General features: G+C 40.6%; 49 protein-coding genes (1 of these 49 only partly in view). 21 read left to right on the top strand and 28 right to left on the bottom strand.

The window, feature by feature from the left end:
* Positions 1–146: 146 nt before the first annotated feature.
* The gene (locus A4S05_RS18755) at positions 147–1,667 is read right to left on the bottom strand and encodes an ABC transporter permease subunit (protein WP_069071315.1); all 1,521 of its coding nucleotides are present in this window, start codon (positions 1,665–1,667) and stop codon (positions 147–149) included.
* An 87-nt stretch (positions 1,668–1,754) separates the two neighbouring features.
* On the opposite strand from A4S05_RS18755, the gene A4S05_RS18750 reads away from it, so the two are divergent.
* Positions 1,755–2,519, top strand: coding sequence for an amino acid ABC transporter ATP-binding protein (locus A4S05_RS18750; RefSeq protein ID WP_069071314.1), 765 nt, complete (start codon positions 1,755–1,757; stop codon positions 2,517–2,519).
* A 43-nt stretch (positions 2,520–2,562) separates the two neighbouring features.
* Here the strand turns inward: A4S05_RS18750 and A4S05_RS18745 are convergent, their stop codons facing one another.
* Together A4S05_RS18745 and lipB are read right to left on the bottom strand one after the other, a co-directional pair.
* The gene (locus A4S05_RS18745) at positions 2,563–2,763 is read right to left on the bottom strand and encodes a hypothetical protein (protein WP_141699753.1); all 201 of its coding nucleotides are present in this window, start codon (positions 2,761–2,763) and stop codon (positions 2,563–2,565) included.
* Positions 2,764–3,051: 288 nt separating this feature from the next.
* Positions 3,052–3,732, bottom strand: a complete 681-nt coding sequence (lipB, locus tag A4S05_RS18740) for a lipoyl(octanoyl) transferase LipB (RefSeq protein WP_370684466.1) — start codon at positions 3,730–3,732, stop codon at positions 3,052–3,054.
* Positions 3,733–4,362: 630 nt separating this feature from the next.
* On the opposite strand from lipB, the gene hpf reads away from it, so the two are divergent.
* A complete protein-coding gene (gene hpf, locus A4S05_RS18735) occupies positions 4,363–5,010 on the top strand; it encodes a ribosome hibernation-promoting factor, HPF/YfiA family (RefSeq protein WP_069071312.1) in 648 nt (215 codons plus the stop codon).
* A gap of 124 nt (positions 5,011–5,134) precedes the next feature.
* Here the strand turns inward: hpf and A4S05_RS18730 are convergent, their stop codons facing one another.
* A complete protein-coding gene (locus A4S05_RS18730; protein WP_069071311.1) occupies positions 5,135–5,593 on the bottom strand; it encodes a peroxiredoxin in 459 nt (152 codons plus the stop codon).
* Positions 5,594–5,711: 118 nt separating this feature from the next.
* On the opposite strand from A4S05_RS18730, the gene A4S05_RS18725 reads away from it, so the two are divergent.
* From A4S05_RS18725 to A4S05_RS18715, 3 genes are all read left to right on the top strand, one after another.
* A complete protein-coding gene (locus tag A4S05_RS18725) occupies positions 5,712–6,839 on the top strand; it encodes an acyltransferase family protein (RefSeq protein WP_069071310.1) in 1,128 nt (375 codons plus the stop codon).
* A 290-nt stretch (positions 6,840–7,129) separates the two neighbouring features.
* Positions 7,130–7,837 carry a CAP domain-containing protein gene (locus A4S05_RS18720; RefSeq protein WP_069071309.1) on the top strand — a complete coding sequence of 236 codons (708 nt, stop codon included), beginning with the start codon at positions 7,130–7,132 and terminating at the stop codon, positions 7,835–7,837.
* A gap of 116 nt (positions 7,838–7,953) precedes the next feature.
* Positions 7,954–8,661 carry a hypothetical protein gene (locus tag A4S05_RS18715; RefSeq protein WP_069071308.1) on the top strand — a complete coding sequence of 236 codons (708 nt, stop codon included), beginning with the start codon at positions 7,954–7,956 and terminating at the stop codon, positions 8,659–8,661.
* A gap of 421 nt (positions 8,662–9,082) precedes the next feature.
* On the opposite strand, the gene A4S05_RS18710 is transcribed toward A4S05_RS18715, so the two are convergent.
* The 7 genes from A4S05_RS18710 to A4S05_RS18680 all read right to left on the bottom strand — a co-directional run bounded on the left by A4S05_RS18710 (position 9,083) and on the right by A4S05_RS18680 (position 20,094).
* Entirely contained in the window at positions 9,083–10,465 is a 1,383-nt protein-coding gene (locus A4S05_RS18710) for a carotenoid oxygenase family protein (RefSeq protein WP_069071307.1), read from the bottom strand.
* A 91-nt stretch (positions 10,466–10,556) separates the two neighbouring features.
* Complete coding sequence (locus A4S05_RS18705; RefSeq protein WP_069071306.1) at positions 10,557–11,006, bottom strand: RpiB/LacA/LacB family sugar-phosphate isomerase; 450 nt, start codon at positions 11,004–11,006, stop codon at positions 10,557–10,559.
* Positions 11,007–11,127: 121 nt separating this feature from the next.
* A complete protein-coding gene (locus A4S05_RS18700; protein ID WP_069071305.1) occupies positions 11,128–14,319 on the bottom strand; it encodes an efflux RND transporter permease subunit in 3,192 nt (1,063 codons plus the stop codon).
* 121 nt (positions 14,320–14,440) lie between these two features.
* The gene (locus A4S05_RS18695; protein WP_069071304.1) at positions 14,441–16,048 is read right to left on the bottom strand and encodes an efflux RND transporter periplasmic adaptor subunit; all 1,608 of its coding nucleotides are present in this window, start codon (positions 16,046–16,048) and stop codon (positions 14,441–14,443) included.
* A gap of 293 nt (positions 16,049–16,341) precedes the next feature.
* Complete coding sequence (locus A4S05_RS18690; RefSeq protein WP_069071303.1) at positions 16,342–16,989, bottom strand: TetR/AcrR family transcriptional regulator; 648 nt, start codon at positions 16,987–16,989, stop codon at positions 16,342–16,344.
* 662 nt (positions 16,990–17,651) lie between these two features.
* On the bottom strand, positions 17,652–18,941 hold the full coding sequence (locus tag A4S05_RS18685) for a glycosyltransferase family 4 protein (protein WP_069071302.1): 1,290 nt from the start codon (positions 18,939–18,941) through the stop codon (positions 17,652–17,654).
* Between the two features lie 562 nt (positions 18,942–19,503).
* Complete coding sequence (locus A4S05_RS18680) at positions 19,504–20,094, bottom strand: PEP-CTERM sorting domain-containing protein (RefSeq protein WP_069071301.1); 591 nt, start codon at positions 20,092–20,094, stop codon at positions 19,504–19,506.
* A gap of 352 nt (positions 20,095–20,446) precedes the next feature.
* On the opposite strand from A4S05_RS18680, the gene A4S05_RS18675 reads away from it, so the two are divergent.
* From A4S05_RS18675 to A4S05_RS18650, 6 genes are all read left to right on the top strand, one after another.
* Positions 20,447–22,621, top strand: a complete 2,175-nt coding sequence (locus A4S05_RS18675; protein ID WP_069071300.1) for a DEAD/DEAH box helicase — start codon at positions 20,447–20,449, stop codon at positions 22,619–22,621.
* Positions 22,622–23,050: 429 nt separating this feature from the next.
* On the top strand, positions 23,051–23,629 hold the full coding sequence (locus A4S05_RS18670; RefSeq protein WP_370684468.1) for a TerD family protein: 579 nt from the start codon (positions 23,051–23,053) through the stop codon (positions 23,627–23,629).
* Positions 23,630–23,812: 183 nt separating this feature from the next.
* A complete protein-coding gene (locus tag A4S05_RS18665; protein ID WP_069071298.1) occupies positions 23,813–24,415 on the top strand; it encodes a TerD family protein in 603 nt (200 codons plus the stop codon).
* A 66-nt stretch (positions 24,416–24,481) separates the two neighbouring features.
* Positions 24,482–25,057, top strand: a complete 576-nt coding sequence (locus A4S05_RS18660) for a TerD family protein (protein WP_370684467.1) — start codon at positions 24,482–24,484, stop codon at positions 25,055–25,057.
* Between the two features lie 103 nt (positions 25,058–25,160).
* Entirely contained in the window at positions 25,161–26,558 is a 1,398-nt protein-coding gene (locus A4S05_RS18655; protein WP_069071296.1) for a TerD family protein, read from the top strand.
* A gap of 7 nt (positions 26,559–26,565) precedes the next feature.
* Positions 26,566–27,264, top strand: coding sequence for a zinc-dependent metalloprotease family protein (locus tag A4S05_RS18650; RefSeq protein WP_069071295.1), 699 nt, complete (start codon positions 26,566–26,568; stop codon positions 27,262–27,264).
* 29 nt (positions 27,265–27,293) lie between these two features.
* Here the strand turns inward: A4S05_RS18650 and A4S05_RS18645 are convergent, their stop codons facing one another.
* The 7 genes from A4S05_RS18645 to A4S05_RS18615 form a co-directional block, all read right to left on the bottom strand.
* Positions 27,294–28,079: an FHA domain-containing protein gene (locus tag A4S05_RS18645; RefSeq protein ID WP_069071294.1), complete on the bottom strand. Its 786-nt coding sequence runs from the start codon at positions 28,077–28,079 to the stop codon at positions 27,294–27,296.
* A gap of 21 nt (positions 28,080–28,100) precedes the next feature.
* Entirely contained in the window at positions 28,101–29,864 is a 1,764-nt protein-coding gene (locus tag A4S05_RS18640; protein ID WP_069071293.1) for an ATP-binding protein, read from the bottom strand.
* On the bottom strand, positions 29,861–30,919 hold the full coding sequence (phnD, locus tag A4S05_RS18635; RefSeq protein WP_069071292.1) for a substrate-binding domain-containing protein: 1,059 nt from the start codon (positions 30,917–30,919) through the stop codon (positions 29,861–29,863). Before phnD ends, A4S05_RS18640 begins: the two co-directional genes overlap by 4 nt.
* A gap of 90 nt (positions 30,920–31,009) precedes the next feature.
* Complete coding sequence (locus A4S05_RS18630; protein ID WP_069071291.1) at positions 31,010–33,703, bottom strand: PAS domain S-box protein; 2,694 nt, start codon at positions 33,701–33,703, stop codon at positions 31,010–31,012.
* 731 nt (positions 33,704–34,434) lie between these two features.
* Positions 34,435–35,022, bottom strand: a complete 588-nt coding sequence (locus A4S05_RS18625; protein ID WP_069071290.1) for a Uma2 family endonuclease — start codon at positions 35,020–35,022, stop codon at positions 34,435–34,437.
* A gap of 209 nt (positions 35,023–35,231) precedes the next feature.
* A complete protein-coding gene (locus tag A4S05_RS18620; RefSeq protein WP_069071289.1) occupies positions 35,232–36,410 on the bottom strand; it encodes a DNA double-strand break repair nuclease NurA in 1,179 nt (392 codons plus the stop codon).
* A gap of 494 nt (positions 36,411–36,904) precedes the next feature.
* Positions 36,905–37,690 carry an HAD family hydrolase gene (locus A4S05_RS18615; RefSeq protein WP_069071288.1) on the bottom strand — a complete coding sequence of 262 codons (786 nt, stop codon included), beginning with the start codon at positions 37,688–37,690 and terminating at the stop codon, positions 36,905–36,907.
* A gap of 339 nt (positions 37,691–38,029) precedes the next feature.
* On the opposite strand from A4S05_RS18615, the gene A4S05_RS18610 reads away from it, so the two are divergent.
* Positions 38,030–38,365, top strand: a complete 336-nt coding sequence (locus A4S05_RS18610) for a hypothetical protein (protein ID WP_069071287.1) — start codon at positions 38,030–38,032, stop codon at positions 38,363–38,365.
* 437 nt (positions 38,366–38,802) lie between these two features.
* On the opposite strand, the gene A4S05_RS18605 is transcribed toward A4S05_RS18610, so the two are convergent.
* The 3 genes from A4S05_RS18605 to A4S05_RS18595 all read right to left on the bottom strand — a co-directional run bounded on the left by A4S05_RS18605 (position 38,803) and on the right by A4S05_RS18595 (position 40,231).
* Complete coding sequence (locus A4S05_RS18605; RefSeq protein WP_069071286.1) at positions 38,803–39,243, bottom strand: DUF1016 N-terminal domain-containing protein; 441 nt, start codon at positions 39,241–39,243, stop codon at positions 38,803–38,805.
* 510 nt (positions 39,244–39,753) lie between these two features.
* The gene (locus tag A4S05_RS18600) at positions 39,754–39,978 is read right to left on the bottom strand and encodes a hypothetical protein (protein WP_069071285.1); all 225 of its coding nucleotides are present in this window, start codon (positions 39,976–39,978) and stop codon (positions 39,754–39,756) included.
* 70 nt (positions 39,979–40,048) lie between these two features.
* Positions 40,049–40,231 (bottom strand): hypothetical protein, encoded by a 183-nt coding sequence (locus tag A4S05_RS18595; RefSeq protein ID WP_069071284.1) that lies wholly within the window; start codon positions 40,229–40,231, stop codon positions 40,049–40,051.
* Positions 40,232–40,358: 127 nt separating this feature from the next.
* Here A4S05_RS18595 and A4S05_RS18590 point away from each other — a divergent pair, with 127 nt between their 5' ends.
* The 3 genes from A4S05_RS18590 to A4S05_RS18580 all read left to right on the top strand — a co-directional run bounded on the left by A4S05_RS18590 (position 40,359) and on the right by A4S05_RS18580 (position 42,674).
* Positions 40,359–40,742: a hypothetical protein gene (locus A4S05_RS18590; RefSeq protein ID WP_069071283.1), complete on the top strand. Its 384-nt coding sequence runs from the start codon at positions 40,359–40,361 to the stop codon at positions 40,740–40,742.
* A 116-nt stretch (positions 40,743–40,858) separates the two neighbouring features.
* Positions 40,859–42,214, top strand: a complete 1,356-nt coding sequence (locus A4S05_RS18585; RefSeq protein ID WP_069071282.1) for a GTP-binding protein — start codon at positions 40,859–40,861, stop codon at positions 42,212–42,214.
* Between the two features lie 199 nt (positions 42,215–42,413).
* Positions 42,414–42,674 (top strand): Calvin cycle protein CP12, encoded by a 261-nt coding sequence (locus tag A4S05_RS18580; RefSeq protein WP_069071281.1) that lies wholly within the window; start codon positions 42,414–42,416, stop codon positions 42,672–42,674.
* Positions 42,675–42,812: 138 nt separating this feature from the next.
* Here A4S05_RS18580 and A4S05_RS18575 read toward each other — a convergent pair whose 3' ends face one another.
* The 4 genes from A4S05_RS18575 to apcB all read right to left on the bottom strand — a co-directional run bounded on the left by A4S05_RS18575 (position 42,813) and on the right by apcB (position 45,176).
* Entirely contained in the window at positions 42,813–43,631 is an 819-nt protein-coding gene (locus tag A4S05_RS18575) for a TlyA family RNA methyltransferase (RefSeq protein WP_069071280.1), read from the bottom strand.
* Positions 43,632–43,711: 80 nt separating this feature from the next.
* The gene (locus tag A4S05_RS18570) at positions 43,712–44,047 is read right to left on the bottom strand and encodes a XisI protein (RefSeq protein ID WP_069071279.1); all 336 of its coding nucleotides are present in this window, start codon (positions 44,045–44,047) and stop codon (positions 43,712–43,714) included.
* On the bottom strand, positions 44,035–44,454 hold the full coding sequence (locus A4S05_RS18565) for an element excision factor XisH family protein (protein ID WP_069071278.1): 420 nt from the start codon (positions 44,452–44,454) through the stop codon (positions 44,035–44,037). The genes A4S05_RS18570 and A4S05_RS18565 overlap by 13 nt, the downstream gene beginning before the upstream one ends.
* A gap of 212 nt (positions 44,455–44,666) precedes the next feature.
* Positions 44,667–45,176: an allophycocyanin subunit beta gene (apcB, locus tag A4S05_RS18560; protein WP_069071277.1), complete on the bottom strand. Its 510-nt coding sequence runs from the start codon at positions 45,174–45,176 to the stop codon at positions 44,667–44,669.
* A gap of 357 nt (positions 45,177–45,533) precedes the next feature.
* On the opposite strand from apcB, the gene glnA reads away from it, so the two are divergent.
* The gene (gene glnA / locus A4S05_RS18555; RefSeq protein WP_069071276.1) at positions 45,534–46,955 is read left to right on the top strand and encodes a type I glutamate--ammonia ligase; all 1,422 of its coding nucleotides are present in this window, start codon (positions 45,534–45,536) and stop codon (positions 46,953–46,955) included.
* A 131-nt stretch (positions 46,956–47,086) separates the two neighbouring features.
* Here glnA and A4S05_RS18550 read toward each other — a convergent pair whose 3' ends face one another.
* Positions 47,087–47,287, bottom strand: a complete 201-nt coding sequence (locus A4S05_RS18550) for a glutamine synthetase inactivation factor IF7A (protein WP_012411649.1) — start codon at positions 47,285–47,287, stop codon at positions 47,087–47,089.
* Positions 47,288–47,689: 402 nt separating this feature from the next.
* Between A4S05_RS18550 and A4S05_RS18545 the strand changes: the two genes are divergently transcribed.
* Positions 47,690–48,589, top strand: a complete 900-nt coding sequence (locus A4S05_RS18545; protein ID WP_069071275.1) for a ferritin-like domain-containing protein — start codon at positions 47,690–47,692, stop codon at positions 48,587–48,589.
* Between the two features lie 888 nt (positions 48,590–49,477).
* Here A4S05_RS18545 and patX read toward each other — a convergent pair.
* Positions 49,478–49,705, bottom strand: a complete 228-nt coding sequence (gene patX / locus A4S05_RS18540; protein ID WP_069071274.1) for a heterocyst-inhibiting protein PatX — start codon at positions 49,703–49,705, stop codon at positions 49,478–49,480.
* A 107-nt stretch (positions 49,706–49,812) separates the two neighbouring features.
* Complete coding sequence (locus A4S05_RS18535) at positions 49,813–51,606, bottom strand: FAD-dependent oxidoreductase (RefSeq protein WP_069071273.1); 1,794 nt, start codon at positions 51,604–51,606, stop codon at positions 49,813–49,815.
* A 164-nt stretch (positions 51,607–51,770) separates the two neighbouring features.
* On the opposite strand from A4S05_RS18535, the gene A4S05_RS18530 reads away from it, so the two are divergent.
* The 4 genes from A4S05_RS18530 to A4S05_RS18515 form a co-directional block, all read left to right on the top strand.
* On the top strand, positions 51,771–52,232 hold the full coding sequence (locus A4S05_RS18530) for a helix-turn-helix domain-containing protein (protein WP_069071272.1): 462 nt from the start codon (positions 51,771–51,773) through the stop codon (positions 52,230–52,232).
* A gap of 4 nt (positions 52,233–52,236) precedes the next feature.
* Positions 52,237–53,073, top strand: a complete 837-nt coding sequence (locus A4S05_RS18525; protein ID WP_069071271.1) for a VapC50 family PIN domain-containing toxin — start codon at positions 52,237–52,239, stop codon at positions 53,071–53,073.
* Between the two features lie 61 nt (positions 53,074–53,134).
* A complete protein-coding gene (locus tag A4S05_RS18520; protein ID WP_069071270.1) occupies positions 53,135–54,181 on the top strand; it encodes a zinc-dependent dehydrogenase in 1,047 nt (348 codons plus the stop codon).
* A gap of 118 nt (positions 54,182–54,299) precedes the next feature.
* Positions 54,300–54,443 carry the start of an inorganic phosphate transporter gene (locus A4S05_RS18515; RefSeq protein ID WP_069071269.1) on the top strand. It continues 1,149 nt past the right edge of the window, so only the first 144 of its 1,293 coding nucleotides appear in the window; the start codon lies at positions 54,300–54,302; the stop codon falls past the right edge of the window.

Raw genomic sequence — 54,443 nt, 5'->3', positions numbered from 1 at the left:
GATGTGACTAATGGATAGCCTTTATAAGGGGGGATTAAGGGGGGTAAAAAGCCTGTGGAATAAGTGTTTTAGCTTAAGTTGACACCAATGGAAAGATGCCCACACCACAAGAAAATTTATTGCAACAATTTAGTCTTGACACGCCACTACTGAATATCGTATTTCTTCTGGCGTTTAACCGGATTCATCCACATTTCTAAACGACTAAATGCCTGTGAAGAAAGTAATGTCAAACACAAATAAACCACCGCGACACCGGCGTAAATCTCAAAAGCGCGATAGTTGTCAGCAACAATTAACTGTCCTTTGCGGAACAATTCTTCAAACCCAATTACCGCAACTAAGCTAGTATCTTTCAACAAACTGATAAACTCATTACCTAAAGGTGGAATCATCCGCCGGAAAGCTTGGGGAAAAATTACATAACTCATAGTTTGCACAGAACTCAAACCTAATGATTGTGCTGCTTCTGATTGTCCTGTTTCAATCGATTGAATCCCCGCACGCACAACTTCGGCAATATATGCAGCGCTATTCAAACTTAAAGCAATTACTCCAGCAGTGAGGCGATCAAAAGTAAATGTCAAACCAAGTTCTTGCAAAATTGCTGGGAAACCAAAGTAAATCATAAAAATTTGCACCAGCAAAGGCGTTCCCCGAAAAAAATCTACATACGCCCTCGCTATCCAACGCATAGGTGCGATACGAGAAAGGCGTGTAATACCAATCAGCGAACCGCCAATTAAACCAAACACTACAGAAAGTATCGTCAATTGCAATGTTACCAATGCACCCTGCAATAGACTTGGCAAAGCCTGTAAAATCACGCTAATTGAAGTAAATATGTTAGGTGCGTTAGTGTTAGTTTGATTCTCAAATGGTGATTTATCTGGTAATGATGGCGGTTCGATTTGAAACCATTTTTGGTAAATTTGGGCATAAGTGCCATTTTTCAACACCCTATCCAAACCATCATTTATCAATGCCAAATTCGGCGAATTTTTAGCCGTAGCAATTCCATAAAACTCTTCTGTCAGTAATTGCTCTACTACTTTAATTCCCTTGAGATTGCCCGTCTTAATAGCATATAAAGTAACAGGTGCATCATTAATTACTGCATCCACATTACCATTGGACAATTCTTGCAGGGCTATAGGTGCTGAATCAAAACTGCGAATTTGCACCCCAGGAACACTTTTAGCCTTTGCAGCCCCAGTTGTGCCAATTTGGACTGCGATTTTTTTATTTTTGAGACTGTCAAAACCAGTAATATCTTGATTGTCTGCACGAATTGCGATCGCTAACCCAGCCTTAAAATAGGGACGGGAAAAAGAAATCGTCTTCGCCCTCTCCTCTGTAATCGTGATCGAACTAAGGGCCGCATCTACCGTTTTGGCTTGCAAAGCTGAGATCATCCCATCAAAAGGCAGACTTTGAAAATCCACCTTAAAGTTAGCTGTAAGTGCAATCGCATTCATCAAATCAATCGAAAAACCCTGCAACTCACCACCTTGTCTTTGAAACTCAAAAGGTGGAAACGTCGGTTCCGTAGCAACCCGCAGAGTTTTCCCAGCGCTAGAGTTTACAGCACAGCTAATCAGTAATAAACAGCTAAAACCTATGAAGACACATAAATACAGCCAACGCACAAAACCAAATTTAGCCATATTATTTTCTCTCTCCCTCTGCGCTCTCTGCGCCTCTGCGGTTACTTAAAACCTTACAATCAACTGTAGAGCAGCTTGACATAAGTAATGAACAATACCATCCCCGCCATTATTTTTGACAATATCGAAAAAAACTTTGGTTCCCTAAAAGTCCTCAAAGGAATCACCGGCGAAATCAACCGGGGAGAAGTCGTTGCAGTTATCGGTTCCTCCGGCTGTGGTAAAAGTACTCTACTACGCTGCTTTAACCGGCTAGAAACCATTGACAAAGGGCGTTTAATAATCAATGGTATCAACTTATCCCGACCAACTGTCAAATATAACCAACTGCGGGAACTACGGACACAAGTAGGTATGGTTTTCCAGCAGTTCAACCTATTTCCTCATCTCAGCGTCCTGGAAAATATGACACTCGCACCGCGTAAAGTCTTGGGTAAAACACCGAAAGAAAGCGCCCAAATAGCGAGATTATATTTAGAAAAAGTTGGCTTATCTGACAAAGCCTCTGCTTATCCCGAACAACTTTCTGGCGGACAAAAGCAACGAGTAGCGATCGCCCGTAGTTTATGCATGAATCCCCAAATCATGCTATTCGACGAACCCACCAGCGCCCTAGATCCTGAACTTGTGGGCGAAGTTCTGCAAGTGATGCAACAATTAGCAGCAGAAGGGATGACAATGGTGGTTGTCACCCATGAAATGCAGTTTGCCAAAGAAGTAGCCCATCAGGTGATATTTTTAGACAAAGGTATTGTGACAGAACAAGGCCCAGCTTATGAAGTGCTGACTAATCCCCAAAGCGATCGCCTACGTATTTTCCTAAGTCGCCTTAAAATAATTCCTAATTCCTAATTCGTAATTAAAGACTTCCTTTAAACTCCCCATTCCCAACTATTTAAAGGTACTCGCGTAAGAAATCAAAGGGATCATCTTCCCAACAAGGTTCAGGTATTAGCCAAAACAAACTACCACTGATGTCGGCTTCAATTTCATCACCGTCGTCTCTATCAAATAGTTCTATCAAAGCTGTCCAATCACGTTCTCTGAGAGACGTTAGCGATGGGGCATATACCTGGAGATTATTTGAGTAATTCACGCGCAAAGTTGTGCTTGATAGCCGTAAATAGTTAATATAGGATATTTGTAAATAATTATACCAATTTGAACAAAGAATGCGACAAATAGACCATTTGTAGAGACGCGATTCATCGCGTCTTCACCCAAAGATGTGTTGCAATCATTAATTGAATTGGTATTAGATTTTAGTTTTGACAACCGCAGTGAAATAGTTGTTTTTATACTATTAAATATGGACTCATATCATAAGTGTCTCACAATTTAAATAGGACTGCTATAGTATTTATTACATAATTACAAGTTGAATTTACTCAGACCGGAAAAATCCTTCAGTCTGCAACTCGACTAGTTCCACGCCAAAGACTTCTGCAAAGGACTGTGCTATATAAAAACGGACTTCTTGGCAAGTGATACCTGGAATCCACTCGGCCAAACTGCCTACAGGTTTATCAGAAATACCACAGGGTACAATGCGCTCAAAGCCTGTCATATCTGGACAAACATTTAATGCAAAGCCGTGCATGGTAATCCAACGGCTGACTTTAATCCCAATCGCCGCAACTTTTCGCCCTTGCAACCAAACGCCAGTAAAAGCCGGAATTCTTTCTCCCTGCAACCCATAAACTGCTAATACGCGAATTATGACTTCTTCGAGTTGGCGTAAGTACCAATGGAGGTCTTTACGATAACGTTGCAGATTTAAAATTGGATACCCCACCAGTTGACCGGGACAATGATAAGTAACCTCGCCACCTCGTTCAACTCGCTGCACATCATATTCACTTTTGTCAATATCAAATTTGAGAAAATCTGAGTTGCTTCCTTGTCCCAAAGTATAGACAGGTGGATGTTCTAGCAAAATCAACACGTCATCTAGACTGGAGTCATGGATGCGCTCAGTGAGGAGCGATCGCTGCCATCCATGAGCTTCTAAGTAAGGCATCAATCCTTGGTTATACAGCAAACAACGGTTTATGTGTGGTTCCATACTACGGATTATGCCAAAAATCAACTGTATTAAGAACGAAATATATTTCAAATTAGAAGATTGGAGTCAAAAAATGTAAAGATTTGCAAAGGATTTTAAAGGAAAGTCAAGGGAATATGCATTAGAAAATACAAAGTGCTAGCTTGAATATACAACCTCAATAGGTTTTAGGAGGAATTCTCTGCAATAAGCATCATGCCAAGACGATAAAGACGAATGTACTGGCTGATGACTCTCATAAAGTTAGTTTGCATTTCAAACAGAATCAAATTTCCACAAAGACTTGTATTATTGAACAACAGCAAGCAAACTTCAACCGAACACAGAAGGAGCAAATATCAACAGTTCTGTAAGCGTTGTTTTAACACAAAAGACAGTTACAGGAGCTACTGCTCAGATTTCCTCACTAAAGAGTTCTAGGTGAATATCCAATTGGATATCAGCGCAGAGATGAGGAGGTAAATCAAGGGTATAATGAGCAAAAACCCAGATGTAGTAAGCTTAGAGACAGCTTACAAGCAGTACATAGATAAAGTTCACAATTTGTTTTGGCGGGAGTAATAGACCTTACCGCAATTTCTTTTCATACAAAGCAAATTCACACATCAAATATTCAGTGGGAGAGTTTACATGAAGCTTGTCATCCACGGCAAAAATATTGAAATCACCGATGCAATTCGTGAGTATGTACATCAAAAGATTGAGAAAGCAGTTAGTCACTTTCAGAGCATTACAAATGAAGTGGATGTGCATCTTAGCGTAGCCCGTAATCCCCGAATTAATCCAAGACAAGCGGCTGAAGTAACTATTTACGCTAATGGTAGCGTTATCCGTGCCGAGGAAAGTAGCGAAAACCTATACGCCAGCATTGACTTAGTTGCAGATAAGATTGCCCGTCAACTGCGGAAGTACAAAGAACGGCGTCAAGATCAGAAAACTCATGCCCTACCAACAGAAGTAGTTGTTGCAGATGCGGTAGTCACAGATTTAATTGGCGATCGCACCCCCGAATTGCCTAACGAAGTCGTCCGCACCAAATATTTTTCCATGCCGCCGATGACCCCTACAGAAGCCCTGGAACAACTACAACTCGTGGGACACGACTTTTATATGTTCCGCAATTCTGAAACTGGAGAGATTAATGTAATTTACGAACGCAACCACGGCGGTTATGGTGTGATTCAACCCCGCAATGGTAACGGCCATACCAATGGCAAGAATGGCAAATCAACTCACGCAAGTATTGGTATGCCGGAAAAGTCGCATTCGAGTAAATAGGGACTAGGGACTAGGGACTAGGGACTGGGGACTAGGGACTGGGAAAGAGTTTCCCAATCTCCAATCCCCAATCTCCAATCCCCAGTACCCAGTACCCAATCCCCAGTACCCAATCCCCATTCCCTCATTTCGCAAGCTGTTGCAAAGTTTTCAGCGCTTCCTCAACGTGACCTTTAAAGTTAAACATTGAATCAAATACGTATTGCACAACTCCTTGTTGGTCAATGACGTAAGTAACGCGACCAGGGAACAAGCCAAAGGCAGCTGTTGCGCCATATAGCTTCCGCACTTGGTCGCCTTTATCAGTTAACAGAGTAAAAGGGAGATTGTATTTCGCAGCAAATTTTTGGTGAGATTCGCTAGAGTCGGCACTCACGCCGACAACTTCAGCACCAGCGGTTTTAAACACTTCATATTGATCGCGAAAGGCGCATGATTCAGCCGTACATCCAGGTGTGTCGTCTTTGGGATAAAAATATAGGACAACAGCTTTTTGTCCGCGAAAATCCTGTAGGCTAACTGTTGAGCCGTTTTGAGCAGGTAGACTGAAATTAGGAGCGGTATCTCCAACTTTGATTGCCATAATAAGTGGTGGTAATTACTTAACAAAATTTTACCTTGTATCCAAGTCCATAAATTTTGCTTGATTACTTGCATCAAGCGGAGTAGCTTAGATACTCATCTAACACAAAATTCCGCTTATGCGCCTGACTTCACTGGATGTTTTTCGCGGCATTACCATCGCTGCTATGATTCTCGTCAATATGGCGGGAGTTGCAGATGATGTATATCCTCTCTTAGCCCACGCCGATTGGCACGGTTGCACACCAACTGACTTGGTATTTCCCTTCTTTCTCTTCATTATCGGTGTAGCGATGACTTTCTCACTGTCCAAGTACACCGAAGGCAATAAACCAACGTCAGCTGTTTACTGGCGGATATTGCGCCGCGCCGCCATTCTCTTTGCCTTGGGATTGCTGCTGAATGGCTTTTGGAATCAGGGTGTTTGGACTTTTAATTTGAACAGCATCCGCATTATGGGAGTCTTGCAGCGCATCAGCCTTACCTATCTGCTAGCTTCCGTAGCTGTTCTCAACCTACCGCGTAAAGGTCAATGGATACTAGCAGCAGTGCTACTCATCGGCTACTGGGTGACGATGATGTATGTACCAGTGCCAGAATATGGTGCGGGAGTTTTGACGCGGGATGGTAATTTTGGCGCTTATGTTGACCGCTTGATTATTCCCAAAGCACATTTATATAAAGGTGACGGTTTCAACTTTATGGGAGATCCAGAAGGACTTTTCAGTACTATTCCCGCTATAGTAAATGTCCTCGCTGGCTACTTCACTGGTCAATGGATACGCAGCCAACCTGTACAGTCACGCACAAGTATCGGTTTAGGATTATTTGGAGTCGGTTGCTTAATTATTGGTTGGGCGTGGGGGTGGACATTCCCCATCAACAAAAAGCTGTGGACAAGTTCCTATGTGGTCTTTAGCAGCGGTTGGGCGTTACTGTTGCTAGCGGCTTGTTATGAACTGATTGAAGTACGGGTGATGCGTCGCTGGAGTAAGCCTTTTGAAATTATGGGCTTAAATGCGATCGCTCTTTTCGTTGCATCGGTTTTATTGATTAAAATCTTAGTCAGAACCACTATTGGTACTGGCAAAGACGCTCCCAGTACTTACAATTGGATTTACCAGAATTTTTTCGCATCTTGGGCGGGGGCGTTGAATGGTTCTCTGTTGTTTGCCCTAGTCACTGTGTTGTTGTGGTGGGTTGTTGGTGTTTTGATGTATCGGCAACGTTGGTTTCTCAAAGTGTAAATTTGAAGGCAGCCGTCAGAATATAAAAAGATTTTTGTTGTTATTTACGTTTTAGTGTTATCAAGGTTACAACAGGTATTAAGTGATAGATTTGTCACATTTTAGGAACAAAGGCGATCGCAACTTTATCTATATTATTAGCGCATTAATCTGCGCTTTTTTTAGCGAACTCACTTAAGTTCTAATATCGTTTCTAACGGCAGAATAGTCTACAAACTTATCTGTGCGTTCAAAATTCTTATTTCTTCTAATTCACTAAATTAATCCATAGCAAAATTGTGAGGTAATGGATGCGTCGCATAAGATTTTGGCTATTTTTTCCAATTGCTTTGATATTCGGCTGCTCAGATCAACTGTTTCAATCTAATCCATCTGTCGCCAACCCTAACCCAACGGTAGTTCCACAACAAACTAGTCCGACTTTGTTAGCAAAGGCGAGTTACCTTTCACCGTTGGAACAACAAGTAATTATTGAAACAAATAAAGTACGAACAAATCCCAAGGCCTATCTCCCGATTCTGGAAAATTATAGAAAGCGCTTTGAGGGGAACCGAGTCAAAATTTCTAATAATACCTATTTGCGAACTCAAGAAGGAGTTAAAGCAGTTGATGAAGCGATCGCATTTTTGAAAACAGCGCGTCCTGTAGGAGCGTTGAGTGCATCTAAAGGTATGTCTTTAGGAGCAAAAGACCACGTTAAAGACCAAGGCCCAAAAGGTGCTACAGGTCATAATGGTAGCGATGGTAGCAACCCTTTTACTCGCATCAACCGCTATGGTAAATGGCAAACAACCGCAGGCGAAAATATCAGTTATGGCCCAAGCACTGCTCAAGATATCGTGATGCAGTTAATTATTGATGATGGTGTGCGCGATCGCGGTCATCGAAAAAGCATTTTTAACGGCGCTTTTAAAGTCTCCGGTGTTGCTTATGGAACTCACAAATCATATAGAACAATTTGTGTAATTAACTACGCTGGTGGGTATCAGGAAAAATAACTTGAGATGGGGAATGGGAAAGAAGCAGGAAGCATGGAAAAAGGGAGAAGAGTTTTCCCCCTCTGCACAATGCCTTATTCCCAATCCAAAATATAAAATCCAAAATTGTATGTTTTATGTCTAGAGATTTTATTGTTTTTATAGTATTTTTTACTCTTGTAGCTGTTGTTGTAAATGTTTTATATTTTCAATGGGAAACAAAAAAAGAACAACAGAGAAGTGACAAAATAAAACTTATTGCTGCTCAGTTAACAATGAACTTCTTATCAGAAGACAGTAACAACATCATGCAGCATTTACATAATTTTAGACTATTCAAGCAAGGAGGGAGAAAGCTAGTTAAAAATATATTGTCGGAAGAAATAAAAAACTTTAAAATATACATATTTGAATATAGATACTCAATATCTAGTGCGAAAACTAGACACGAGCATTGGCAAACAGTAGCTTTTTTATATGACGATAATATGCGTCTTCCTAAGTTTTTGTTAAAACCAAAAGGAATTTTAGACCAACTCAGTCATTTTTTAGGATACCAGGATATAAAGTTTAAAAAATATCCCAGATTTTCTGAACAATATCTGTTACGTGGTAGTCATGAGGAAGGCATTCGCGAGATATTTACTGACAATGTAGTTAATTTTTTTGAAGGCAAAATAGGATTTTACCCAGCTACACAAACAACACCATGTCTAGAAGCATCTGACGCCTGCTTGATCTATTACCGTGAAAATGTACGTCTTGAACCAGAACAGATTGAATTGTTCTTACAAGAGGGAATGGAAGTTTTTGATTTATTTCGAGCAAAAGTATCCGACGACTAAAGTATACTGTCCAAATTATTCCAAACTCAAACTGAATAGCTTGGCGATCGCAGGTAATAATTTATTACCCGCCTCCACCAGGGATGCGATCGCAGGTAAACTAGAAAATATCCCTTTCAACATGGTGATTGCGGTTTTTGCTCTGAGTTGCGTCCTCGAAGATTTTGACAGGAGAAATCTAAAGCCATGTTCCACTTTACGGAGGTGAGCAAATTTTACTACATGCTTACCCCTGTAAATTCAAGAATAGTTAGATATATTTCTAAGTTGAATTGTTTAAAAGGCGCAACTTCGAGGTTCAAAGGCTCAACGTTGAGGTTTAAAGACGCGATAAATCGCCGTCTCTACAATAATTAGTCCTTTGTAGAGACGGCGATTCATCGCGTCTCTTGCTTTAACCGAATAGTATTATCTACCTAACTTATTTCTCTGCAACCCAGGCACCATGAAACCCATAGGGTACTCGCTGGGGAATTATTACTCGCGCTACGGGTTCAGCAGTTACATCTTGGGCATTCACCACTACCAATTCGGAAGTATCTGAATCCTCATCATGGACGAAAGTCATAAGCCAACCATCATCCTCAGCCGTTGCACCAGGACGCGGCGCAAACACAGCTTCACCGCCATAGCGTCCTTCTCCAAATTCATGGGTTTGGGATTTTCCACTGCTGAAGTCGTACTTAATAATACCTTCAAATAAAGGTAGGGGACTGTCTGCCGCTTTGTTGCTGTAGCCATATCGGGTTTTTCGCCCCAATAGGTTTTCGTTGACGCGAGGAAATTCGGAAGCTACATCATCCAACATTTCTTCACGTACTGTCCCCGTGCTGAGGTTAAATCGCCAGCAATGTAAACGAGGAATATTTGCTTCTGGGTCGGGTTGGGAATCATCTAAACCCAAAACATTAGTAGAAGTCATGCGACAGGCAATCAGCACTACTTCGTCTCCATCTTCGTAGGCGTTGAGGGTATGGAAGACGTAGCAAGAAGGACTTTCAAACCAGCGGATATTACTGTTGTCACCGTGACGTGGTAGAATTCCAAAACGACTAGAGCGATCGCGCTCAAACATCATTACAGGTTCTCCCCGTTGCGCTCTTTCCGGATTAAAAGTCAGCGGCAAATCCATGAAAATTGTGTAGTTCTCAGTGATGGCGAAGTCGTGCATCATCACCCCTATGGGCAGTTCAATTGGCACTGTCCGCAACAATTCCCCTTGTGCTGAGACTACACTATATTGCAGGTACGGTGGCACAAACACAGAGTAGCCAAAGAAGATCATTTCGCCTGTAATTGGGTCTACTTTGGGATGGGCTGTGAAGGCAGAAACTAGCTTCCCATTGTAGCTATACTCACCAATGGTTTCTAATTCAGGCAGCTTGATCGCGTGAGGTTTACCCCCCTCGTTCAGTGCCAACATTTGACCGGCGTGCCACACTAAGGCAGTATTGGCAGTATTTTTGTAGCCACCGTGAGGGTTATCCATTTGCGGTGGTTCTAACAACCCACTCCAGATAGCTTTACCCGCTTCTCGTTCTTTTTTCCATCCGGCTGTCTGCACGTAGCGGTTACGATAAGTGGCTATGCCGTTGCTAATTTGCACACCATGCAACATCCCATCGCCATCAAACCAATGATATTGACCGATGGGTGCCCATTGAGGGTTAGGGCCATTCCGCACAAACATCCCCGATAGTTCAGGTGGTAATTCACCGATAACTGGCAATTTGTCAGTGGTGATTTCTTCATGGACTGGAGCAAAGTTGCGATCGAGATATGGATTGACTGCTATTGTTGGCATTGTTTTAATTTAAATGTACATTTCGGTTTGCTATCAATGCCCACGGAGAAATTTTGAGGGCGTTAGGGAATTTTTGCAATCTGTCTACAAATTAAACCTTTTTCTCTAACTGTTTAATTCGTTTTATTTGCAGGAGGTTCCACTCATCATCAGAAAAGGGTGTGCTAAACCAGGTATCTAATATTTCTTTAGCGATCGCTTCTGTAGTAGCACGTAAACTTAATACTAGAACATTCGCATGATTCCAGATCCGGGCCCCACGTGCCGTCTCAGCATCATGGCACAAGGCTGCACGTATCCCAGAGACTTTGTTGGCGGCAATAGATGCGCCAGTACCAGTCCAACAAAAGACAATCCCCTCATCTGCTTTCTGGGTTGCCACTGCCAAAGCAACTTTACTACAACTAAGAGGCCAATCGACTTCAGGATCATTCTCGGCTAGGGAACCGAAGGGTATAACTTCATGCCCACGCTGCTTAAGTTCTGCCAGTACCCTATCGGTAAGGTTGGTGCGTTCATCACTGCCAATAGCGATTTTCATGCATTCCCCTTTGAAATTAGTCTTCCCCATCTCCTCATACTACGATGTTTATAGGAGACAGGGAAGAATTACAAATTACGAACTACGTAGCTTGCTTCTCGCCCTTGGCGAGTATTACAAATTAATCCTCAGATTTTGTTGAATATACAGCAGTGTTACCATTCAATGGCACTGCTTCTGTTTGTAGTTCTTGACGCCGATTTGGTTTGAAAAAACGCTCTGTTGTCGTCTTAATCACAATATACAAAATCGGGACTACAAACAAACTCAAGAAAGTCGCAATTAACATCCCTCCAAATACTGTTGTTCCTAATGATTGACGACTTCCCGCCCCGGCTCCTGTGGCAATAGCTAGGGGGAAAATCCCCAATAGTGTAGAAAAGGCAGTCATCAAAATTGGACGTAGACGCTCTTGTGAAGCCTCAATTACTGCTTTGGTAATCGAAAGTCCTTGATCTCGCAATTGGTTAGCAAATTCCACAATCAAAATTGCGTTCTTACTAGCTAAACCAATCAACATTACTAGACCAATTTGACAGTAAACATCATTCGCAAAACCCCGCATTGATTGAGCTATCAGCGCTCCAAAGATAGCTAAGGGAACTGATAACAGAATGATAAAGGGATCAACGTAGTTCTCGTATTGAGCAGCTAGTACCAAAAACACAAAGATTATTCCTAATCCAAATATCAAAGGTGCTAAACCACCAGAGTCTATTTCTTCTAATGCAGTACCAGACCATTCATAACCATAACCTGCTGGTAAAACTTCTTGAGCAACTTGTTCCATTGCCTTAATCGCGTCTCCAGAACTAGAGCCAGGAGCGGCGGAACCATTAATTTCAATTGAACGGAACAAATTGTAGTGATTTATCGTTTGCGCTCCCACAGTCGAAGTAACTGTGACTAAGTTACTCAAAGGAATCATTTGATTCCTTTGGGAACGAACGTACAGTTTACCAATATCCTTGGGGTTAGAACGAAACTGTTGGTCTGCCTGGATATATACGCGGTAATTGCGCTGCTGGAGATTGAAATCATTTACATATTGCGATCCCAAAGCAGTTTGTAATGTACTGAAGACATCATCTATAGAAACTTGTAATGATTTGGCTTTATTGCGGTCTACTTCCACAAGCAATTGTGGTGTATCTGCGGCAAAGGTGCTAAATACAGCTTGTAATCCTGGTGTTTGATTAGCTTTACCCAGCAATTGACCCATCGACTGCACTAGATTTTCTAAACCACTGTTACCTCTGCGGTCTTGCAGTTGAAAGACGAAGCCGCCAAAGTTGCCTAAACCCTGAATTGGTGGCGGATTTACAGGAAATACCCTGGCTTCTGGGATGGACAATAACTTTCCTTGCAAGCTGCCAATAATCGCTTGTACTGATTGATTGGGTCTTGAGCGTTCTGCCCAAGGTTTTAAAGTTGTAAAGATGATGCCACTATTGGCGGTACTACCACTAAAACCAAATCCTCCCACGGCGAAAGTTCCTAGTACTTCTGGAACTTGCAGAATTTCTTTTTCTACCTGTGCCATAACATCGCTGGTATATTGCAGCGAAACGCCTTGAGGCCCTTGAATAATTGTGAGGAAGTAGCCTTCGTCTTCATCTGGGAGAAAGGCTGTAGGTACTGTGGTGTACAGCCAAGCAGTCATACCCAAGGAGACAATAAACAACCCAATTACGACGCTTTTAAATCGTGTGATAAAGGTAAGCGATCGCTCATAGCTTGACCTTACCCATTCTAGAAACCGATTAATCAGGTCAAACAACCAGGCAATCCACCTGGGAGGTCTTTGTTCTTGACGCAGTAGCACGCCACACAAAGAAGGTGTTAAGGTCAAAGCCAAAAAAGTCGAAATCGCAATGGAAAAGGCGATCGTTAGCGCAAATTGCCGATAAAGTGCGCCTGTAGTTCCCGGAAAAAACGCCACTGGCACAAACACCGCCATCAACACGAGTGAAGTGGCAATAACCGCGCCAAATAGTTCCGCCATCGATTCACTAGCGGCTCGGCGAGGATTTATACCTTTATCCTGAATAAAACGGCTGATTTGTTCCACCACGACGATCGCATCGTCTACCACCATCCCCGATGCTAAAGTCAGACCAAACAAAGTCAAACTATTAATGGAAAAGTTAAAAATTTTGATGAAGGCAAATGTCCCAATCAGTGCCAGGGGAATAGTTAGTGCGGGAATTAAAGTGGTTCGCCAATCCTGCAAGAACACAAAAATTACAATCACCACCAACACCACCGCTTCAATCAGAGTCTTGATCACTTCTGCCAAAGACTCTTCTACAAAGGATGTTGTGTCAAAAGCTACTTGATATCGCATCCCTGGCGGAAAATTCGGAGCCAATCGTGCTATTTCGGCTTTGACTCCTCTAGCTACATCCAAGGCATTACTGCCAGGAACCTGATAAATCCCTAAACCGACAGCATCGTTGCCACGAAATCGTAGAAATGAACTGTAGTTTTCTGCACCCAGTTCGGCTCTACCTACATCTTTGAGCTTAACTAAGGTGCCATCCTCTTGAGTTCTGAGGACAATTTCTTCAAATTCTGATGGTTCTGCTAATCGGCTGACAGCACGTACATCAAGTTGATACCTTTGTCCTTCAGGAGCCGGTTCTTGTCCAATTCTCCCTGCACCGACTTGCAAATTTTGTTCGGATAAAGCATCGGCTACATCCTGAGTTGTTAGTCCGCGACTAGCAAGGCGACTTGGATCTAACCACAAACGCATTGCATAGCGACGTTCACCAAAAATTCGTGCGTCACTTACACCTTTGACTCTTTTTAAGGCATCTGCTAAGTAAAGGTCAGCATAGTTGCTTAAAAATATATTGTCGTACTCTTTATTTTCAGCATATAAACCAATTGCTAAGAGAATATTGCTTGACTGTTTTGATACCTGCACTCCCGTGCGTTGTACACTCTCTGGTAGTTGCGGTTGGGCAACGGAAACACGATTTTGCACATCCACAGCCGCAATATCTTTGTCTCGTGAAGAATCAAAGGTGGCTGTAATGGTACTAGTACCATCGTTACTGCTGCTGGAAGTGAGATATCTTAGTCCTTCAATCCCGTTGATTTGCCTTTCTAAGATATTTGTCACTCCGCTTTCTACAACTTCGGCACTAGCTCCGCTGTAGTTGGAAGTTACACTAATTTGGGTGGGACTAATTTCTGGAAACCTAGCGATCGGCAGTGTAGGAATACTGATTAATCCTATTAGAAGGATGACGATCGCACAGACCGACGCAAAGATTGGCCGCTTAATAAAGAAGTCAACAAACATAGTTTAAAAATTGGGCATTGGGCATTTGGCATTGGGTATGGGGCATGGGGCATTGGGCATTGGTGCAAGGGAAAAGCTTCTCCCCTCTGCCCCTCATCTCCCCCTGCTCTCTCATCTTCAACTAAGGCCTCCGACTACCTACTTGTTCTGGTGCAGGAGTGATGGGAGCGCCATTGGTTAGGTTGAGAATACCGGAAACAACAATTTTGTCCCCAGCTTTTAATCCTTCGATAACTTGATAATTATTCCCCTCAATAACTCCCAATTTCACGGGCTTTTGTTGAGCTACTAAAGATGGCGCTCCAGCTTTGGTTTTTTCTGCCGGTGCTTCAGCTTTAGGCTTTTCCTGCGGTGCTTCAGCCACAAATACAAAAGTCTCTCCACCTAGGCGAGATACTGCTGTAACTGGAATTAAGATTCCCGGACGTTCGTTCCAGATGACTTTGGTTTGCACTGCCTGACGATTAACCAGTTGACTTCTGGAATTACCAAAGTTGGCTTTAGCCAAAACTGTCTGCGAATCTGAACTAGCATTTGGAGAGATGAAACTCACCTTACCAGTAGCGATGGGTTTGCCTTGGGTGTCCAACATTTGCACAGGTAATCCCAAACGCAGCTTTTTGGATTCAGCTAAGGGAACGGAAATATTCAGTTCTAAAGAGTCATTTCTAGTCAGTGTAGTGAGTTGATCTGCTTGTTGCACATAATCTCCCACCTTTGCTGGAATATCACCAACAATACCGGTGAAAGGTGCAAGGACTTTTGTGTATTGCAGTTGAACTTGGGCAGATTTGACTTGGGCTGCTGCTTGAGTTACTTGCGATCGCGCTTGGGCAATTTCTTCTGGGCGAGAACCATTTTCTAGCTGCCTTAAGTTTTGTCTCTGTTGTTCTAAAGCACCAGCTAGCTCATTGATACTAGAATTTCTGCTTTGGCGAAGTTGGTCTAGGCGTTTCTGAGCCACAACCAGGGCAGCTTCAGCACTTTGCTGTTCTTTGACATATCCTTCTAAGGTATCTTGAGAAACTGCACCCTCTTTTCTCAATTGTGCGTATCGCTTGGCGCGTGATTGTGCTAGTTCCACATCAGATTTAGCTGACTGAATTTGAGCTTCAGCTTGAGCAATTTCTTCTGGTTGTGATCCCGATTGGGCATCTCGAAAACGAGCTTGGGCTTGGGTTAACTGCGCTCTAGCTTGGGCAACTTCTTCTTGTCGCGTACCCGCTTGCAGTTCAGCAAGCCTTGCTTGGGCTTGTTCTAGTCCGGCTTTTGCTTGTAATAATTGAGCTTGGACATTATCACTTTCCAAGCTAAGAATGACTTGCCCTTGTTGAACACGGTTGCCCTCTTGGATGAAAATCTGGGTAACTCGTCCGTCAACCTGTGGTCTAATGATTACCGAACGTGGAGCCTCTAAGGAGCCAATAAACTCCGAACTTTCCTGCACGGTTTCAGTTTCCACAGTTGCTAGCTTGACGGGAATTGCCATCGGTTGACCAGCTGCGGCCCCAGCAGGTGCATCACTAGCGCTACTAGTTTGCCACCAGCGCCAACCAAAACCAACACCTGCAACTAACAAAACAATTCCCAAAATTAGCGGCCAACGGCGTTTTTGCGGTGGCTTTGGCGATCGCTCCAACAATGGTTGCGATTCTTGACTAGAATCATTAACAGCTGGCTGTTCTATTTCAGCAGGCAGGTGAGAATCAGGGAACTCAGAATGGGACATCTTCGGTTTCTCGTCTTATGGATTTAGACTTGGGCAATCTACTCTTCGCTAAAAAAGCATTGTTTGAATAGTTTTTTAGCCCTTGTTTCTTGATGTTGGTGCCAAATCAAATATATATTTGGGTATTTGGGCGATCGCTCACTATGTCTAGCAACTCAAACCAAACAATATCGCATATCACTTTATGGTTAATTTGTAAATTACTTAACTCCTGTCAATTTTTTAAAGTGTAATTTATAAAACTTTTTTAGTCAGTGTAAAATCAGAGCCTTAACTCTAAGAGAAAACACGATTTATCTTGTTGCAAGGGAATCAACTGAACCTCTAGCCTCTTTCAATGGCAAAGTGCTAATACCGCGCACAAATAAATTGACACAAGTTTCTATGTAACATTGACGACTGTAATCTAGTGTGGTGGGGATATCGCTAAAACGCAGCATACCGTGAAGCAACATACCCGTAAAACTATCTACAGATGCTTTCAAATCTATATCTGAGGACACTGTGCCCTTCTGTTGACTGTTTTGCAGATACACAACCAGATGTTCACGCATCGATTTGTTAGCTTCGTATAACATCAGACTGGCTGCTTGGGGGTGTCGCTTCGCTTCTCCAATCAATGTCCGAATCAGGTCTTCATGCTCCTCCATCATCTGGTTGCAAAGTCTTGCATAATTCTTGAGGTCAATGTACAGGTTTTGAGTCCAGTCCTTGTGAGCAGCTAAAGTTTTGGATTGGGAAGCGATCGCTTCGGTAATCACAGCAGCTAGTAGTTGCTCTTTGCTGTGGAAATGACGAAATAAAGTTACCTCATTGACCGCAGCAACACGAGCAATTTCTCGCGTTGTCGCTCCTGTTAAACCTGCCGTTGCAAACACCTTAGTTGCCGCCTTGATCAAGCGTGCACGAGTTTGTGCCGTCCTTGATGCTAAGTTTTCCATGAGGGTTTGCAAGTACTTGCTTGCACATGTAAGTGCTTGCTTGCATTATAACCACATAGAAGACAAGATTGGTATAAGTTACAGATGAGTTTATCGGTCTTGATTCATAGTGAATAGTGATCTTAGGGAGGAAAAGTGATACCTTCTCTACGAAAGGCTTGTCTGCGATACGCTGCGCGTAGCTTGCTTCGACCTAGGGGTTATGCCTACGCTGATTAATCCAGCTCTACTAATCAAGGTTACGAGTTTCATCAAGTTATCCTCACCAAGAACGACATCCAATCAATCAGTGTTCTCTAGAGTCCTATTTTTCAGCAGTCTCAACTTCCTACACTTAGGTCACCCGATCGGTTGATTTTTAACTCACCCGAATGGGTGATTTAATTTATCCAAATCAGGGTTTTGTCTGTGCAGTCGCCTGGTGTTCGCTAATTAATTGACATCCTCACCGACCTAAAGACGCTCTTAAGAAGGAGTAATGAGTAATAAGTAATAAGTAATGAGTAAATACCCATTTTTCATCCACTCCTTACTCCTTACTCCTTACTCCTTACTCCTTACTCCTTACTCCTTACTCCTTACTCATTACTCATTACTTTAAAGCATTGCGTGAAGCCTTAGGATTCAGACCCAAATATGTGGTGAGCAGTCCTCAACAGTCTTCAACCATCTACAACTGATTCCTTTGAATCCAAATCCGGCAATATCCTCAGAGTAGATTTCCGGTTAGTAACAATATAAGAAAGCAGCCCTTCATACCGATCAAGTGCTTGCTCCAAGGAATAGTTTTCTTCGGCAAACTGTCTTCCTGTATTACCAAGCCTTGCCCCTAGAGCAGGATTAGTATATAAATCATGCACCGCAGCAGCCATTGCATCGGGTGATTCTGGCTCAACAATTATCCCACCACCACTGAGTTGGATTGCTTTGGCAGCAGTACCAGTGGCAGGAACAGAACCCACAATCGGGCGACCACTCGCCAATAGCAATGGTATTTTTGAAGGCATATTGAACGAAATCACATTATGCTTTTGCACAATCAGCCCTACATCAGATGCGGCTAGCATTTCGGGAAGTGTTTCTCGTGGCTGTAATGGTAGCAGCAAAACATTATCTGCTCCATTTAAAAGACAATATTCCTGCAACCTTTGCAATGCTCTTGATTCGCCAACGATGACAAAGACAATATCTTTGATATGACGCAAACAAACGGCTGCTTCTATTACTGTTTCTAAACCTTGTGTTAGAGCAATGTTGCCCGAATAAAGTACTACAAATTTTCCATCGAGTTGATGGCTAGATATCCAAGAGTTGTTTTGTTTCGGTAAAGGGCGAATAAAATTTACATTCACCCAATTGGGAATACAAACGATTTTATTAACAGGTACTCCCTTATTCACTAAATTCTCACGAAACCCATCAGCGATGACACTAATAGTGTGTGCCGTCCGATATGCAAACTTCTCTAGGATTGCAAGACTTCGGATCATCCACTTGTTTTTTAATAGCCCGATACGTACCGCAGCTTCTGGTAAAATATCTTGCACATTTAGAACTACCGGGCAGTTGTATAACCAACCAAATATTGTTACTGGTAACGTACCGAATAGAGGCGGAACTGTTAAGATAATTACATCGGGGCGTCCGCCTTTAAAGGCTTGGGGTAAGCTCGTAAAAACAAAACTCAACTCCAGCAACAGCCGATCTACGAGGTTAGGTTTAGACTTAATTCGCAAATAACTTCGCTGAATGGTTACGCCATTTTTTTGTTCAGTAATATACCACTTACCCCGATATCCATCGTAAATTTCGCGCTGAGGATAGTTGGGCATTCCCGTAATCACTCGCACTTCATGACCTCGCTTTACTAGTCCTTCCGCCAATTCAGTCATTAATGGAGCAATTCCAATCGGCTCTGGATGATAGTTGTAGGAATAGATCAGAATGTGCATGAGCTATTTGTGAATTTTGTAAAGACAGCTTGAGATCAGCGGACTTATTGCTAATTTCAGTAATGGCTGCCACTTTTATTACTCAATTTAAGTTTAAAGATTTGTTGATTAAGATTGGATTAAGCTCTGTTTATAAATTTTCTGAATAATTTTAATTTTAAAAGATAGTTTTTGTATTGCATAAAAGACTTAAAAATTAAAATATCAGATTGTGTAAAGACTTTAGGCTCTTTATAAACACAGACTTTAGACTTTGGTGATGATCACAATAGTTGATTTGCTAGCTCCTGAATCATGCATAATGTCTAAATTTAAACTTCGGGGATTGTAGCATTATATTTAAGCTTGTGCATATAACCCTCATACCGCCCTTTCAACTGGCACATGAAGTATTTTTAACCAAGTTATCAGTGATTGCTCGAATACTTGTTGACATAAGTATTCGAGCGATCGCGAACTGATAAGGCTGGATAATAGACTCACCAACTCACTTAACCATTGGAGCTAGAATAGAGATTCATTAAACTAAAATTGGCAACCTCTAACTAGAAAGCCCTACTTCCTAGCAAGAGGCTTGCTTTTTCTTCAGAGTTGAGCCTACACCCAATATCCCAAAGGCCAGTAAACCTAACATAGAAGCAGGTTCCGGGACTTTGGATACCTGAATAGAACCAGAATTTTGATCTAATGTTATGAATGCTGTCTGTTGATCGATATCCTGACGTAAGAACAAAGAATCACCAACGGTTCCCTGGAAGAAATATTCTCCGATTACACCCGTCCCTCCTGCTACATCAAAGGGGCCGAATAAGGTATGAGTGGAAGTATCAAAGTTGAAAGCGAAGAAATTAGATTCTGAGACTCCATCAGCAACGGTGTTATAAGTTCCAAGCAGATTATTAGATGGGTCTAAGAAGGAGATATTCAAGGATTGTAAAAAGTTGGTTGCTCCACTACCACTTTCTGAAATAATTGTAGGTGCTGTAGTTTCGTCGTAGCTGAATGAACCGATTGCTGAATAACCAGCATCACCTAGCCAGTTGAAGTTTAAATCAATAGCTTGGGCTGGATTGTTAGCACTAGCTGCGATCGCAACACTAAAAGCAACACTGGTTGCTGTGGTAGCAGCGATTTTGGCAAAAATATTTGTCATTGTCATAACTCCAAAATTGAGTGACATGATGCATTGATATATGCATCACACAACACTAAGCTTAAGATAGAAATATGTATACGTAAATACCGCATAAAAGCACGCTAGCAAATGTAATAAATCAATAAAGAGAAACACTTTTTTTGTGAAGTTTTATATAAAATATCAAGTCTGTAGCGATGTCTTACGACAAGCCGCTCCGCATCTACGCTCGTTTATATGTAATATATTCTGACCTCTTCCCTAAAAAGCTATACCTATCAAGCGTTACGGGATTATTTTAAGTATTTTCCCTGTTTGTAAAAATGCAGTCAATTCATTACCTGTTACTAATTACTTATAAAAAATAAATATGAGCGATGCTTTTAGCCGACTCGCACCCTTCATCCAAGAATATATTTATCATCACCAGTGGACTGAATTACGACCAGTTCAAATTGCCGCTTGTCAAGTCATATTCGATACTGATGCTCACTTGCTAGTTACTGCTGGAACTGCTGCTGGTAAAACAGAAGCAGCCTTTCTGCCAGTTTTGACTCTATTACATGCCAACCCGGCTGCAACCATAGGGGCATTGTATATTAGTCCAATCAAAGCTTTAATTAATGATCAATTTGAGCGTCTCAACGACTTACTCAAAGAAGCAGATATTCCCGTTTGGCACTGGCACGGTGACGTTTCGCAAACTCGAAAAAACAAGCTTTTAAAGAATCCTCAAGGCATTCTCCAAATTACACCAGAATCTTTAGAAAGTTTGTTAATCAACAAAAATAACGACCTACTTCGCTTATTTGGTGATTTAAAGTTTGTCGTCATTGATGAAATTCACGCTTTTATGGGTTCAGAACGCGGTTGTCAAATTATTTGCCAATTACAACGTTTAGCAAAGTTGACGCAAAAACAACCACGCCGTATTGGTTTGTCAGCAACTCTTGGTGATTACTCAATAGCTGAAGAGTGGTTGCGTTCAGGAACAGACAAGCCAGTTATTACACCGAAAATCGACAGCATAAAACGCCAAATAAAACTAGCTGTAGAACATTTTTATATTAATGATGAAGTAGATGAATCGGAGGCGACAGATGATGAACAATATATTTTCAACCTTAGCAAATCTCGCAAATGTCTAATATTTGCTAATAATCGCACACGTACCGAATCTGTAATTGCATCTTTACGAAAAATTGCCACAGAACAAGGACTACCAGATATATATCATGTACATCATGGGAGTATATCTTCTAGCTTGCGGCAATCTGCTGAAAATGCAATGCGTGAATCCAACAATCCAGCTGTTACTGCTGCCACTCTGACTCTAGAATTAGGCATAGATATCGGTCATTTAGAGCGAGTTATTCAGTTAGAATCACCCCACTCTGTAGCTAGTTTTTTACAGCGCTTAGGACGCAGTGGTAGAAGAGGTGAAGCTGCGGATATGCGCTTTGTCTGTGCCGAAGATCAGCCATTAGCAGAAGCTTCTCTACCAGAGCAAATCCCTTGGCAACTTTTGCAGTGTATAGCTATTATTCAACTTTATTTAGAGGAGCAATGGATTGAACCAATCAAACCAATTAAATATCCTTTGAGTTTGCTTTATCACCAGACAATGAGTATTTTAACAGCAACAGGTGAAATTTCAGCCAATGCTTTAGCTAAACAAATTTTTAGTCTGCCGCCCTTCGCTGCTATTTTAAAAGAAGATTTCCAACTATTGCTACGCTATTTAATTGATATTGGTCATATTCAGCATACCGAACAAGGTAAATTAATCCTGGGTTTGGCAGGAGAAAAGGTGGTGAGGAAATTTCAGTTTTATGCTGTCTTTGCTGAACAGCAAGAATATATTGTTAAGCAAGGTGCAACAGAAATTGGCAGTATCGTCACACCGCTTCCGGTTGGCAATCAATTTGCTTTAGCTGGGAGAACTTGGGAAGTCCTAGAAGTTGACTTTAAAAAGAAAGCTATTTTTGTTAAACAAGCCGAGGGTAAAGCGAGTATTTACTGGCGTGGTGGCAGTGGTACTATTCATACCAAAGTTTTACAACGAATGCAGCAAATTTTATTGGAAAATGTTGAGTATAGTTACTTGCAAAAAAATGCCTTGCAACGATTACGTCAAGTTCGCCAGTTGGCACAGCAGGTTGGATTAGATAAGCAGAATATTTTGCAACTGGAAAAAGGTAAATGTTGCATTTTTCCTTGGATGGGTACGGTTGCTTATCGCACCTTAGAAAGATTACTCAATTCCTACTGCCGAGAATCGTTGGAAATTACAAGTATTGGCGGAGTAAATCCATATTATTTGACAATTAAATTAGGCAAGAATAAATTTAAACATCTTTACAATGAAATTGCTTCATTGTGTGAGCAAAGAATTACATCAGAAGATTTAGTCAGTACTTCAGAAGCACCAGAACTTCAAAAATATGATGGGTTTATTCCTCATCCACTTTTATGGAAAGCTTTTGCTAACGATTATTTGGATATGAAGGAACTGAAACAGCAAGTGGCAATGTGGAGAGAATAAACTAATCCGTCTTTAAGTTGCATAATCCTTACCTCAGAAAGACGCTCTTACGCAGAGAGGGAAGACACCAGTAACCCCAAAAACAGAGTTTTTGAGTTTACGTATTTTTCCTGATTTCAGTGCTTCTTGAAGGTGACTACGATAGAGCGCATAACAAATATGACACACATTCAATTGTGTGGTGTGTTATGACTCAACTGTAAATAGTTTAACTTATTGGTTAATTATGATAGAAAAGTTGGTTGATACAATCAACCTTCAAAACTAGCCAATTCAAAAATTAAATAATTACTGGTGAAGCTTTTCTAAACAATCAGCGCTATAGCTGATTAATTTTTTGTTGCCATCTAAAAATTCTCCAATTATTTTAAAGCAACAATAAAAAGCTTGCTTAGTTTGTGCATCAATTTGCTATAAATAGGAAGAAAAATTATGGCAGTTTCACTAACAAAAGGACAAAGAGTTTCACTTGACAAAGTTGCTCCTGGCTTAACAGATGTCTTTATTGGACTTGGATGGGACGTTAAAGCTACAGATACAGGTTATGACTTTGATCTAGATTCCTCAGTGTTCATGTTGGGTATTAACGAAAAACTTATTTCTGATAACCACTTTATTTTTTATAATAACCTCACAAGTCCCGATCCTGATAAATCGCTTCAGCACATGGGAGATAATCTTACCGGTGTAGGTGAAGGAGATGATGAAGTCATCAAAGTTAACCTAGAACAAGTACCCGCAGATGTTCAAAAAATAGTTATTACTGTAACTATTCATGAAGCACAGCAACGTAATCAGAACTTTGGTCAAGTTAAAAATGCTTTTGTGCGTATTGTCAATGCCCAAACAAAACAAGAAGCAGTCCGCTATGACCTTGTTGAAGACTACTCTGTAGAGACAGCATTAATCATGGCAGAACTTTACCGTAAAGACGGTGAATGGCGTCTTAATGCAGTTGGCTCAGGCTATCAAGGTGGCTTGAAATCACTACTTGACCGCTATAGCTAATAGGTCTGCTAGAAGTCTCTAAGATATTCTCTAATGCTGACATAAAGCTGATTTCAGAAAACTATATTGCTCTATATTTGATATTTTTTAATAAATCTCAAACTTGAAGATTAAAAACATTAAAAATATAAAGCAAACCTTAGATGTCATCTTGTAAATTACATATACTTTGAAATAAATTACATGGGAATTAACTTACAAAAAGGACAACGCATATCACTTTCTAAAGAAGCTCCTGGGCTAACAAAACTGATGTGTGGACTGGGCTGGGATATAGCAAAACATTCCGGTGGCGGGTTTTTTGGTGCTTTTAGTAACGCTCCAGACTTTGATTTAGATGCCTCCATAATCTGTTTAGATCAAAATGGCAAAATAACAGATATAGGCAATATTGTTTACTTTGGGAATCTATCTCATAAATCAGGAGCTATTACCCATCTGGGTGATAATCTCACAGGTGCGGGAGAAGGTGATGACGAGCAGGTTCTTGTAGATTTAGCTCGACTACCAAAAGAGATTGTAAAATTGGTTTTTACAGTTAATATTTATGATTGTATTACTCGGAAGCAAGAATTTGCACAGGTAAAAAATGCCTTTGTACGCCTAGTTAATACATCTAATAATCAAGAACTAGCTAAGTATCATCTGTCCGGTTCTGAATACAAAGGAATGACCGGGATGATTATGGCTGAAATTTATAATCACAATAATGAGTGGAAAATGGCGGCAATTGGCAACGGCATTAACGTTAATGGTTTAGAAGGACTTGTGAAAGTCTATGCTTAACTACATATTGATTTACTCAAATCAATAGTAATTCAAAATCAAATTAATTTTCAAAAATAGGTAATAATCATGTCAATTAACCTCAGCAAAGGCGAAAGAATCAATCTTTCAAAAGAAGCACCAAGCTTAAAAAATGCTGGAATTGGTTTAGGATGGGATATTAACGTTACAGATACAGGTTCAGCTTTTGACCTAGATGCTTCTATATTTATGTTAGGTGCTAACGGAAAAATCCCTAACGAAAAGTACTTTGTATTCTACAATAACTCACAATCACCAGATGGTTCTGTGAAACATGAGGGAGATAGCAGAACTGGAGAGGGTATAGGAGACGATGAAACAATTCAAGTTGATTTAAGCAAAGTTGATGCTTCAGTTCAAGAAATAGTTTTTGTGGTCACTATTCATGAAGCAGAGCAAAGAAAGCAAAACTTTGGGCAAGTCAGAAACTCGTTTATCAGAATTTATGACAACACCACAGAAAAGCAAATTGCTAAGTATGAATTAGATGAAGATGCCTCTGCGGAAACTGCAATCGAATTTGGTAAACTTTATCGAAAAGATGGAGAATGGAGATTCCAAGCTGTTGGGGCTGGTTATAAATCAGGGCTGCAAAGTTTTGTAGACCAATATGCTGCTTAGTAAATATCTCAAAAGTTAATCCAAAGGGGGTATTCACTGTTATTACCCCCTTTTTTTTTGCATAAATTAATTAAAAAAGTTTAATTTATAGGATGTATATGAGATGGAAATTGAATTAACAAAAGGTAGCAGGTTTAATCTTTCTAAGGAAGCTCCAAATTTAAAGAAAGTAGCTATTGGCTTGGGTTGGCAAGTAAATCAAGCTGGGCAAAGCTATGATATTGATGCTTCTGTGTTTATGTTAAGTGCAGATGGGAAAATTCCCAATGATAAATATTTTGTTTTCTATAATAACCTTCAATCACTCGATGGTTATTTAAGACACTCAGGAGATAATAGAACTGGGGAAGATAACGGAGATGATGAGACAATTTATGTTGATTTAGCAAAAGTCAATCCAGCTATTCAAGAGATAGTTTTTGTTGTCACTATTCATGAAGGGCAAGAAAAAAATCAGAATTTTAGCCAAATCAAAAATGCCTTTATCAAGATTTACAACCACGAAAACAAAAATTCTCTGGCTCGGTACAATTTAAGAGAGGCTTTTTCTCAAGAGACAGCTTTGGAATTTGGACGCTTATATAAAAAAGAGAATGAATGGAGGTTTCAAGCGGTAGGAGAAGGCTATAGTTCTGGACTACAAAGTTTTGTAGATAAATATGTGACCAAAACTAAACAGGAAGAATCTACAAAAGTAGAAAGTGTGCAAGAAAACTGTAAAACGAAACTAAATATATCGTTAGAGAAAAAGCTTGAGCGAGAAGCACCACATATTTTCAATCTTGTTAAAAAAGCAGATATATCACTACAAAAAGCAAATTTGACGAATCATAAGGCTAAGGTTGTGCTTTGCCTTGATATCTCTGGCTCAATGAGTGCGCTCTATACTTTAGGTAAAATTCAGCGGTTTGCTGAAAAAATTCTAGCTTTAGGATGTCGTTTTGATGATAACGCTTCCATTGATATATTTCTATTCGGAGCTAAAGCCTATAACGCAGGTGAAATGACTATTGAAAATTTTAAAACCTTTATTCCAAATCTCTTGAAAGAGTATCCACTAGAAGGTGATACTTACTATGGTAAAGCTATAGATATGATTAGAAAATTCTATTTTCCAATCTCTAAAAAAGGTAACCAAAAAAGTGCTAATCCAGTTTATATCATGTTTGTGACGGATGGAGCAACCTCTGATGAGTCACAAACAGAACAATATCTTAAAGAGTCTTCGTATGAGCCTATTTTTTGGCAATTTATGGCAATTGGCAAGTCACGCAAGGATGTTAAAGGTAAAGGTATTTTAGGTTGGCTAGCTAAAGCAAAGACCAGTGATTTTACTTTTCTAGAGCGGCTTGACGAAATGAGCGATCGCTATCTTGATAATTCAGATTTTTTCAGTTTAGAAGACCCAGAAAGCATACCAGATCAAGAGCTTTATGATTTACTGATGACTGAATATCCAAACTGGGTCAAATTGGCTAAAACGAAGAATCTATTACAATAAAAAATCAATGTCTCTCTACGATCGCCTGGATTTAACTAGACCCAATCGCAAGCTCAAAGTCCCGATTTGGGAACGCATAGATTTGACTAGACCCCCTAAACTCCGTTGTCAGGGATGTAGTTCACGCATTCAGCCTCAGTGGGAGTTTTGCCCTTGCTGTGGAAAAATTCTTATAGAGAGAAATAGCGAGTTTCGCCGTTGCATCTGGGTAGACGTTTCGGGAATGGATATCGAAGAGGAAAATACCGAAGCAATCAATAGTATTCTCAGCGATGCCTTTTCTAAGCTCTACGGTGCTTTTAGAAGCGTTGAAGTATTTTTGACATCAGATCCACCTGAACCCAAGGAATGGGGAGACAACTTTACTCACGTCTATATATTTGCTGATAAGCAGCCAGTTGACTATTTAGGAGTAGCTACTTTTAAATTAGGAATGGTTACAAACCGTGCTATCATCCGCATTGATCAAGTATTATATGCGTCTTACAATGCCAGTCTTCATGTTAATCAATTGTCTAACTTAATTGCCAATACGATTGCCCATGAGATTGGACATACATTAGGGCTGGATCACTCTGCGCTACCAACAGATGTAATGCATGATGGACTTGATCATATCATTCATAGCTCAATGCCTCCATCATTTCACGCATCGCAAATCAACTCGATGAATAATGCAATTCGCAGAGAAGCAGGATTGAGATAATTCGTAATTTCGTAATTAGTTAAAATAAACTATTTTTTAATTAAAGACTGGAGCGATCGCAAATCATAATTTAAGATTCTTCCAGTACTAGAAAGTTGATATCCGGCGAAGAATAAAGCAGATGATGCCAAAACAATTAAAAGATTGACTGACGCGAATACATTACCAGTAAAAGCGATGACTACAATTCCTAACGCCATCAAAATCCATCCTAAGTTAGGGTTTATTTGCTGTTGACAAAGGACGAAAATACCAGATATACATAGCAATAAACCAGGAATACCAAAAAATATCCCAACTCGAATATTTGCAGTTAAAATTATCATACCTGCAACCATCAAAGCAAAGCCTACAAATTTGGTTGTCTGAGTTACCGAAGTTTGTGTGTTTTGCGGAGGAATTCGAGCCTGCATTGTTGTGGTATTTGCAGAAGAGATAAGATTTTGCTGATATTGTATCTGATCTTGGAATATAAATGTGACTTTTTCTTCTTGACCAAGGTCTATTCTATCTCCTAAATTTATTTGATAGGGTGTTCTAGGTTCTAATCTAATGTTATTTACAAATGTCCCATTAGAACTTCCTAAGTCTTCAATAAAATAATTATTTATGTGCTTCTGAATCTGTGCATGGATGCGAGAAACTACATCTGCATCTGGCAAGTTGGAAACATCAATATCTGGTGGAATTTGGTCGTTGGGTTTACCGATATGAAACACCGCAATATTTGGTGGTAATTCAAAAGCAGTGTTGCTTTGGACGTGAAAAAGCTCTAAATTCAGCCCTATAGCATTGGATGTACTTAAATTTTGCATAGTTTTTAGTCAATAATTTTTCTAGACTTTTGACTCTTGCAAAGTAGTAGGTAATTTAAATCCGTTATAGTTTACCGATTTTCCTATCTGATGTAAAGGAATCTCAATCCAAAACTCGCTTCCTTTGCCCAATTCTGATTCACACCGCAGGATTCCAGAGTGTTTCTGCACCACGATCTGATAGCTAATTGATAAGCCCAATCCTGTTCCTTGTCCCACAGGTTTAGTAGTAAAAAATGGATCAAATAGTTTCTTTTTAACCTCTTGGGTCATGCCTGTCCCATTATCTGCAATTCTTACTACTACTCGGTTATTACTAACAAGTTTAGTACTAATTATAATCTTACTAGGATTGCTCTCAATATCTTGCTGATAACTTTGAATATTACACATATCAAGGGCATCAATCGCATTATTAATCACGTTCATAAATACTTGATTTAACTGTCCTGCATAACACTCTACTAGAGGTAGCTGGCCATACTCCTTAATGATTTCAATTTTGGGATGCTCTGGCTTGGCTTTCAATCGATTCTGTAAAATCAGCAGTGTACTATCAATACCTTCGTGAATATCAACCTCTTTCATGTCTGCTTCATCTAAATGGGAGAAGGTACGTAAAGATAAGACAATTTGCTGAATTCGTTTAGATCCCATTTTCATCGAAGACAAGATTTTGGGTAGGTCATCTAGCATAAATTCCAAATCAATGTCCTCAACCTTTTCCTGAATCTTATGTCCAGAATTTGGGAATTCTTCTTGATAGAGACTTAGTAGTTCTAGCAATTTTTGAGTGTATTCACTGGCATGAGTAATATTGCCATAAATAAAGTTAACTGGGTTATTAATTTCGTGTGCAACCCCTGCCACAAGCTGACCCAGACTAGACATTTTCTCAGTTTGAATCAATTGAGCTTGAGTGCTTTGGAGTTCTTGTAAGGCTTTCTGAAGTTCTGATTCTGCCTGTTTGCGTTCAGAAATTTCCAACTCTAGGCGTTGGTTCATTTGGGTTAATTCAGTGTTCTTAATTAGGGTTTCACGAGATTCAGCTAGCTTCAGTGACATATAGTTAAATGACTTAGCAAGGTCTTCTACTTCATCCCCTGTCTGAATATCTAAACGATAATCTAGGTTTCCATCTGCAATTTCTGCTGTTCCTGCTTGTAATTTATGCAAAGATTTAATTGTTGGACGCCAAATAACTATAAATTTCCCAACAAATAAAATTATAATTACTTGCACAACTACAAAAGAAATAATTCTCTGCATTTGATATAGGTTTTCCAATTCATCTTCAACTAAGAGATTCTGATGATTAGCACGTTCAATTAGCTGGCTGAGGAACAATTCAATATCTCTGTCAAAGGAATTGATTGCTCTAAAATACTGCTGAGAATCTGCTAAAGAAGTGTCGCTAGAATTCCAGTGGATTAGTTGAGTTGACAACTGGCTGAGAAACTGGTGACGACGGCGAATGACTGAGATTTCTTTGGCATCTGGCATCAAGTGTTCTAACTTGTCAAGAGAGTCAAGAAACTTTTTTGAAGATTGAATCATCTCTATATTTTGACTTTTAAGTAGAACAATATCCTTGAGTTCAATAATTTCAGATTTCAAGGCATTTTCCGCAGTCAAAGCGACTTTGATAGTTTCGGTAGTTTGATTGCTTTTCTCACGAATAGTCTGCTTTATTTGTTGGACAGCTACAGTATTGCCAACGAGAATAGCTATTATCAGTCCGACAGACACAACTGAACCTGTAAAAAACTTTGTGGAGATTTTCATTTTGTCGGAACAGAAATTAAGTTGAGATATTTTCGGAGTTGCTCGATAGGAGTGTAGTCTGAAGGAGTCACAAGGGTGTATCCGGCTGACTCAGTTCCGATAATATCCTGAAGTCCTTCTGGGCTACTAATAAAAGCCTGCTTTAGTCGTTTGATTAACTCAGGTGAGAGTTTTTTGGACACTACTATTGGAGAATTTGGTATGGGAGCAGATTCCCACAGAATTCTGGAGTTTTGAGGTGTTAGCTTACCGTTTTTTTGCCGCTTCAAGTAGGAGGAAATATTAGTTGCTGCGGCATCAACAATGCCATCTTCTAATGCAGCCATACTATTGCTATGGCTACCAGCATATAGGACTTGAGCAAAATTTCGATTATCATCAATTCCTAGTTTTTTGAACGTTGCCAGCGGCATCAAATACCCAGAGGTTGATAATTTATCTACAAAGGCAATACGTTTACCTTTGAGGTCTTTTAAGGTTTTGATGCGACTGTCTTGTTTGACAATGATACACGCCCGATACCAGGGTTGTCCCGTATGTTTATCAATGGGAGCAACCAACGGTTCTACTTTAGCACCCCGATCTACTGCCTCCAAATAGCTCATAGGCCCTAAATAAGCCATGTCCAGCTTATCCTGCAATAGCCAGTCAATGATTTGCTGATAATCCTGAGCAATCTGGAAATCTACTGAACTGGCGATCGCATTTTGTACTTTCTGGATCTCTAGTTTTTTGTGTCTCCCTTGTCCCCCGATTGTCTTTGATTGCGACTCAGTATCAACCCTTCGTCCAAGGGATTGCTCTAAGTATTCTTTTAGGGGTTTAATCATCCCTTCTTGCTCTGTCCGGCTTTGCGTAGGTAGCACCCCAATTTTTAAAGCTGGTAACTTTTGTTTACTTGAGACACTATCTACAACAGACTGATTTTTTTCTGATACTTTTCCAGTACAGCCTACACTCAGTAGTGCCATAATTATCGCTACAATTAGAACTCTACTTTGACTAGATAAGCGATATCTACCAAAGAGCCACGGTGCTACTAAATATTTGCTCATAAAATTCAAATTATAGATAGCTAAAAAATTCTAGGACTGTCGTGGCATTTTTAAACGCAGAGTATTTTAAAGCCGAGCAAAGCTAAGACTTTAAATTGGGATTTGAATGCAGAATTCTGTGCCTTTTCCTAGTTCTGATAGACAATTCAAAATTCCACCATGTTTTTCTACTATAATTTGGTAGCTAATTGACAGTCCAAGTCCTGTCCCTTTACCTACGGGTTTTGTAGTAAAAAATGGATCAAATAATCGCTTTCTAACGTCTTCCGCTATTCCTAATCCGTTGTCGGCAATTCGGATGACAACAAATTTACTCTCTAAAATTTCAGTCCGAATGAGAATTTGCGGTTTATCAGTTATTTTTTTGCTGACTCTTGACTCTTCTAAAGCATCGATCGCATTAGTCAAAATATTCATAAATACTTGATTAAGCTGCCCAGCATAGCAATCAACTAAGGGCAAATCAGCATATTCTTTAATGATAGATATATCCAACCCAATTCCATTATCTTTCCAGCGGTGATGCAAAATTAATAGTGTATTTTCAATTCCTTCATGAATGTTAACTAGTTTTTTATCCGCCTCATCATGACGAGAAAAGTTTCGCAGTCCCAAAACAATTTCACGGATGCGATTAGTACCCATGTTCATCGAAGATAGGAGTTGGGAAAGGTCACTAGTAATGAATTCTAAATCAATTTTTTCAGTGTAATCTTCAATTTCTGCTTGAGGCTGAGGATAGTGTTGCTGATAAAGGTGCAAGAGATTTAACATCTCTTGAAAGTATTCGTTAGCATAGGTTAAGTTGCCATGAATAAAATTAACTGGATTGTTGATTTCATGGGCAACTCCAGCTACTAATTGTCCCAAGCTAGACATTTTTTCATTCTGGATCAGCTGAGATTGAGTTTGCTGCAATTTATGCAAGGTTTCGGTAAGTTTTTCGGCTTGAGTTTGAGCTATTAAAGTAGCAGAGCGACTTTGGGTATAAAGTTGTGCATGATCGATGGCGATCGCTAGTTGATCGCAAACAGCTTGTAGCAAGTTAATTTCACTGTTAGTCCAAATGCGATCGCCACTACAATGACTGCACACAATTGCCCCAATTTCTCCAGAATTACTCTTAACTGGTAGCATTAGTTGAGATGTGATACCAAATTCAGTTAAAAGTTCTTGAATATCATGATCGAGATGTGATTTGCTAGTAATATTGTCGATGCAACTTAGTTCTTGAGATAGAAGAATTTGGGTCAAAAAATTGCTCTTTTGCAGGGGAATACTACCTAACATGGTGGGCAAGTTAGGGTTTCGTGCTTCATAGGTAATAGTCAGGCTTGCTTGTGATGGGTGCGGTAAATAAGAAAGAAAGTAGCAACGGTCAATTTGTAATAAGCTGCGAATTTCATTAACAGCAGTTTCTAGGATCATATTTAAGTCAAGAGAACTGCGGATTTGACTAGCTAGACGCAGCAATAAGGCTTCCCGACGGCTGAGGAGTTCTTCTCGTGCCCAGATTCGGTCAATAGCCACAGCAATATTATTCGCAATCCAATTTAATAGGTTATGAGTTGGTTCGGTAAATAATTGCTTACTAAATAAAGCTATGATGCCAATTATTTGCTGCTCTACTATCAAGGGATAAGCAGAAAATCGAGAAATTGAAAATGTAGAATCGATAAGTTTGTCTGAATGATTAATTGATAATTCTTCGTTAAAAATAGCTTGATGGTTTTGAATCATTAATCCCATAATATTATTGACCAAAACCATATGATCGGGGAAATCTTGGGTATCACTCAAAGCACTACAAGTAATATCTGTGCAATGAACACCAGCTTGCAATTGTAGCTGGTTTGTCTGTCGTTCAAATGTCCAGATACAAACAAAGCCGATATCAAGGTATTGGGAAATAGTATTTGTACAGTTTTGTAGAATTTCTGAAAGTGTACCACTTTGAGATAAGGCTAAACTCACTTCTGCACTCAAAACTGACAAGCGCGATCGCTCCAATAAAGCTAACTCTGAAAGCTTACGCTGTGTAATATCTGTACGAATTGATACGTATTGATAGGGCTTTCCATCTTGGTTCAACATTGGGGCGATCAGAGTATCCACCCAATAAAAAGTGCCATCCTTAGCTTTATTTTGAATTTCTCCTTTCCAGATTTTTCCTTGGGTAATAGTTTTCCACAAAATTGTAAAAAATTCTTTTGTGTGGTGTCCAGAATTGATAATCCGATGGTCTTGCCCTAGAAGTTCTTCTAGAGAATATTTAGAAACCTCACAAAATAGTTCGTTAACATAGGTTATTCTCCCAGTTCTATCAGTAATAGCTACTAGTGAATGGGCATTTAAGGCAAATCTAAAAGCTTCTAATTCTTGGACAGATTTTTCTAGCGCGATCTCGTTCTGTTTATTAAGAGTGATGTCACGTGCTACTGCATAAATCAACTTTTCTTCAGTAAAACTAGTTGCATTCCATGAGAGCCATTTATAAGAACCATCTCGACAAAGATAGCGGTTTTCAAAGCTGATTGCATCTACAGATTGTATAATTTTTTGGGCTACGACAATTGTGGCTTCACGGTCTTCAGGGTGAACAAATTCGATAAAGGGTTTAGCAACGAGTTCCTGAGTTGACCAACCTAATGTTTTTGTCCATACTGGATTTAAATATTTAAAATAACCTTCAAAATTAGCAATACACAATAAATCTATAGAAAGTGAGAAAAATCGAGAGTATTTTTCTTCAGATTTTTGTAACTCAGATTTAGCTAGTTTCATCAGTTTGTTAGGTGTAAAGCTTTTTTTGAGAAAGGTTAAATAAGTTAATACGTTTATCGTGAAAATTGAGTAACCCTTGCAATAGGGTGTTTTAAGCTAGGAATTGCCTCATGTCAGTTCTGAGGAAGACTGTTTAGCTTACGAATAAAAACGTATTTAATACCAATTTAATGTGAAGTTGCACATATTTCGATCCCCCTAAATCCCCCTTTTTAAGGGGGACTTTGATAGATGTTTTTCCAGTTCCCCCCTTAAAAAGGGGGGCTAGGGGGGATCTAATTCTATGCAGCTTCATACAAAATTGGTATAACTTGATGTAGAGGCAAAAAGTATCTACTAGTTTGTACTGAGTAAACTAGCTAGCTGTTGACTTCATTATCTACTAAATAAAGGATTCCCAAAAAATCTATAAAGTAAACACTTCTTATCTTAAATTTAAGATAAGAAGTGTTACTTAAACTGAATTAAACCTTATCTACCTTGAGAACCGTACTTTTGTAGGTTGGGTACAGCGATAGCGTAACCCAACATAAAATTTGGTGGTAATGTTGGGTTGCGTTTCACTCCACCCAATCTACATAAATATATCTTTTAAAAAACTTTAGGTTTCAACATAGATGAGGTTTAGCTAGGACTTTTATCTGCCATTGTCCTTAAACAAGGAAGTAATCATTTAAGAAACGTAACAATTATTAAGGTTTTTGTATTCCCTCATATATAAACTTAATGTTTCAACCCTCGCTCATCTGAAAATTTACCATTTCATAAATATCACTGAATGAAATTTGGAAATTTATAGAAGCTAGTGTTAACAATGAATCGGGAGATTCATATTCAGTTAATACCCATTTACCATCCGAGTTTTTAGCAAATTGCTCGACGTAAAACTTGTATTGATCAATCAGAATATATTCTTTAAATTCAGGAATTGAACGATAACAACGAAACTTATCTGATTCGTCATAACTTCTGGTTGATTTTGATAAAACCTCAATAATTATTAAGGGATTTGTAACAGTGGTCGTGCTGTCATTCTCATACATTGGTTCTCCCGCGATCGCCATCACATCTGGATATGTGTATCTTCTGTAGCCCGGTATCCACAAGCGCACATCACTAGTAAATAAATTATAATTTTGCCCTCTTAAAGCAAATTTTAAATGAGCAACTAAATTAACGATGATATGGTTATGATTAGTTGTACCTCCTGCCATTGGCACTATTTCTCCATCTAAGTATTCACTTTTGTATTCGGCTGTTTCTTCCAGTGCTAAATATTCTTCACGAGTGTAGTAGCGTTTTTCTGCCTGTGTTCGCATAAAAACCTCCATAAACAAAAATAGATAAATACAATTTATTGCGGCTTATCAGTCAATAATCTTAATTGCTATAGCAATCCGATTTGATTTCTGAATCACTCGTAGAGGTAAGGGACTGGGGATTAGGGACTGGGGACTGGGAAGAAGGAATAAAGGTGTACTGAGTTTTGTTCAAAAATCAAATATGAGTCCTATAGTTCCTGCCTTCTTCACGCAATACTCCCGCGCTTTCTGGCTTCTTTGTAAGAAGTTCCCACATTTTTTAAACCAGCTTTAATCATTTGTTGTTCGAGAAGGGCAAAGAAACGCGCTCTGTCGCCACCTTTTACCACTGCTTGATTATGGGCTTCTGCGATCGCTACAGGATAGCCATATCCTTTTTGAACTTGTGCTAACATCAGTCCCAGTGCTTGGTCTAACATGGTTGCATTCTGGGCTACCCATGCCGGAACTTCGATTCGGGCGATTTCAGTGCCAACGTGGACGTAGCAAAAGTAAATGGTTTGATCGCCGTAAAGTTCGAGAATGGGGGAATTACTCCGCCACAGAGTACTGCGTTGTCCTGGTTTGAGTCGGGTTGCCCAAACTGAAGTATCTCGCAATTGTTCAAAAATTTTACAAGGTACTTTTTCTAGCTGATTTGGGCAATGACTTTTACAGTCTGGCACTGGATGGGGACAAGCCAACAGGCGTAAAAAGTTCATTGTTTCGATGCTGCGAGAGGCGCTAAGATAACCCATCAACGGAATTTTAGCATCACGCATCTGCTGCCAAGCTTCCAGAATCGGGGGTAAAATGCGATCGCGTGCATCCATTGGCAACTGTTCTAAAAACCAGTAAATTAGCGAACCATCTACCATCGCCAGCGCTGGCGTTTCCCCTTGCGCTGCACCACACGCAAGTTCTGCTAACACCGTTGTTTCTGAAGCAGTGCGGCGAAAACTCATCCATTCCTCGGTTCTAATTCCCCACTGCCGAGACATATATAAATCTTCTGGGCGGTAAAATACTTCTGGCAAACTATCGAGTAGCGGATGGCGATTTTGTCCGTAATGCAAGACAACTCTGCCGATATTTAGGAGATAACAGTAAGCAATTTCGTGATGATTAGGGGCAATTTGCGAACCATCGGTAGCGATGACAGTATGAACTTTTGGAGGAACTGGGATATCAATGCAGGTTTCTAGCGGTTCAATTGGGGTAGCATTAGCGAAGAGAATGCGATCGCGCCATTTTTCCTGGCGATCGATTAAATCTTGTTGAGACTCGTAAGCATTTTTTAAATGTTGTTGCGCCAACTCTAAACGCTGGCGACTAGCAGCAGCTTCTAATGTTAGATGCTGACTTAAACCCTGCATTTGTCGCGCTAGTTTTGTTAGATCAAGCATAAAAGTAAGTACTAAGTTAGGAGTTAGAAGTTAGAAGTTAGGAGTTGGGAGTTTTCCTAATTACTTATTATTTACCTACATCTTTTAAATATGTCACTTTGCTGCAATTATCCCAGTAAATTAAAATAATTTGTAATTGGTAATAACACTCTAATACTCGCTACAGTTCTTGCAGAAGGCAGGAGAAAGAAAATATTTTTTTGCCCTATGTGACAGGGTTTAGAGCAAATAAATTTATTTATGGTGATTCCTCCTGCCCATTGGTGTCAACTTAACGCAAAAACTATGTCCCGCAAGGAACTGAAGTTCCAAGAATCATAGCGAAAGTTATCTGAAGATGACTAGATATCCCCAAAAATATTCAGTCTACTTCAGTAGACTTTAGCTATGAGCCAGAGAATTCATTCTCTGGCGGGTTATGAAGCCCGCAGCGAAGCTATTTCTAGCTTAAGTTGACACCAATGCCTCCTACCTCCTGCCTTCTGCCTCCTTAATTAAAGCCAAGCTGAGAAATCTTTGGCAAACTGAGAAAGTGATAACAACTTAATTCGCGGATCATTTTGTGCAGCTTCCCGTTCTGCTTGGGTATTATAGCCCCAGTCTGCAAGAAAAAGTTTCACATCCTCAAGGTCTGCTTGTTGTTGAACTAACTGTAATGTCTTGAGTCTATCTTCTACAAACCAGAGACTAAGTGGTTTTTCTCCTGCTGACTGAATTAATTCTCGCAAAATTTCATATTTGGGACGCTTGACCTCTTTACCAAAAATTGCTGCTGGTGGTAAATTCACCCCTTCTTGTTGCAACAACTGCTGGACAAAACGTCCTTCTTTAGTCGTCACAATGTATAGCTTAACTCCACTGTCAATAGTTAATTTAATTTTTTCTACTACAGCCGGATAAAATCTATGCAGACTCAGCCACCCATCTAAATCTGTAGTAATCCATTTATCTCGCTGGTCATCTAGTTTTGTGGCAATTTCTCTTGCTTGCAATTTGTCATTTAACAAAAGTTGTGGGGCAATAGTTACCCATTCATCAAGAATCTTTTCGTCAGTAATTCCATCTACCAAGGCTTTAATTAAAACGGGCATTTCCCAACCCGTTTCAATAACAGGTCTTAGACGGTAGAATCTCAAAGCTAAATCATCTGCTGGTGTGTCGTTAGTAGAAGACCAAATTTCACAGTAGGTACGCCATGCTACCTCAAAATATTCAATTAATCCGTCGCAAATCACTCCATCAAAGTCCAGGGCTAAAATTTTGGGACTACTTGTGGTCATTGGTTTGAGAATGAAACTAATGAAACTGCTGTTGTCAGCTTACCCGACAATTTTAAATCATGCAGTAATCTTTGTTAGTCTTTTATAATTTATAATTTTCTGAAAAAGTATGATGGCATTGTTCAATTTGATTTGATACTAGCAAGTTGACGAGGATCTACAGCAGATTTGCGATCAACGAAAGGAATTTGGTTTTGCTTAGGATCTAACTTAAGATATGTTCCTCACAAAATCTATTCAAAATCTATTCTCAAACTCTCTCCAGGGAAAGAACTCTTTATGCCTGGGATTTTTTAAGCTGTTATTAGTCAAGTCACACTTTTAATACCTGAAAGAGCCATGAGTGATAATAAACAACAAAGTCAAATTAATCAACCAGTAAGCGAAGATCGCGATTCTCGTGAAAAGCCAGATGTGAATGAAAGGAACCTAACCGCGAATCCGGGAGATAGAATTGCTGATGAGCCTCAATCAGTTGAAGAGAAGGCTAAACAGGTAGCTGTTGATGATGTCCCAGACATTACAGGCGACAAAATCACAGTCCCGACTTACTTCGTCGTGGATGAAGCCGATGGCGAAAAGAAGGCACTCCACCACGTTAAAGATGCTGAAGAGATTTCTGATGTAATTCGGGAAGCACGAGTTGACGAAAATGGAAATCGAGTTTGGTGGTAGTTCTTTATTGAAAATGCAAAGAGGCGGAGAAGTTATCAAATACTCTCTCCGTTTCTTTGTGTCTCCCACTCACTGGATCTTGTTTGGTCAAGTTAGTCTATGAATTCACACAATTAGAATGTATGTGAAAATTCTCCCACGATGAAGGGTGATGGTAAATGTCATTTTTTCCATAGAATCTGTATATAGATCAATACGTTTCGGTTAAGGCAAGAGACGCGATAAATCGCGTCTAAAGATATTTTTATTTGCATTGAAATACACTCTAAATTAAATCAGAATCTTTAGTTGTATTAGAGTTTATTTCGCTCTGGATTTTTGCAACTTCGTTTCCTATTTCTTCGGGTGAAAACTCGGTTTTTTTGCCCCTACCCTAAGCCTTTGATATGCTTCATCTAGTGGATAATGCGTTACTTGCATTTTTCCATATGAACCACTTATACCAATTTAATGTGAAGTTGCATATATCTTGATCCCCCTAAATCCCCCTTAAAAAGGGGGACTTTGAAAGCAAGGTTGTGATGCCAACTAATTAGTGCAAGCACCTCTTGCACTAATTGCTCATCTGGATATGCTTCGGCAAATGCCCGCATATACTTGAGGTTGCGAAGCGAAAAACCCTTCATTTCTGGAAAAGCTTTCTGCAAGTCAGCCGCCAGACGAGTGATAACTTTTGCGCCCCAACCCTGCTGCTGTTGGCGATTTAGAATATCTCGCCCAATTTGCCAGTAGAGTAATACTAATTCTTTATTGACTGCAACTGCCGCTCGTAATTGAGCGCTGGAAATTCGGCTTTTTAATGCACTTAGAAAATCTTCATAACCGATAATATCAGATGAGTCCCTTCGTGAAACTTCGGATTTATCATCTCTAGGCATAAAAAAGAATTAACGCTACCTCTATATTGCCAGCATTACGCAAAATTTTGCTAACCAAATTTTGGTATCAGATACAGATATACAATCATCCGGCGTTATATCAGTATTTTTGCTGTATTGATGGCAGAAGGCTGTGAGTTCAATTTACCAAGGTTTACGCAAAGAATATTGGCGCAACTTTAACATATTTTCATGAAAAATATTTTTTAGCACCCAAAGATTAAAAGTTTTAAGAAGTCGTTACTTACACCTTTGACATCAGAGTATATAGCTTCAATAATGTTCTTACGTAAAAATCCGTAGTCATATAGGATTCCTATTTGATTTTTGCTAAATATACTGAGAGCCAAAACCTGAACCGGCTATCTCTCAGTTAGCTTGGCTTTGACAAATCAAATGGGATCGCTATATAAACTGGCATTAATAGGGTTGCATTATGCTTTTCTCGAATTCAATAACCAGCTTAAAAAATCGCCCAAAAAATAATAAAAAAGGTACAGTTTTTTGGACTCAAAGTAACATTTTTCTGCTCACTGCATATTTAATCACTTTACCGATTTGTACGTTGATAATTCTATCCTTATTATTGCCCTTATTCACTGCCAGCTTATTCGCTCCCATTGGAAACTCGTACCACTCTACATCGATTCCTTGGATAGATGATGCATCTGAATGTGAATATACGGGGAGAAATTGGCGCGATCGCAAGTGTTGGGATAATGAACATAGTCCCATGTTCTGAATGGAGATTGCATTTAGAGGGTATGCAAATCATCAGAACAATTGCCTAATTTGACAAAACAGGCTACTTCTCTCTATCTAGCTTCTCTTGAATAGCTTCTCTACAAAATTCTGGAGGATCGTCTTTAGCTTTCACTTCTTCCTTCATCTTTTCAGTAGCACGGAAGCTGATAGTAGTCGTTAATGGTTCTTCTCTATTGGATTTAATTGGTTCTAGGCTTTCTGGATTACCTTTGGGATTGGGCATTGTTGAGAAATGTAAACAATGGCTGAAACATTAGTGTACAAGTGTTTAATGAATAATTGGTGGTGTGCTAGTTTGCAAGACCGGGTATCACCACCAATATCCACTTTTCAATGGACACTACCATTTTATGTTCACACGCACAGAATTAGAAGTTAAAAGCTTGAGAGCGTTACGCGATTTATGCCTGATCCAGTACGGCATCCAAGCAATTGGAAACCCTGCTGATAAGGCATCCTACATTAACGCACTCCTGACCTTCCCTGTTGTCGCCTGCAAGCAAGTATCAGAAAATAGAGGATTGAAGTCTCCTATATTCTCTCAAGTAGAATCGCTAGAAGCAGCACTAGAGGCTATGGGAACACCTACACCAGAACAGTCTGCATTACTCAAAGTGACGATGGAAGGAAGAAAGTTAGAGTACCCAGCGCGGTACAGTCAAGAGAAGCTATTTGGACTGTATCGGGTTAAATGGCATCTGGATACAGCACTAGAGATCCTGGGAATGCTTTAAATCCTAGTTAGTCCCCGACATCCTAGAAGCGGGGACTTTTTATATCTTAGTGTCCAGAGTTGTTAGAGTATTATTTGAGCGTTTAAGAGAGAGTGAAGGCTGAAAGTATTGATATTATGTCGATTTATCGTAATCTGCAAGAAACTCACTTAAATCGTGCCCGCGCCAGTCTTAGACAAGCGCTGTCTTGGTATGGATATCTTCGTAAGTCAGGACAGTTATCATCTAACCCAGAATTGGTAGGTTTGCTGAAACCAGAATTGGAAACTTTGAACGCCACACTCAACAAACTGGATTCTAACGTCATTAGAATTGCCGTCTTTGGTTTGGTGAGTCGGGGAAAGTCAGCAGTTTTAAATGCCTTGCTGGGAGACAAGATTCTGCAAACTGGGCCCCTAAACGGTGTCACTCAATGGCCGCGTTCCGTCCGTTGGCAGCCAGGGGGCAAGGTACTTGTAGAGTTAATTGATACCCCCGGATTAGACGAAATTGAAGGTGAGTCACGGGCAGATATGGCACGTGAAGTAGTACATCAGGCGGATTTGATTTTGTTTGTCGTGTCTGGTGATATCACACGCACTGAGTATCAAGCACTGCTGGAATTGCGTAAATCACAAAAACCCTTGATTTTAGTGTTCAACAAAATAGACCTTTATCCAGACACAGATCAAGGAGCAATTTACCAAAATTTGCAACAACTGGGTGCGGGGAATCCTCAAGCGAAGCCTCTACTACCTGATGAAATTGTGATGGTAGCGGCGGAACCAGCAGCAATGGAAGTCCGGGTTGAGTGGCCTGATGGGCGTGTCAGTTATGAATGGGAGACACCACCACCGCAAGTAGAGGAACTTAAAGAGACAATTCTGAATATTCTGAATCGGGAAGGGCGATCGCTTCTGGCGTTAAATGCACTCATCCAAGCACGGGATGCAGAAGCCGCGATCGCTCAAAAAACCATCGACTTACGCGAACAAGAAGCCGAAGAAATTATTTGGCAATTCACCAAATACAAAGCTTTGGCAGTGGCTTTAAATCCCATCGCTTTTTTAGACATCCTTGGCGGAACTGTTGCCGATTTAGCTTTAATTCGCGCTCTAGCTAGATTGTATGGTTTACCAATGACTAGCTATGAAGCCGGGAAAATTTTAAAAACGATTTTATTTAGTTCTGGTGGCTTACTACTGGGGGAATTAGGTAGTAGTTTTCTTTTAGGCTTAGGTAAAAGTACTGCTGCAATCACCAGTGGTGACAATCCCACCAATATTACTGCCTTTGCTAGTAGTGCGATCGCTCAAGCTGGTATCGCCGGTTATGGCGCATACTCCGTTGGCAAAGCCGCCCAAGTCTATCTCGAAAAAGGCTGCACTTGGGGACAGTTGGGCGCTAGCAGCGTCATTCAAGAAATTCTCTCTCAAGTTGACCAAAATACAATTCTGTATCGCTTGCGACAAGAGTTAGGCATAAAGTATTGAGAATAAATAAGAATTATTAAGTCTTTGTTACCGTTTATAAGTGTTTATCAACTTCTATCAAACTCTTCTGACAATTGACTGACATTCCTAATTTGGGATGCAAGATTAAGGGGACAGGTTACAGGGTAGAGGTTATAGGAAATAAAAACTATCCCCTATCCCCTAATATCTCTCTGTGTAAATTAAAGGTAAAAGTATCATGACAACTACTCTAAACTCATTTGAAACTGCTGGGGCAACAAATCTTGAAGAAGCGATTACTGAAGCCATTACCGAAGCCCGGACAACTTGTGAGCTAGATGGTAGTGATTCTGCTGGTTGTGCCGTAGCCTGGGACATTGTGGAAGAATTACAAGCTGAAAAAGCCGATCAACAGCAAGCAAAATCAAAGAAAACCTCTTTGGAAAATTACTGCGATCGCCATCCAGCTTCCGTAGAATGTCTAATCTACGACGTTTAATAAGAGAGAATTCAGGAGTCAGGAGTCAGAATGGGCTAAACGCCCCGCTACCGCTAACAGTATGAATTGGAGTCTGAGTACAGATGAATATGTGGGTTAAAGTCTCCCACTAATTGATTCTGAATTCTGCATTCTTCTTTAACTTTTTCGTAAATCAGTTGTTGCTGATTGCGTTATTTGCTTAATTGCCTCTAAATCAGGTGGTGGTGTTTCACTTTCCATTCCCAACCACAAAAGATATTCGATATTCCCAGCCGGGCCAGTGATCGGCGACCAAGTTAAGCCTTTGTATTTCCATCCTAATTCGTGGGCTGTTTGCAACACCTGGAAAATGGCATCAGCTTGGTCGTTTGGATCTCGCACAACACCTTTTTTACCCACACGGGATCTGCCGACTTCAAATTGTGGCTTGACTAACAATACAGCTTCTCGGTTAGCTTGAGTTAGCTGCCACAAAGCAGGCAGAATCTTAGTTAAAGAAATAAACGATACATCCACCACCGCCAAATCAGGAACCGAGTCATTTTCCCGATATAACTCATCCGGTCGTAGTTGTCGTAAATTGGTGCGTTCCCGCAAAATCACCCGCGGATCATTTCGTAACCGCCAGTCAACTTGTCCGTAACCGACATCAATACCGTAAACTTGTTTTGCTCCAGCTTGTAAGAGACAATCAGTAAAACCACCGGTAGAAATTCCACCATCTAAACAAATGCGCTCTGCTACGGGAATGGCAAATACTGACAAAGCTTTCGAGAGTTTTTCACCGCCTCTAGAAACAAAAGGCGATCGCTCTTTAATATTTATTTGAGCCGCAATATCAACTTCAGTACCAGGTTTATCAACTAATTGCTGATTAACAGTAACTTCTCCCGCCTGAATTAACCGCTGTGCTAAGGCGCGAGAAGAACATAAATTTAATTCTACTAATAGTGTATCGAGTCGCTGTTTAGCCAATTAACTAGATTCTCCTGGTAAGATTAAAGCCAAAGCACTCTTTATTTATTATTCTTTGGAAATACACAAGATAAAGATAATTAAGATACAGCAAAATCCGTGTATTGGCGTAGTTCAGCAGGATGAAAACCCAAAACAATATCTTCGCGCAAGATACCCGCTTCTAATAATGCCTCTGCCACTGGCTGGGAAGTACCATCATATTGAATCCACACTTTATCATTAATAATATCTATATGTACCACCGAACCATGTACGCGGTGCACCCCATCCCAACCGATATGTAACACTTCATAGTGATCTCGCTCCAAATCAATGACTGCTTGTGTCTCTATTTGACCGTTAGCAGGTTTGTGACCAGCATATTCAAATATCAACTGACGAATAATTTCACGATACCGAGCTAGCTTATCCATCTGATAATCCTTTCTAGTTGCTCGTCAAAGACAATTAGGTTTATTCCTATACTATTAAGAATTAGCTGACCAAAGCGTTCGGAAAATATACCTTCATAAACTCGCTTGGGAACTGCTAAATAAAGTTGGCGTTTTGGTTGTAGTTCTTTAAGCACACTGCGATAAACTTCATACTGTCCTACAGCTTCCTGGAGGTCATTCACGGGAGAAGGACTCAGAAAACTTTTGATTTCAACAGCTATTTTTTGATCGTCCCTCTCAGCAGCAATGGTAACTCTTTCTGCTCCAATATCTACGTAAAGTTCTCTACCCCCGTATGCAAGGTATAAGGGATCGTTGGTTATTGTCCAACCATCTGCTATAAGTGCTTTAATGACTACGGCGTGGTAAATGTCTCTGGCTGACATTAGTCGAAAGATAGCTCCAAAAACACAGCTTTAATCTAGCAAAGTTATTTGACAGAGGCACAATGTTACCATCTGGCGGCGAAAACTTAAATAAAACCCTTTTCAAAGCCTGGTAGAGTTCACAAAAAAGCGATCGCTCTTTTCCCAACACAGACAAAAGTGCGATCGCTATTTATAATTCTTGTGGGGCAGACACCTTGCCCACTTAAAATCTAAATATCTATCTCGCTCAACTCGCGTGTGATGTGATCAAATGGTTCATCTACAAAAGCAGTATTAACCACACCTGCTGCTGCTACTTGCTCCTTAATCAGATCCTTGAGAATCTGAATACCGCGAACAGTAGGCCCAATAGGCACTCCTAGAGAATTATAAGTTTCTCGCAGCCCTTGTAGCACACGCTCATCCAATACATTTGTATTTCCAGCAACCAACGCATAGGTAGCGTAGCGCAAGTAGTAGTCTAAATCCCGCAGACAAGCCGCATAACGACGAGTTGTATAAGAATTTCCACCAGGACGAATCAATTCTGGCAGTTCTTCATATAACTTCAAACCAGCTTGCTTGACAAGTGCAGCCGCATTAGAATTTATCGCCGCCGCCGCTTGGACTCGGACTGTACCACTGTCAAAGTAAGACTTCAGGCTATCGATCGCATTCCGGTCAAAATACCGACCAGCTAAGTCATAATTCTTAATTAAACTTGTTACCGCATCGCGCATTCCTTCTTCTCCCAATCATTGCTATTTATGGTTTGATATTTATTTGGCTGCACTTATGCACCAGTAAATTTTTGTGCTATTAAAAATAGATTCGGCACAAAAACAATCTATCCACTACATAAGGATTTTATGTCAAAGTTGACCCCTATATGATGAACTTTCCAGTTTTGTGCAGATGAACGCTGAAAGGTTAATATAACCTGATAATCCAGATATCTGTAGTACAAGCTACAAAATCAGCTAATGTCTAGTATTTAAGATATTTCTGGTGTGTCACGGCCTGATTGAGATCAGCAGGGTTAGGATGCTTTGGAAGATTCTGGTTTACTTTAGAAAATTGGTAGAGAAGGAGTAACAATGACAACACCACAAGAACTCTTGAAGAGAATTCAAGATGAAAAAATTCAGCTGATTGATCTCAAATTCATCGATACAGTAGGGACTTGGCAGCACCTCACACTGTACCAGAACCAAATCGATGAGACTGCATTCACTGATGGCGTAGCTTTTGACGGTTCCAGCATTCGGGGTTGGAAAGCGATCAACGAATCGGACATGACGATGGTACTCGACCCCAACACTGCTTGGATCGACCCATTTATGGAAGTCCCAACACTAAGTATAATTTGTAGTATTAAAGACCCCCGCACGGGTGAACCGTACAACCGTTGCCCACGCGTTATTGCCCAAAAAGCAATAGATTACTTGGTTTCCAGTGGTCTTGGTGATACAGCCTTCTTTGGCCCTGAAGCTGAGTTCTTTATCTTTGATAGTGCTAGGTTTGCTCAAACTGCTAACGAAGGCTACTATTTCTTAGACTCCGAAGAAGGTGCTTGGAATTCCGGTAAAGCCGGTACAGATGAAAAACCCAACTTGGGTTACAAACCACGCTTCAAAGAAGGTTACTTCCCAGTCGCACCGACGGATTCTTTCCAGGATATCCGTACAGAGATGCTGTTGACAATGGCAGAATTAGGTGTGCCCATTGAAAAGCATCACCACGAAGTTGCTACTGGTGGTCAGTGCGAACTAGGTTTCCGCTTTGGTAAATTGATCGAAGCGGCTGACTGGTTGATGATTTACAAATACGTCATCAAGAACGTTGCTAAGAAATACGGCAAAACTGTCACCTTCATGCCAAAACCAATTTTTGGCGACAACGGTTCAGGAATGCACTGTCACCAGTCCATCTGGAAAGATGGCAAACCTCTGTTTGCAGGTGATAAATATGCTGGTTTGAGCGATATGGCGTTGTACTACATTGGTGGTCTTCTCAAACACGCACCAGCGCTGTTGGCAATTACCAACCCCAGCACCAACTCATACAAGCGCCTAGTGCCTGGTTATGAAGCTCCTGTTAACTTGGCTTACTCCGAAGGAAACCGTTCTGCTTCTATCCGTATTCCTCTATCTGGTAAGAATCCCAAAGCCAAGCGTTTAGAATTCCGTTGTCCAGATGCTACATCTAACCCCTACTTGGCATTTGCTGCAATGCTTTGTGCTGGTATTGATGGCATCAAGAACAAAATACATCCTGGTGAACCCTTAGATAAAAATATCTATGAACTCTCTCCAGAGGAGCTTGCAAAGGTTCCCTCAACTCCAAGTTCTTTAGAACTGGCATTGCAAGCACTAGAAAACGATCACGGTTTCTTGACAGAATCAGGCGTATTCACGGAAGACTTTATCGAAAATTGGATTGACTACAAGCTTAACGAAGCCAAGCAGTTACAGCTACGTCCTCATCCCTACGAGTTTTACCTCTACTACGATGCTTAATGAAGAGTCGTAAGTCGTAATCTAACTAAAAAGTAATAAGTTTTGCCACCCTAAAGTTGAGGGTGGCTTTTTTTTCCAGACTTATCAGTTGAGACATTTACTCAAAAAATCCAGCTTAGAATTCCTGAAACTTAGCTCATGGAAGCATGGCTGGGGCCATAAATCATCCGACTGCTAGCATCTACTTTCCCTTGAATTGGGTTCCAGTAGTGAGATACTTCTTCAGGAAGACCAAGTTCTTGTGCCGCCCGCATCAGCATTGATTGTTGGCGATTCTTGACTTGTTGATGTTCACGCACCATTAATGCACGAGATTTATCTGCGATAGACATAACCATACTCCTCTTTATTTTGTGAATATATAATTTCTGTTCCTTCACATAACTAATATAGCAAAAATTCTGTAACATAAGCTACTTTTTACAAAAGTTTATATTTGCTTTTGCTCACAATATCAGGTGTTTTTCCTAAAAGCCGAAAAAATCCTCTCAATTCACCTTTTATGACTAAAATCATCTGGCTTCAGATTTGTTTAATCTCAAAAAACACACCTTTCCTAAGAGAGAACATTTATTTGTTACTTTTATTTACATTTAAAAGGTCTGATACTTGAGTTCAACTCAAGCCATTAATTTTTGTAACTTTTACTGTTTTTTGGTGATTGTACGCAGACACAGCAGTTGCAAAAAACTAAGTTACCATGAAATAAAGATTTACAAAAATTTACATAACTTATGACAGTTACCTATCCACGTAAATTTCAGAATGTTTTGAGTGCCAGAGATGTATTGAAACGGGTGGTATGCGATCGCGAAATCCATCTAATTACCCTCAACCGCTACCGTTATAGTGAACAACGCAGTTGCAAAGACCTGACTGATTTAATTGAGCAACTGAATGGACAGGCACGGGAACTAGTGCGGGATTTGTCTCACCACATCTCAGATGAAGCTCGTCATGCAATGTGGCTGACTGACTTGTTGGCAGAACTGGGAGCAGATATTGGTAAGCCGCCCGGTTCTTCCTATATCAATGAATTTGAACGCCTGCTCGACCACGAACAACAAAATCCAGTCGAAAACCTTGATGATTTTGTGATTTCTTCCCTTGCGGCAATTAACGTCACCGAAAAACGGGGCTGTGAATATTTTTCTGCCCACATTTATGCACTTAAGCAAGGGGCACAAACGGCAGAAAACATCAAAATTCGGGAAACGATTGAAAAAATTCTCCCAGAGGAAGTGGGACACGTGCGCTGGGGTAATCGTTGGCTAGGAGAACTTGCGCGTAAGAGTCCAGAACATCAGCAAAAAGTAGAGCAAGCCAAGCGAAAATATACCGCAATTGAACAAGCAGCATTTGAATCAGGAATGGATATCACTTTGGGCGCAGAACTACGGCGAGTTGCCAACTTGGTGGAAGTGGCAAATACCATGCCACTTTGGCAACGTCCCCAATACTTGATGGAACGCTTACCCCAGACTTTGCTAGCGCCTGAGTTGCAATTTACTAGGATTCAGGCTGCACAAAAAGCTTGGCAGCGCGATCCACAGACGTTTATCGAGAAGTTTGTGCCAATGTTCCTCAATGGCATTCAGGGAAGAGAAAATAAGAGCAAGAAAACAACAGTTTAAAAGGGAATGGCCATTGGGCATTGAAAAGAGGCAGAGGGGCAGGGAGCAGAGGAGAAAGAGGTAATTTTTTATTCTCCTCCTTGCCCCCTACCCCCTACTCTCCTGCTTCTTCCTCATCTCCCCACTCGCTTTTCTTTAAGTAAAATTTATCTAAAAAGGCCAGATGCAAAATTTTGCATCTGGCCTTGGGTGTAGAATAATTAAAGTAACTAAGATGATCTAGCAGATCCTTCTTAATATTTATTTTGTTGGGAGCTATCTGCGGGAAGAAGGAACCAGAGTGCAAGAGTAGGTCAGGAATAGTAAGATTTGTTGCCAAGTGCAATAAACTTATATTACTTGTGTGAATCCACGCGCTAGTTCAGATCAGATGAAAGGAAAGAGATTGTATGCTTCGGCAAAGGACGCTAAACAGGCGTCGGAGCGAAGATCAATTACTTGCTGATGTAGATAACCAGCTAGGCAATATATTAAGAAAAAAAACTATTGGGGAATAAAGTGAAGTTGCCTTAAGACTGTTTCCTCAACAAGCAAAATGTCTGAATTAGATGTGCTTTAGATTAACTGATAGCCTAAATTACATCTATTTCTAGAACAATTGAGGATTGAGACGCAGAGCTTCCCAAGAATATGAGCAACAGTTGTGTAGCTTTTGAGGAGTTGGTAATGCTGTTGATCAAGGCACTGAATTTGATTTGCGTTTTGATCGGCAGGATTGATGCCAACTATATATACAAAGCTTGCAGTTGAAATACTAAGCGATCGCTGAAGATTTTCGTGTGTCAACTGTATATATCTCTGTCAGAAAAGCTGTGTAAAAGATGTTAGCATAACATCCTGTTTTCTGGTAATTGTTCCTTTAATAAAAAAGGCATTACCCTACAGTAGTTAAACCACAGCATAGATATTTCGGAATTTTTGTGTCACTTCTCTACGCCCACTACCGCGATGACGTGGCGCATCATCTGGATTTTGTTCAGATGCCGCCGAGAGCCACTGTTCCGAAGTAGGCGTGGAAGGCAGCGCTGTTGATAAGTGATTGACCATTGCTTGGCAGTTAGAAGCTAAGGGGCCGAACACCAGACTCGATACTAAAAGTGAAATGGCAGCACGCATAGCAGATGTCTATTTTGGAACTCTCCACTTCACTGATACTTAGCTTTTTAATGAATATCCGGACAATTAATCAAAAAGTATTCTGTTTTACTGAAAATAAACTCTTCTTATCCTCCATTTAAATGTTCGACTAATAACCAATTACCAGAGTGATTATGACGGCCCCACAATGTAACTAATTGTTCGTGGGGATAAGCGCGTAATTGCTCGTCGATATGCGATCGCAAAGTCACAAGCTGCCAATTTTGCCCTTGATATGCGGCTGGTGCTGTGACAGTAAATCTGTATTCCTGTTGATCCAAGCAGGAAAAAATACCTTTGAAACAGTTACTTTCCCGAATTGATGCCTTGTCAAAAGCAGAGTCAGGGTACTCATTCCCCGATGGGAAAGGGCAATAACCACTAGCTGGATAGGTTTGTGGGTTATTTAAGTAATACAGTTGCCAGTGCAGCCAATCCGAACGATTGGGTGGAAGATTAAAGAAAGGAATAATTGCTGTTTTTGAGCGATTATCTTCCAATAAAGCTGTTTGTAGTGCCCTAATAGGTAAATCCCTCGGCTGGCAGTTTAACTCAACACACATTGCCGCCGCCATCCCTGCTGCTTGACCAATGCCCATAACCACAGGTTGTAATCTGGTGGCGCCATTGGCAATGTGGGAGACAGAAATATTCTTTTCACATACCAAAAAACCATCTGTGGTGGCCGGAATAAGACAACTGTAGGGAATTGTAAAGGGCGTCCCAGTCCAGCGTCCCCCCCAACGGATAGATTTTGGTTGCAGTGGAAATTGAACGCCAGGATAATGATGGTCATTGGCGTAGTTACCAACTGCGATTGCTTCGCAAACGCCAGGGGCGAACGCATCATTAAATATAGATGCAACTCTACCTTCAGCGATCGGCAAAATATCCTGTTCTCGGACAGTAGTTAGCCCCACTAAGCGGCGGCTTTCCCGGTAATAGGGATGCAATGCAAAAGCTGTAGAGGCGTGAGGAAATACTTTTTCTGCTAAACCATAGCGACGACCAAGCTGATTTTGGATAAAATGGGCAAAATTTTGGCTGTGCCAGCGAGATTCTTGGATGAATTCACCTCTGGATACATCTGACTCTATCAGCCCCCCTACTCCTTGGCCGTAGTCATTGCCACAGATTGGCCAATTAATCATGAAGCGATCGCCAGGTAAGCGTCCATAATTCAAAAACGTCTCTGCTCCATAGCCATCCCAAGCACCTGTAAACTCGGATGGATTATAGTTAGGGGCAGCCGGAATTTCTGGTGCAATCGCTTCACCAAAATCTTGCATAATCACTACATAAGTGGGTGCTTGCACAGGATATTTCTGAGTTAAAGAGTTAAAAGTCACTGGGGCGCTGGGTTCTCCCCACTGCGATCGCAATTCCCAGCCCCAACGATAAGGTATTTCAGCTAAAGCTAATAAATCTCCTAACTCTGTGCCATCGAGAATAATTTTGGCTGTGACAGCAAAATCAGCAAAGCGCACACCAGTAATCAAATCACCTTGGCGGAACACCTCTAAAGGCACTTGTCCAGAAATCCAGTGCAGATTAGGTAATTCATGCACCCAATCTGCAAAAATCTCTGCCCCAATCCGGGGATCGTAACTAAAAAAGCTTACCCAGCTATTATCTAATCCTCCGGGCTGTCTTTGTCGCAATTCCTGCAAAAACGCACCCCATAACCCGGTTTGAAAGGCTTCTAATTCGTTGCCATCGGGTACAGACACTCCAGCTGAAGTGAGCATTCCTCCCAACCAAGGAAATTCACTCACCAAAATGGTTTTGGCTCCCCGTCGCGCTGCTTGGATAGCAGCCGCAGTCCCTCCAGTTCCCCCACCGACAACTAAAACATCAGCTATGTATGTCTGATTAACCATCACTTAACCTCACTGGAGTTTCGACATATTCTCTCCAGATAGCTTGGCATCAGACAAGATAATTTATTTTGTTTTTCGGATATTTCGTTTATGTAGTGTGTATTATAAGATAGTGAATGGTATTGACGGCGTAAAGTCCCATAATACTAGAGGAAGTAATAACGATGTCTAAATATAGCGTGCTTTCAGAGTCTGTAATATCTCCACAGCTAGAAGCTCAATCTATCGAACTGGAGCGCATACTGAGCGTTAAAGGTTCCCAGGCAAAACTGGTAGGGGCTAACGGAGAAAAAATTACCATTCCTGAACCGATTTATCAAGTACTACTTCAAGTTGTCCACGCAATGGCATCAGGTAAGGCTATATCTATAATTCCTCAACAACAGGAATTGACGACACAACAAGCGGCCGAATATCTGAACGTATCACGTCCCTACCTGATCAAGTTATTAGAACAGGGTGACATTAATTACATTAAGGTGGGTTCGCATCGCCGGGTTCGTTTTGATGATTTGATGAAATATAAACAACACCGAGACACCAAGCGCCGAGAAGGTTTGAAGGAATTCACTCAATTTCTGCAAGATGAGGGGTTCTATGATGAGGAAAGTAGCAAATTAGACTAACAAGATGCTTTCTTTCTCTGTTGTTCTGGACTCCTGCGTTATCTACCCCATGCCTCTGTGTGATACCTTATTCCGTGCTGCCGAAGCAGAACTTTACGAAATTCATTTTTCACAAGAAATTCTAGAAGGTGCTACTCGCAATCTTGTAAAGAAGGGAAAGATGACAGATGCCAAGGCTGCACGCTTTCAAGAAATGCTCAAGATACATTTTCCTGAAGCAATAGTGGAAGTACCAGAACATCTAGTTGCATCAATGACAAATCATCCAGGTGATTACCATGTTGTCGCTGCTGCTATAGTTGCGAAGGCAAAAGTGATTGTTACTGCTGATTTAGATGACTTTCCAGCAGAAGCTTTAAAGCCTTGGGATATTGAGGCTTGGCATCCAGATGATTTTTTGGTTTATCTTAATGACCAATTCCCAGGAAAAATGATTCAAGTAATTCAGCAGCAATCAGAGGATCTCAAAAACCCTCCGATGACCATTGTTGAATTGCTGGATAAGTTAGAAAAAAATAATGTTACAAAATTTGCTGGTAGTATTTGCTTCCATGAATATTCTGATGTAATCGTGCAAATTGCCAAAACAACTTTGAAGAGTAAATTTGCAAGAATAGCACCAGAGGGTGGTCGATATTTTGAGGGTGAACGGTATCGACTCTGGCAGAATCGGGGAGTTTTAACAATTACTGCCAAGGACAACCGAGGAGAGATTCTGCGGTTTCAGAATGGGGAAATTCAAGGAAAGCTCTCATCAGAGGATATCAAGGCATTCCAACTATTTGAACAAAGCTTAGAGCAACAATTAGAACAGGCTAAGACAGAGAAATCACAAACCTGATAGCCTAACGTTGACCACTAACTAATGTTACATCTAGTATCGTTGAGCGGGAAAAAACAACGTGAAAGCACAGGTATTTAGAGGCGTCAATCAACTCTCTTACGAAGATATCCCAGTTCCAACCCTAGAACCAGATGAAGTGCTGGTACAGGTGCGGGTTGTGGGGTTGTGTCAGTCAGATATTAAAAAAATTCGTTATCCACTTTATGAACCGCCGCGCATTTTTGGACATGAAACTGCCGGCACGATCGCAGCATTAGGCAATAATGTCAAAGGTTGGCAAGTTGGACAACGGGTGGCGGTAATGCACCACATCCCTTGTATGCGTTGCGCTTACTGCCTAAATGATAATTTCTCCATGTGCGATGTCTACAAAAACATCTCCACAACCGCAGGCTTTAACGCCAGTGGTGGCGGTTTTGCCGATTATGTCAAAGTTCCCGGACATATTGTGGAAAATGGTGGGTTGATTCCCATCCCGGATAATATCAGTTTTGAAGAAGCGAGTTTTGTAGAACCAACTAACTGTTGCTTGAAGGCTGTGAAAAAAGCCCAAATTGCTCCAGGACAAACTGTATTAGTTACTGGTGCTGGGCCAATTGGGTTAATGTTCATTATGTTGGTGAAGTATTTTGGAGCAAAAGCGATCGCTACCGATTTACTACCCTCTAGAATTGAAAAAGCTTTGAATGTCGGCGCAGAGGCGGCTTTTGATGCTCGTGATCCCGATTTACCAGCCAAAATTCATGCCTTAACTGGTGGACTAGGTGTTGATGTTACCTTGTTGGCTGTTCCTAGTGAGAAAGCTTTCTTTCAAGCACTTGATTGTACCCGCAAAGGTGGCAAAATCTTGTTTTTCGCCGAATTCCCTGATGAAGTCGAAATTCCCATCAATCCTAATATCCTCTATCGTCGGGAAATTGACTTGATCGGCAGTTATAGCTCATCTTATCGGCTTCAGAATCTATCAGCCGATATTGTATTTAATCAGCGAATTGACGTGCAAGCGTTGATTAGCGATCGCTATCCATTAAAAGATTTATCAGCAGCAGTGGAGCAAGCGATCGCACCAACACCGGATACTTATAAAATCTTAATTTATCCGTAATCAGAACAAAGACGCAATGAATCGCCGTCTCTACAATAATCAGTCTTTGTAGAGACGGCGATTTATCGCGTCTCTTACCTTAACCGAACTCTCCCACTCTCCCCTTGTCCCCAACAAAATGCTTATTACCTTACCTCTCGTAGCTCTACTAGCTTTCTACGTCGCCTGGAATCTCGGAGCAAACGATGTCGCTAACGCGATGGGAACCTCTGTCGGTTCCAAAGCTGTCACCCTCAAACAAGCGATAATAATTGCTGGGATA

The sequence above is a fragment of the Nostoc sp. KVJ20 genome, from assembly GCF_001712795.1.
Classification (GTDB): domain Bacteria; phylum Cyanobacteriota; class Cyanobacteriia; order Cyanobacteriales; family Nostocaceae; genus Nostoc.
Note: the sequence above shows the minus strand (reverse complement) of the source record. Positions and strands in the feature narration are given on the sequence as shown.

Bases quoted from the DNA above. Each gene is read 5' to 3' on its own strand.
- A4S05_RS18585 (WP_069071282.1), top strand. From the start codon at position 40,859: ATGTCGATTTATCGTAATCTGCAAGAAACTCACTTAAATCGTGCCCGC.
- A4S05_RS18605 (WP_069071286.1), bottom strand. From the start codon at position 39,243: ATGCCTAGAGATGATAAATCCGAAGTTTCACGAAGGGACTCATCTGAT.
- hpf (WP_069071312.1), top strand. From the start codon at position 4,363: ATGAAGCTTGTCATCCACGGCAAAAATATTGAAATCACCGATGCAATT.
- A4S05_RS18695 (WP_069071304.1), bottom strand. From the start codon at position 16,048: ATGTCCCATTCTGAGTTCCCTGATTCTCACCTGCCTGCTGAAATAGAA.
- A4S05_RS18600 (WP_069071285.1), bottom strand. From the start codon at position 39,978: ATGGGACTATGTTCATTATCCCAACACTTGCGATCGCGCCAATTTCTC.
- A4S05_RS18705 (WP_069071306.1), bottom strand. From the start codon at position 11,006: ATGAAAATCGCTATTGGCAGTGATGAACGCACCAACCTTACCGATAGG.
- A4S05_RS18720 (WP_069071309.1), top strand. From the start codon at position 7,130: ATGCGTCGCATAAGATTTTGGCTATTTTTTCCAATTGCTTTGATATTC.
- A4S05_RS18750 (WP_069071314.1), top strand. From the start codon at position 1,755: ATGAACAATACCATCCCCGCCATTATTTTTGACAATATCGAAAAAAAC.
- A4S05_RS18680 (WP_069071301.1), bottom strand. From the start codon at position 20,094: ATGACAAATATTTTTGCCAAAATCGCTGCTACCACAGCAACCAGTGTT.
- apcB (WP_069071277.1), bottom strand. From the start codon at position 45,176: ATGCGCGATGCGGTAACAAGTTTAATTAAGAATTATGACTTAGCTGGT.
- A4S05_RS18655 (WP_069071296.1), top strand. From the start codon at position 25,161: ATGGAAATTGAATTAACAAAAGGTAGCAGGTTTAATCTTTCTAAGGAA.
- A4S05_RS18620 (WP_069071289.1), bottom strand. From the start codon at position 36,410: ATGCTTGATCTAACAAAACTAGCGCGACAAATGCAGGGTTTAAGTCAG.
- A4S05_RS18580 (WP_069071281.1), top strand. From the start codon at position 42,414: ATGACAACTACTCTAAACTCATTTGAAACTGCTGGGGCAACAAATCTT.
- A4S05_RS18650 (WP_069071295.1), top strand. From the start codon at position 26,566: ATGTCTCTCTACGATCGCCTGGATTTAACTAGACCCAATCGCAAGCTC.
- A4S05_RS18700 (WP_069071305.1), bottom strand. From the start codon at position 14,319: ATGTTTGTTGACTTCTTTATTAAGCGGCCAATCTTTGCGTCGGTCTGT.
- glnA (WP_069071276.1), top strand. From the start codon at position 45,534: ATGACAACACCACAAGAACTCTTGAAGAGAATTCAAGATGAAAAAATT.
- A4S05_RS18565 (WP_069071278.1), bottom strand. From the start codon at position 44,454: ATGTCAGCCAGAGACATTTACCACGCCGTAGTCATTAAAGCACTTATA.
- A4S05_RS18590 (WP_069071283.1), top strand. From the start codon at position 40,359: ATGTTCACACGCACAGAATTAGAAGTTAAAAGCTTGAGAGCGTTACGC.
- A4S05_RS18625 (WP_069071290.1), bottom strand. From the start codon at position 35,022: ATGCGAACACAGGCAGAAAAACGCTACTACACTCGTGAAGAATATTTA.
- A4S05_RS18535 (WP_069071273.1), bottom strand. From the start codon at position 51,606: ATGGTTAATCAGACATACATAGCTGATGTTTTAGTTGTCGGTGGGGGA.
- A4S05_RS18525 (WP_069071271.1), top strand. From the start codon at position 52,237: ATGCTTTCTTTCTCTGTTGTTCTGGACTCCTGCGTTATCTACCCCATG.
- A4S05_RS18550 (WP_012411649.1), bottom strand. From the start codon at position 47,287: ATGTCTATCGCAGATAAATCTCGTGCATTAATGGTGCGTGAACATCAA.
- A4S05_RS18570 (WP_069071279.1), bottom strand. From the start codon at position 44,047: ATGGATAAGCTAGCTCGGTATCGTGAAATTATTCGTCAGTTGATATTT.
- A4S05_RS18685 (WP_069071302.1), bottom strand. From the start codon at position 18,941: ATGCACATTCTGATCTATTCCTACAACTATCATCCAGAGCCGATTGGA.
- A4S05_RS18725 (WP_069071310.1), top strand. From the start codon at position 5,712: ATGCGCCTGACTTCACTGGATGTTTTTCGCGGCATTACCATCGCTGCT.
- A4S05_RS18715 (WP_069071308.1), top strand. From the start codon at position 7,954: ATGTCTAGAGATTTTATTGTTTTTATAGTATTTTTTACTCTTGTAGCT.
- A4S05_RS18710 (WP_069071307.1), bottom strand. From the start codon at position 10,465: ATGCCAACAATAGCAGTCAATCCATATCTCGATCGCAACTTTGCTCCA.
- A4S05_RS18630 (WP_069071291.1), bottom strand. From the start codon at position 33,703: ATGAAACTAGCTAAATCTGAGTTACAAAAATCTGAAGAAAAATACTCT.
- A4S05_RS18545 (WP_069071275.1), top strand. From the start codon at position 47,690: ATGACAGTTACCTATCCACGTAAATTTCAGAATGTTTTGAGTGCCAGA.
- patX (WP_069071274.1), bottom strand. From the start codon at position 49,705: ATGCGTGCTGCCATTTCACTTTTAGTATCGAGTCTGGTGTTCGGCCCC.
- lipB (WP_370684466.1), bottom strand. From the start codon at position 3,732: ATGGAACCACACATAAACCGTTGTTTGCTGTATAACCAAGGATTGATG.
- A4S05_RS18610 (WP_069071287.1), top strand. From the start codon at position 38,030: ATGAGTGATAATAAACAACAAAGTCAAATTAATCAACCAGTAAGCGAA.
- A4S05_RS18665 (WP_069071298.1), top strand. From the start codon at position 23,813: ATGGGAATTAACTTACAAAAAGGACAACGCATATCACTTTCTAAAGAA.
- A4S05_RS18530 (WP_069071272.1), top strand. From the start codon at position 51,771: ATGTCTAAATATAGCGTGCTTTCAGAGTCTGTAATATCTCCACAGCTA.
- A4S05_RS18615 (WP_069071288.1), bottom strand. From the start codon at position 37,690: ATGACCACAAGTAGTCCCAAAATTTTAGCCCTGGACTTTGATGGAGTG.
- A4S05_RS18690 (WP_069071303.1), bottom strand. From the start codon at position 16,989: ATGGAAAACTTAGCATCAAGGACGGCACAAACTCGTGCACGCTTGATC.
- A4S05_RS18755 (WP_069071315.1), bottom strand. From the start codon at position 1,667: ATGGCTAAATTTGGTTTTGTGCGTTGGCTGTATTTATGTGTCTTCATA.
- A4S05_RS18730 (WP_069071311.1), bottom strand. From the start codon at position 5,593: ATGGCAATCAAAGTTGGAGATACCGCTCCTAATTTCAGTCTACCTGCT.
- A4S05_RS18595 (WP_069071284.1), bottom strand. From the start codon at position 40,231: ATGCCCAATCCCAAAGGTAATCCAGAAAGCCTAGAACCAATTAAATCC.
- A4S05_RS18645 (WP_069071294.1), bottom strand. From the start codon at position 28,079: ATGCAAAATTTAAGTACATCCAATGCTATAGGGCTGAATTTAGAGCTT.
- phnD (WP_069071292.1), bottom strand. From the start codon at position 30,919: ATGAGCAAATATTTAGTAGCACCGTGGCTCTTTGGTAGATATCGCTTA.
- A4S05_RS18640 (WP_069071293.1), bottom strand. From the start codon at position 29,864: ATGAAAATCTCCACAAAGTTTTTTACAGGTTCAGTTGTGTCTGTCGGA.
- A4S05_RS18675 (WP_069071300.1), top strand. From the start codon at position 20,447: ATGAGCGATGCTTTTAGCCGACTCGCACCCTTCATCCAAGAATATATT.